The organism is Tistlia consotensis USBA 355, from assembly GCF_900177295.1.
Taxonomy (GTDB): Bacteria; Pseudomonadota; Alphaproteobacteria; order Kiloniellales; family DSM-21159; genus Tistlia; species Tistlia consotensis.
Genome location: NZ_FWZX01000033.1, coordinates 1 through 56,048 on the forward strand (window position 1 = coordinate 1; position 56,048 = coordinate 56,048).

The 56,048-nt window shown below is 71.2% G+C and carries 56 protein-coding genes (1 of these 56 running past the window's edge); 46 read left to right on the forward strand and 10 right to left on the reverse strand.

Going from position 1 to position 56,048, the window contains the following annotated elements:
- Positions 1-295, forward strand: a 295-nt coding sequence (locus B9O00_RS33940; RefSeq protein WP_235017193.1) for a transposase, incomplete at its 5' end; no start/stop codon positions are given.
- A gap of 221 nt (positions 296-516) precedes the next feature.
- A complete protein-coding gene (locus tag B9O00_RS26720) occupies positions 517-1,140 on the forward strand; it encodes a ferritin-like domain-containing protein (protein ID WP_085125782.1) in 624 nt (207 codons plus the stop codon).
- 65 nt (positions 1,141-1,205) lie between these two features.
- Here the strand turns inward: B9O00_RS26720 and B9O00_RS26725 are convergent, their stop codons facing one another.
- A complete protein-coding gene (locus B9O00_RS26725) occupies positions 1,206-1,718 on the reverse strand; it encodes a hypothetical protein (protein ID WP_085125783.1) in 513 nt (170 codons plus the stop codon).
- A gap of 186 nt (positions 1,719-1,904) precedes the next feature.
- Here B9O00_RS26725 and mutS point away from each other — a divergent pair, with 186 nt between their 5' ends.
- Positions 1,905-4,535 (forward strand): DNA mismatch repair protein MutS, encoded by a 2,631-nt coding sequence (gene mutS / locus B9O00_RS26730; RefSeq protein ID WP_085125784.1) that lies wholly within the window; start codon positions 1,905-1,907, stop codon positions 4,533-4,535.
- Here mutS and B9O00_RS26735 read toward each other — a convergent pair.
- Positions 4,532-5,128 (reverse strand): hypothetical protein, encoded by a 597-nt coding sequence (locus tag B9O00_RS26735; protein WP_085125785.1) that lies wholly within the window; start codon positions 5,126-5,128, stop codon positions 4,532-4,534. The genes mutS and B9O00_RS26735 overlap by 4 nt on opposite strands.
- A 126-nt stretch (positions 5,129-5,254) precedes the next feature.
- On the opposite strand from B9O00_RS26735, the gene B9O00_RS26740 reads away from it, so the two are divergent.
- From B9O00_RS26740 to ugpQ, 33 genes are all read left to right on the forward strand, one after another.
- A complete protein-coding gene (locus B9O00_RS26740; RefSeq protein ID WP_085125786.1) occupies positions 5,255-8,176 on the forward strand; it encodes a [protein-PII] uridylyltransferase in 2,922 nt (973 codons plus the stop codon).
- A gap of 60 nt (positions 8,177-8,236) precedes the next feature.
- A complete protein-coding gene (locus tag B9O00_RS32725) occupies positions 8,237-8,905 on the forward strand; it encodes a DUF8453 domain-containing protein (protein WP_143596356.1) in 669 nt (222 codons plus the stop codon).
- Between the two features lie 57 nt (positions 8,906-8,962).
- Positions 8,963-10,510, forward strand: coding sequence for a murein biosynthesis integral membrane protein MurJ (murJ, locus tag B9O00_RS26745; RefSeq protein ID WP_085125787.1), 1,548 nt, complete (start codon positions 8,963-8,965; stop codon positions 10,508-10,510).
- 153 nt (positions 10,511-10,663) lie between these two features.
- Positions 10,664-11,692 carry a tryptophan--tRNA ligase gene (gene trpS / locus B9O00_RS26750; protein ID WP_085125788.1) on the forward strand — a complete coding sequence of 343 codons (1,029 nt, stop codon included), beginning with the start codon at positions 10,664-10,666 and terminating at the stop codon, positions 11,690-11,692.
- Between the two features lie 159 nt (positions 11,693-11,851).
- Positions 11,852-12,760: a sulfite exporter TauE/SafE family protein gene (locus tag B9O00_RS26755; protein WP_085125789.1), complete on the forward strand. Its 909-nt coding sequence runs from the start codon at positions 11,852-11,854 to the stop codon at positions 12,758-12,760.
- Positions 12,761-12,777: 17 nt separating this feature from the next.
- Complete coding sequence (locus B9O00_RS26760; protein WP_085125790.1) at positions 12,778-13,581, forward strand: TIGR02186 family protein; 804 nt, start codon at positions 12,778-12,780, stop codon at positions 13,579-13,581.
- 24 nt (positions 13,582-13,605) lie between these two features.
- Positions 13,606-14,160 carry a universal stress protein gene (locus B9O00_RS26765; protein ID WP_085125791.1) on the forward strand — a complete coding sequence of 185 codons (555 nt, stop codon included), beginning with the start codon at positions 13,606-13,608 and terminating at the stop codon, positions 14,158-14,160.
- A 136-nt stretch (positions 14,161-14,296) separates the two neighbouring features.
- Positions 14,297-14,845 (forward strand): NifU family protein, encoded by a 549-nt coding sequence (locus B9O00_RS26770; protein WP_085125792.1) that lies wholly within the window; start codon positions 14,297-14,299, stop codon positions 14,843-14,845.
- A gap of 106 nt (positions 14,846-14,951) precedes the next feature.
- Positions 14,952-15,938 (forward strand): glucosaminidase domain-containing protein, encoded by a 987-nt coding sequence (locus B9O00_RS26775; RefSeq protein ID WP_085125793.1) that lies wholly within the window; start codon positions 14,952-14,954, stop codon positions 15,936-15,938.
- 162 nt (positions 15,939-16,100) lie between these two features.
- Positions 16,101-16,697 (forward strand): malonic semialdehyde reductase, encoded by a 597-nt coding sequence (locus tag B9O00_RS26780; protein ID WP_085125794.1) that lies wholly within the window; start codon positions 16,101-16,103, stop codon positions 16,695-16,697.
- A gap of 38 nt (positions 16,698-16,735) precedes the next feature.
- Entirely contained in the window at positions 16,736-17,461 is a 726-nt protein-coding gene (gene tsaB, locus B9O00_RS26785) for a tRNA (adenosine(37)-N6)-threonylcarbamoyltransferase complex dimerization subunit type 1 TsaB (RefSeq protein ID WP_085125795.1), read from the forward strand.
- Positions 17,458-17,931, forward strand: coding sequence for a ribosomal protein S18-alanine N-acetyltransferase (gene rimI, locus B9O00_RS26790; RefSeq protein WP_200808676.1), 474 nt, complete (start codon positions 17,458-17,460; stop codon positions 17,929-17,931). Before tsaB ends, rimI begins: the two co-directional genes overlap by 4 nt.
- 224 nt (positions 17,932-18,155) lie before the next feature.
- A complete protein-coding gene (locus tag B9O00_RS26795) occupies positions 18,156-18,563 on the forward strand; it encodes a Ros/MucR family transcriptional regulator (RefSeq protein WP_085125796.1) in 408 nt (135 codons plus the stop codon).
- 112 nt (positions 18,564-18,675) lie between these two features.
- Positions 18,676-19,119, forward strand: a complete 444-nt coding sequence (locus tag B9O00_RS26800; protein WP_085125797.1) for a Fur family transcriptional regulator — start codon at positions 18,676-18,678, stop codon at positions 19,117-19,119.
- A 76-nt stretch (positions 19,120-19,195) separates the two neighbouring features.
- Positions 19,196-20,026 (forward strand): GNAT family N-acetyltransferase, encoded by an 831-nt coding sequence (locus tag B9O00_RS26805; protein WP_085125798.1) that lies wholly within the window; start codon positions 19,196-19,198, stop codon positions 20,024-20,026.
- Positions 20,023-20,883: a lysophospholipid acyltransferase family protein gene (locus tag B9O00_RS26810; RefSeq protein WP_218822960.1), complete on the forward strand. Its 861-nt coding sequence runs from the start codon at positions 20,023-20,025 to the stop codon at positions 20,881-20,883. Before B9O00_RS26805 ends, B9O00_RS26810 begins: the two co-directional genes overlap by 4 nt.
- A 75-nt stretch (positions 20,884-20,958) precedes the next feature.
- Positions 20,959-22,380 carry a tRNA (N6-isopentenyl adenosine(37)-C2)-methylthiotransferase MiaB gene (gene miaB, locus B9O00_RS26815; protein ID WP_268810792.1) on the forward strand — a complete coding sequence of 474 codons (1,422 nt, stop codon included), beginning with the start codon at positions 20,959-20,961 and terminating at the stop codon, positions 22,378-22,380.
- 12 nt (positions 22,381-22,392) lie between these two features.
- Positions 22,393-23,388 (forward strand): PhoH family protein, encoded by a 996-nt coding sequence (locus B9O00_RS26820; RefSeq protein WP_179243990.1) that lies wholly within the window; start codon positions 22,393-22,395, stop codon positions 23,386-23,388.
- A 17-nt stretch (positions 23,389-23,405) separates the two neighbouring features.
- The gene (ybeY, locus tag B9O00_RS26825; RefSeq protein ID WP_085125800.1) at positions 23,406-23,936 is read left to right on the forward strand and encodes an rRNA maturation RNase YbeY; all 531 of its coding nucleotides are present in this window, start codon (positions 23,406-23,408) and stop codon (positions 23,934-23,936) included.
- On the forward strand, positions 23,933-24,850 hold the full coding sequence (locus tag B9O00_RS26830; RefSeq protein WP_085125801.1) for a hemolysin family protein: 918 nt from the start codon (positions 23,933-23,935) through the stop codon (positions 24,848-24,850). The genes ybeY and B9O00_RS26830 overlap by 4 nt, the downstream gene beginning before the upstream one ends.
- Entirely contained in the window at positions 24,847-26,484 is a 1,638-nt protein-coding gene (gene lnt / locus B9O00_RS26835) for an apolipoprotein N-acyltransferase (RefSeq protein ID WP_085125802.1), read from the forward strand. Before B9O00_RS26830 ends, lnt begins: the two co-directional genes overlap by 4 nt.
- Positions 26,485-26,664: 180 nt before the next feature.
- Positions 26,665-27,114 carry a helix-turn-helix domain-containing protein gene (locus B9O00_RS26840; RefSeq protein ID WP_085125803.1) on the forward strand — a complete coding sequence of 150 codons (450 nt, stop codon included), beginning with the start codon at positions 26,665-26,667 and terminating at the stop codon, positions 27,112-27,114.
- Positions 27,115-27,319: 205 nt separating this feature from the next.
- Positions 27,320-28,501, forward strand: a complete 1,182-nt coding sequence (gene metK, locus B9O00_RS26845) for a methionine adenosyltransferase (RefSeq protein WP_085125804.1) — start codon at positions 27,320-27,322, stop codon at positions 28,499-28,501.
- A 32-nt stretch (positions 28,502-28,533) separates the two neighbouring features.
- On the forward strand, positions 28,534-29,262 hold the full coding sequence (gene trmB / locus B9O00_RS26850) for a tRNA (guanosine(46)-N7)-methyltransferase TrmB (RefSeq protein ID WP_085125844.1): 729 nt from the start codon (positions 28,534-28,536) through the stop codon (positions 29,260-29,262).
- A 181-nt stretch (positions 29,263-29,443) separates the two neighbouring features.
- Positions 29,444-29,983, forward strand: coding sequence for a ribosome maturation factor RimP (rimP, locus tag B9O00_RS26855; protein WP_218822961.1), 540 nt, complete (start codon positions 29,444-29,446; stop codon positions 29,981-29,983).
- 17 nt (positions 29,984-30,000) lie between these two features.
- Positions 30,001-31,563, forward strand: coding sequence for a transcription termination factor NusA (gene nusA, locus B9O00_RS26860; RefSeq protein WP_085125806.1), 1,563 nt, complete (start codon positions 30,001-30,003; stop codon positions 31,561-31,563).
- Positions 31,563-32,249, forward strand: coding sequence for an RNA-binding protein (locus B9O00_RS26865; protein WP_085125807.1), 687 nt, complete (start codon positions 31,563-31,565; stop codon positions 32,247-32,249). Before nusA ends, B9O00_RS26865 begins: the two co-directional genes overlap by 1 nt.
- A gap of 14 nt (positions 32,250-32,263) precedes the next feature.
- Positions 32,264-34,873: a translation initiation factor IF-2 gene (gene infB, locus B9O00_RS26870; protein ID WP_143596357.1), complete on the forward strand. Its 2,610-nt coding sequence runs from the start codon at positions 32,264-32,266 to the stop codon at positions 34,871-34,873.
- A 62-nt stretch (positions 34,874-34,935) separates the two neighbouring features.
- On the forward strand, positions 34,936-35,367 hold the full coding sequence (gene rbfA / locus B9O00_RS26875; RefSeq protein ID WP_085125808.1) for a 30S ribosome-binding factor RbfA: 432 nt from the start codon (positions 34,936-34,938) through the stop codon (positions 35,365-35,367).
- Positions 35,354-36,283 (forward strand): tRNA pseudouridine(55) synthase TruB, encoded by a 930-nt coding sequence (gene truB, locus B9O00_RS26880; protein WP_085125809.1) that lies wholly within the window; start codon positions 35,354-35,356, stop codon positions 36,281-36,283. The genes rbfA and truB overlap by 14 nt, the downstream gene beginning before the upstream one ends.
- Positions 36,284-36,296: 13 nt before the next feature.
- Positions 36,297-36,566 carry a 30S ribosomal protein S15 gene (gene rpsO, locus B9O00_RS26885; RefSeq protein ID WP_085125810.1) on the forward strand — a complete coding sequence of 90 codons (270 nt, stop codon included), beginning with the start codon at positions 36,297-36,299 and terminating at the stop codon, positions 36,564-36,566.
- Between the two features lie 307 nt (positions 36,567-36,873).
- Positions 36,874-38,994 carry a polyribonucleotide nucleotidyltransferase gene (gene pnp, locus B9O00_RS26890; RefSeq protein ID WP_085125845.1) on the forward strand — a complete coding sequence of 707 codons (2,121 nt, stop codon included), beginning with the start codon at positions 36,874-36,876 and terminating at the stop codon, positions 38,992-38,994.
- A 72-nt stretch (positions 38,995-39,066) separates the two neighbouring features.
- Complete coding sequence (gene ugpQ, locus B9O00_RS26895) at positions 39,067-39,819, forward strand: glycerophosphodiester phosphodiesterase (protein ID WP_085125811.1); 753 nt, start codon at positions 39,067-39,069, stop codon at positions 39,817-39,819.
- 217 nt (positions 39,820-40,036) lie between these two features.
- Here the strand turns inward: ugpQ and B9O00_RS26900 are convergent, their stop codons facing one another.
- The 3 genes from B9O00_RS26900 to fabA form a co-directional block, all read right to left on the reverse strand.
- Positions 40,037-40,846 carry an enoyl-ACP reductase FabI gene (locus B9O00_RS26900; protein ID WP_322111223.1) on the reverse strand — a complete coding sequence of 270 codons (810 nt, stop codon included), beginning with the start codon at positions 40,844-40,846 and terminating at the stop codon, positions 40,037-40,039.
- Between the two features lie 59 nt (positions 40,847-40,905).
- Positions 40,906-42,123 (reverse strand): beta-ketoacyl-ACP synthase I, encoded by a 1,218-nt coding sequence (gene fabB / locus B9O00_RS26905; RefSeq protein WP_085125813.1) that lies wholly within the window; start codon positions 42,121-42,123, stop codon positions 40,906-40,908.
- A 103-nt stretch (positions 42,124-42,226) separates the two neighbouring features.
- Complete coding sequence (fabA, locus tag B9O00_RS26910; protein ID WP_085125814.1) at positions 42,227-42,748, reverse strand: 3-hydroxyacyl-[acyl-carrier-protein] dehydratase FabA; 522 nt, start codon at positions 42,746-42,748, stop codon at positions 42,227-42,229.
- A 289-nt stretch (positions 42,749-43,037) separates the two neighbouring features.
- On the opposite strand from fabA, the gene irrA reads away from it, so the two are divergent.
- The 4 genes from irrA to B9O00_RS26930 all read left to right on the forward strand — a co-directional run bounded on the left by irrA (position 43,038) and on the right by B9O00_RS26930 (position 46,360).
- Complete coding sequence (gene irrA, locus B9O00_RS26915) at positions 43,038-43,493, forward strand: iron response transcriptional regulator IrrA (protein WP_085125815.1); 456 nt, start codon at positions 43,038-43,040, stop codon at positions 43,491-43,493.
- A gap of 198 nt (positions 43,494-43,691) precedes the next feature.
- Complete coding sequence (locus B9O00_RS26920; RefSeq protein ID WP_085125816.1) at positions 43,692-44,108, forward strand: rubrerythrin family protein; 417 nt, start codon at positions 43,692-43,694, stop codon at positions 44,106-44,108.
- 177 nt (positions 44,109-44,285) lie between these two features.
- Complete coding sequence (locus tag B9O00_RS26925) at positions 44,286-45,665, forward strand: heterodisulfide reductase-related iron-sulfur binding cluster (protein ID WP_085125817.1); 1,380 nt, start codon at positions 44,286-44,288, stop codon at positions 45,663-45,665.
- 95 nt (positions 45,666-45,760) lie between these two features.
- Positions 45,761-46,360: a DUF3501 family protein gene (locus B9O00_RS26930; protein ID WP_235017209.1), complete on the forward strand. Its 600-nt coding sequence runs from the start codon at positions 45,761-45,763 to the stop codon at positions 46,358-46,360.
- Between the two features lie 113 nt (positions 46,361-46,473).
- Here the strand turns inward: B9O00_RS26930 and B9O00_RS26935 are convergent, their stop codons facing one another.
- Positions 46,474-47,028 (reverse strand): NUDIX hydrolase, encoded by a 555-nt coding sequence (locus B9O00_RS26935; protein WP_085125819.1) that lies wholly within the window; start codon positions 47,026-47,028, stop codon positions 46,474-46,476.
- Positions 47,029-47,153: 125 nt separating this feature from the next.
- Between B9O00_RS26935 and B9O00_RS26940 the strand changes: the two genes are divergently transcribed.
- Both B9O00_RS26940 and B9O00_RS26945 read left to right on the forward strand, forming a co-directional pair.
- Entirely contained in the window at positions 47,154-48,002 is an 849-nt protein-coding gene (locus B9O00_RS26940; protein ID WP_085125820.1) for a hypothetical protein, read from the forward strand.
- A 19-nt stretch (positions 48,003-48,021) separates the two neighbouring features.
- Positions 48,022-48,414: an MAPEG family protein gene (locus B9O00_RS26945; RefSeq protein WP_085125821.1), complete on the forward strand. Its 393-nt coding sequence runs from the start codon at positions 48,022-48,024 to the stop codon at positions 48,412-48,414.
- A gap of 12 nt (positions 48,415-48,426) precedes the next feature.
- Here the strand turns inward: B9O00_RS26945 and B9O00_RS26950 are convergent, their stop codons facing one another.
- The gene (locus B9O00_RS26950; protein WP_085125822.1) at positions 48,427-48,669 is read right to left on the reverse strand and encodes a hypothetical protein; all 243 of its coding nucleotides are present in this window, start codon (positions 48,667-48,669) and stop codon (positions 48,427-48,429) included.
- A gap of 96 nt (positions 48,670-48,765) precedes the next feature.
- Here B9O00_RS26950 and B9O00_RS26955 point away from each other — a divergent pair, with 96 nt between their 5' ends.
- From B9O00_RS26955 to B9O00_RS26970, 4 genes are all read left to right on the forward strand, one after another.
- Entirely contained in the window at positions 48,766-50,070 is a 1,305-nt protein-coding gene (locus B9O00_RS26955; RefSeq protein ID WP_085125823.1) for an RsmB/NOP family class I SAM-dependent RNA methyltransferase, read from the forward strand.
- Positions 50,071-50,126: 56 nt separating this feature from the next.
- The gene (gene rpe, locus B9O00_RS26960; RefSeq protein WP_085125824.1) at positions 50,127-50,792 is read left to right on the forward strand and encodes a ribulose-phosphate 3-epimerase; all 666 of its coding nucleotides are present in this window, start codon (positions 50,127-50,129) and stop codon (positions 50,790-50,792) included.
- Positions 50,792-52,552 (forward strand): heparinase II/III family protein, encoded by a 1,761-nt coding sequence (locus B9O00_RS26965; protein ID WP_089229820.1) that lies wholly within the window; start codon positions 50,792-50,794, stop codon positions 52,550-52,552. The genes rpe and B9O00_RS26965 overlap by 1 nt, the downstream gene beginning before the upstream one ends.
- 156 nt (positions 52,553-52,708) lie before the next feature.
- Positions 52,709-53,329 carry a tetratricopeptide repeat protein gene (locus B9O00_RS26970; RefSeq protein WP_085125825.1) on the forward strand — a complete coding sequence of 207 codons (621 nt, stop codon included), beginning with the start codon at positions 52,709-52,711 and terminating at the stop codon, positions 53,327-53,329.
- 58 nt (positions 53,330-53,387) lie between these two features.
- On the opposite strand, the gene ftsY is transcribed toward B9O00_RS26970, so the two are convergent.
- The 3 genes from ftsY to B9O00_RS26985 all read right to left on the reverse strand — a co-directional run.
- Positions 53,388-54,341: a signal recognition particle-docking protein FtsY gene (gene ftsY, locus B9O00_RS26975; protein ID WP_085125826.1), complete on the reverse strand. Its 954-nt coding sequence runs from the start codon at positions 54,339-54,341 to the stop codon at positions 53,388-53,390.
- Positions 54,338-55,669, reverse strand: a complete 1,332-nt coding sequence (mtaB, locus tag B9O00_RS26980; RefSeq protein ID WP_089229821.1) for a tRNA (N(6)-L-threonylcarbamoyladenosine(37)-C(2))-methylthiotransferase MtaB — start codon at positions 55,667-55,669, stop codon at positions 54,338-54,340. Before mtaB ends, ftsY begins: the two co-directional genes overlap by 4 nt.
- 90 nt (positions 55,670-55,759) lie before the next feature.
- Positions 55,760-56,048: the 3' portion of an aromatic ring-hydroxylating oxygenase subunit alpha gene (locus B9O00_RS26985; RefSeq protein ID WP_085125827.1), read on the reverse strand. Its footprint extends 875 nt past the window's final position; the window shows 289 of its 1,164 coding nt (coding positions 876-1,164); its start codon lies off the right edge, out of view — the gene reads right to left on this strand; its stop codon occupies positions 55,760-55,762.

Here is a 56,048-nt window from a genome sequence, read left to right on the forward strand (position 1 = left end):
CCAGGGCTACCTGATGCCCGGCCGCGCCCGCCACGGCCGCGCCGGCGACACCGGCGCCAGACGCATCGCCCCGGGCAGCCGCATGGCCGCCATGGACGCCAAGCTCAGACGCGCCGGCCCGCGCAGCCGCTACCGCCTCAGGAAGCAGGTCGTCGAGCCGGTGTTCGGGCAGATCAAGGCGGCCAGGGGCTTCCGCCAGTTCCTGTTGCGCGGATACGCCAAGGTCCGTCACGAGTGGGCCCTCGTCTGCACCGTCCACAACCTCGCAAAGCTCCTCATCGCACGCACCGCCTGACCACCAGACATGCACCGCTCGACAAGCCACCACCCCCAGCCACCCAGCCGCCCAAACCGCCGCGCCTTTAGCCGGACAGGCTCCTAGGTGCCGCCGGCCGCCCTCCGAGAAAATCGGCCGGCGCCTGCATCCGTTCGCCGGTGCCCCCGCGTAGCTCCTGCCGACGCCGGTTCCCGAGAGGGCCGGCGCCCGCTTCAAGGAACCACGCGAAGGAGACCTTCATGTCCATGATCAAGCCCGCGACCCGTCCGCTGCTCGACGCCGGCCGCCGCAGCTTCATGAGCGGCAGCGGCAAGGCCGTGCTGTCGGCAACCGCGGTGGCGCTGCTGGTCGGCTGCGAATCGATGGCCGCCGACAAGAGCAAGATGGCCCAGGCAGGCATGGCGAGCGACCCCGAGGCCGACGCCGCGATCCTCAACGTCGCGCTCGGCCTGGAGCACCAGGCGATCGCCGCCTACCAGGTCGGCGCCGAGAGCGGCCTGCTCAAGGGCAAGGTGCTGGACACCGCCGTGCTGTTCCAGAGCCAGCACAAGGAGCACCGCGACGCGCTGGCCTCGACGGTCGCCAAGCTCGGCGCCCAGCCGGTCCAGCCGCTGCCCATGAGCGACTATGCCCAGTCGCTCGACGCCGGCGCGATCAGGACCCGGGCCGACGTGCTGGCGCTGGCGATGCGGCTCGAGAAGGAGGCGGCCAACGCCTACCTCGGCGTCATCCCGAGCTTCACCGACGACCAGCTCGCCCAGGTCGCCGGCCGCATCGCCGCCGACGAGACGATGCACTGGACGACGCTGACCGTGGTGACCGGCGAGATGCTGCCGCAGCACGCGCTCAGCTTCGGCGGCTGACCGGCGGTCAGTTCCGCGACGCGGCGGCGGGCGGCCCGGCCGTCCGCCGCCGTCCGCCGCTGGGCTCAGGCCCCGGCGGTGCCGCCGGACTTGTGCCGGCGCCGGACGACCTCGATGTCCTTGCCGCCGTGGGCCGCCATGGCGGCGCGGGCCTCGGCCTGGCGCTCGGCCGTCGGGGCATAGGCCCAGAGCAGCACGGCGCCGTGCTCGAGGGCGCGGTCGAAGGCGTCGACGTGCGGCCCCGCCTCGGACTGGTCGAACAGCTCGCGCAGGGCCAGGCCGGACATGCCCGCGGCGATCACGCTGGCGACCAGCGCGCCGACCGGTCCGGCGGCCAGGGCGATCAGGCCGGCGTCGGTCACCGGGCCGACGTAGCGCACCTCGCCGACCAGCCCGGCGATGCGGTCCCGCCAGGCCTCGGAATGGCCGCCAGCGGCATCGATCGTCTCGTGCGTGTCGAGCACCGAGAGGTCGGCATGGCCGAAGCCTGCGGCGCTGAGCGCCTTGACCGCGGCCTCGAAGCCCTCGCGCGTCTCGAAGCGCCCGAGCACCTCGACGATCTCTTCGCTTTCCGCCATCTTCGCCTTCCTCGTCGTTGGGGGGCTCGTGTTAGCCTCGCCCGGCCGTCCCTTCAAGCCCGCGTGAAGCAGCACCTCTTGGCCGAAAGCAGTCAGACCCGGAGCGCCGCCGCAACGGCGGCCGACTCCCCGCCGTCCCCCGCCCCATCCGGCGCCCCGGCCGGCGCCCCGGCCGGCGCCTCGCCGATGATGGCCCAGTACTGGGCGATCAAGCAGGCCAATCCCGACTGCCTGCTGTTCTACCGCATGGGCGACTTCTACGAGATGTTCTTCGAGGACGCCGGCGTCGCGGCGGCCGCGCTGGACATCACGCTGACCAAGCGCGGCCAGCACCAGGGCGAGGAGGTGCCGATGTGCGGCGTGCCGGTGCACGCCGCCGAGGCCTACCTGTCGCGGCTGATCCGCCAGGGCTTCAAGGTCGCGATCTGCGAGCAGCTCGAGGACCCGGCCGAGGCCAAGAAGCGCGGCAGCAAGTCGGTGGTCAGGCGCGACGTCGTGCGGCTGGTGACGCCCGGCACGATCACCGAGGACGAGCTGCTCGACGCCCGCCGGCACAACTACCTGGCGGCCCTCGGCGAGGCCGCCGGCAGCCTCGGCCTCGCCTGGGTCGACATCTCGACCGGCGACTTCTTCGCCGAGGAGACGACGGCGGCCGGCCTGCCCGCGGCGCTCGCCCGCCTCGACCCCGGCGAGCTGCTGCTGCCGGACCGCCTGCTGCAGCCCGGCCGCCTGGACCAGGCGCTCGCCGAGTGGCGCGAGCGCCTCTCGCCGCTGCCCGGCGCCCGCTTCGACAGCGAGAACGCGCGGCGCCGCCTGGAGAGCCTGTTCGAGGTCGGTGCGCTCGACGCCTTCGGCCAGTTCGGCCGCGCCGAGCTGGCCGCGGCCGGCGCCCTGGTCGACTACGTCGAGCTGACCCAGAAGGGCAAGCTGCCGCGCCTCGCGCCGCCGCGCCGCCTGGCGCGCGGCGAGACCCTGGAGATCGACGGCGCGACCCGGCGCAACCTGGAGCTGACCCGCAGCCTCTCGGGCGAGCGCAAGGGCAGCCTGCTGGCGACCATCGACCGCACGGTGACCGGCGCCGGCGCACGCCTGCTGGCCCAGCGCCTCTCGGCGCCGCTGACCGATCCGGCGGCGATCGAGGGCCGGCTCGAGGCGGTCGGCTTCCTGCGCGAGGAGGCGGCGCTGCGCGGCGACCTGCGCGACGCCCTCAGGCGCTGCCCGGACATCGAGCGCGCGCTCTCGCGCCTCTCGCTCGGCCGCGGCGGCCCGCGCGACCTGGCGGCGGTGCGCGACGGCCTGGCCGGCGCCGCGACGCTGCAGCGGAGCCTGGCGGCGCTGCCCTCCGGGGCCGTGCCGCAGCGTCTCGCCGCGTCGGCGGCACGGCTCGGCGGCCACGACGCGCTGGTCGAGCGGCTCGGCCGGGCGCTCGCCGCCGAGCTGCCGCTGCAGGCACGCGACGGCGGCTTCGTCGCCAGGGGCTTCTCCGCCGAGCTCGACGAGCTGAAGGCCCTGCGCGACGAGAGCCGGCGCCTGATCGCCGGGCTGCAGGCGGACTACGCCGCCGACACCGGCATCCAGAGCCTGAAGATCAAGCACAACAACGTGCTCGGCTACTTCATCGAGGTCAGCGCCGCCAACGCCGGCAGGATGCCGACCGGCGCCGACTCGCCCTACCGGCAGCGCCAGTCCCTGGCCGGCGCGGTGCGCTTCTCGACCGTCGAGCTGGCCGAGCTGGAGCAGCGCATCGTCTCGGCCGGCGACAAGGCCCTGGCGCTCGAGCTCAGGCTGTTCGAGGAGCTGGCGGCGGCGGTGCTGGAGCGGGCCGCGGCGGTCGCCGACACGGCGGCGGCCCTGGCCGAGATCGACGTCGCGGCGGCGCTCGCCGAGATCGCCGCCGAGCAGGACTGGTGCCGGCCGGCGGTCGAGGACTCGGCGCGCTTCGAGGTCACGGGCGGCCGCCACCCGGTCGTCGAGGCAGCGCTGAAGCGCGGCGGCGACGGTCCCTTCGTCGCCAACGACTGCCGGCTCCTGCCCGACGACCGGATCTGGCTGCTGACCGGCCCGAACATGGCCGGCAAGTCGACCTTCCTGCGCCAGAACGCGCTGATCGCCCTGCTCGCCCAGGCCGGCAGCTTCGTGCCGGCCGAGCGCGCCGTGATCGGCACGGTCGACCGGCTGTTCAGCCGGGTCGGCGCCGCCGACGACCTGGCGCGCGGCCGCTCGACCTTCATGGTCGAGATGGTCGAGGCGGCGGCGATCCTGAACCAGGCCGGCCCGCGCAGCCTGGTCATCCTCGACGAGATCGGCCGCGGCACGGCGACCTTCGACGGCCTGTCGATCGCCTGGGCCTGCGTCGAGCACCTGCACGAGAAGAACCGCTGCCGGGCGCTCTTCGCCACGCACTACCATGAGCTGACCAGCCTCGCCGCCAAGCTGCCGGCCCTGTCCTGCCACTCGATGCGGGTCAAGGAGTGGCAGGACCAGGTGATCTTCCTGCACGAGGTCGCAGCCGGCGCCGCCGACCGCTCCTACGGCATCCACGTCGCCAAGCTGGCCGGCCTGCCGGCCGCCGCCGTGGCGCGCGCCGAGGAGGTGCTGGCGGTGCTGGAGCAGGGCGAGCAGGCGAGCGCCCTGACCCGCCTCGCCGACGACCTGCCGCTCTTCGCCGCGACCGCCGCCAGGGCCGAGAAGCCGGGGCCGAAAGGCCCGAGCACGCTGGACCGGCGCCTCGCCGAGATCAACCCCGACGAGCTGACCCCGCGCCAGGCCCTGGAGCTGCTCTACGAGCTGCGGCGCCTCGCTCCGGACGCAGGCTAGTCGCCGATCTCCAGGCTGCGGCCGGTCTCGTCCTGCAGGGTGGCCTGGACCGTCCAGCGGCCCGGCGCGGCGGCATAGGCGGCCGGGTCGGGCAGCGGCAGGAAGGCCCAGGCGAGCGCCGACTCGCGCTCCGGCTCGCCCTTCGGCCGGGTCGAGAAGACGTCCATCGAGAGGGTCACGCCCATCCGCTCGTTGTTGCCGCCCTCGAGCTGCACACGCGGCCGGGTCGTGCCGGTGCCGCTGGTCCGGCTGCCGGTGCGGATCTGGTCGGGACCGGCGACGACGCGACTGCCGTCGGGGCCTTCCAGGGCAATCAGCGCGACGCGCTCGCCGGGGCGCAGGTCGTCGACCGTGACGCGCAGGCTGCGGCCCCCTTCGGCCAGCTCGCGCGAGATCGTCGCGCGGGTCTGCAGCTGGGGTGGCGCCTCGGCTTCCGAGGGCGCGCCCTCGGGCCCGACCCGGGCGCCGGAAGCCGCGCTCGCCGGCCGGGGCGGCGCGGACGGCCCGCCGCAGGCGGCCAGCGCCAGAGCGAGCAGGAGGACCGCCGGCAGGGCGGCGAGCGGGAAGCGGACGGCGGGGGAGTGCGACAGCATCACGGCATGTTAACCTCTATGGGAGCACTCGTCCCAGGGCGCGTGCTCGCCCGCGCGGGCTTGTTCCGGCGCGGGACCGGCCAACATCCTGCAGCAACGACCTGTCGTGAGGAATTGAAGCGGATCATGGACGCGGCAGTCTTGCCGGAGGGTGGCGGCGCCGAGAGGCGCCGGGCGACCAAGGCCCAGGGCGGCGCGGGCGCGCCGGTGTCCCGGCGCCGGCGGGCGATCGTCGACCGCTCGAAGCTGCAGGAGCGGATCACCGCGATCTGCCTGCGCGCCTCCGGCCCGGAGCGCGCGCGCGCCGAGATCCTGGAGCTGCTGAAGGACGCCCTGCAGCGCGGCCGCGGCCTGCTGCGCCAGCGCCTGGAGGCCGGCGAGGCCGGCGGCATCGAGACGGCGCGCGGCCTCTGCTTCCTGACCGACCAGGTCGTGCGCCTGGTCTACGACCACGTCGCCAAGGACCTCTATCCGCTGCACAACCCCTCGACCGCCGAGCGCCTGGCCCTGGTTGCGGTCGGCGGCTTCGGTCGCGGCGAGCTGGCGCCGGGCTCCGACGTCGACCTGCTGTTCCTGCTGCCCTACAAGATCACGCCGCGCAGCGAGCAGGTCGTCGAGGCCGTGCTCTACTTCCTCTGGGACCTCGGCTTCAAGGTCGGCCACGCGACGCGCTCGGTCGACGACTGCCTGCGCCAGGCGCGCGGCGACCAGACCATCTCGACCAACCTGCTGGAGATGCGCTTCCTCTGGGGCGACCAGAAGCTCTACCTGGAGCTCAAGAAGCGCTATGACGGCGAGGTGCGCAGTGGCTTCGAGGCGGCCTTCATCGAGGCCAAGCTGACCGAGCGCGACCGCCGCCACAAGCGCTTCGGCGAGGGCTCGCGCTACGTCCTGGAGCCGAACATCAAGGAGGGCAAGGGCGGCCTGCGCGACCTGCAAACCCTCTTCTGGCTGGCCAAGTTCGTCTACGGCGTCGATTCGGTGCAGCGGCTCATCGACAGGGGCGTCTTCACCCGCGCCGAGGCGCGCCGCTTCGACAAGGCGCTCGACTTCTTCTGGGCGCTGCGCTGCCTGCTGCACTGGACGACCGGCCGCGCCGAGGAGCGCCTGACCTTCGACCTGCAGGCGCAGCTGGCGCCGGCCATGGGCTACACGGCCCATGCCGGCACCCGGGCCGTCGAGCGCTTCATGAAGCACTACTTCCTGATGGCCAAGGACGTCGGGGCGCTGACCCGGATCTTCTGCGCCCAGCTCGAGGCCCAGTACAACCGCCGCTCCCGCTTCCGCCTGCCGTCCTTCACCCGGCGCCGGCGCATCGAGGGCTTCAAGGTCGAGGGCGACCGGCTCTGCGTCGAGGGTCCCGAGCGCTTCCGCGACAAGCCGCTCGACATCCTGCGCATCTTCCGGGTCGCCCAGAAGCACGAGCTCGACATCCACCCCGACGCGCTGCGCTGGATCACCCAGAACCTGAAGCGCATCGACCTCAAGCTGCGCGAGGACCCGGAGGCCAACCGGATCTTCCTGGAGATCCTGACCAGCGAGCAGGATCCCGAGGTGGCGCTGCGCCGGATGAACGAGGCCGGCGTGTTCGGCCGCTTCGTGCCCGACTTCGGCCGGGTGGTCAGCCAGATGCAGTTCAACATGTACCACCACTACACGGTGGACGAGCACACGATCTTCGCGATCGGCATCCTGCACGCGATCGAGCGGGGCCGGCTCGCCAAGGAGGCGCCGATTGCCAGCGAGATCGTCAGCAAGGTGATCTCGCGCCGGGTGCTCTACGTCGCGGTGCTGCTGCACGACATCGCCAAGGGCCGGCCCGGCGACCACAGCGAGGTCGGCGCCAAGATCGCCCTGCGGCTCTGTCCACGGCTCGGCTTCACCGAGGAGGAGACCGAGACCGTCGCCTGGCTGGTGCTCTACCACCTCAGGATGAGCGACACGGCCTTCAAGCGCGACATCGACGAGCCGCAGACGATCCGCGACTTCGCCGAACTGGTGCAGTCGACCGAGCGGCTACGCCTGCTGCTGGTGCTGACCGTCGCCGACATCCGCGCCGTCGGCCCCAACGTCTGGACCGCCTGGAAGGCGGCGCTGCTGCGCGAGCTCTACTGGCGCACCGAGGAGCTGCTGTCGGGCGGCATGATCACCGAGGGTCGGGAGCGCCGGGTCGAGGCGGCCAAGAAGGCGCTGGCCGCGGCGCTCGCCGACTGGCCGGCCGCGGCGGTCAAGAGGCACCTCGACAAGGGCTACCCCTCCTACTGGCTGTCGCTCGACACCGAGACCCACGCCCGCCACGCCCGGATGATCCGCGACGCCGACGCCGGCGGGCGGCCGCTGACCGTCGAGACGCGCATCGACCGCTACCGCGAGGTCACCGAGGTCACGATCTACACCGCTGACCATCCCGGCCTGATGAACCGCATCGCCGGCGCGCTGGCGATCTGCGGCGCCTCGGTCGAGGGCGCGCGCATCTTCACCCTGGCCGACGGCATGGCGCTCGACATCTTCTACATCGTCGACGCCAACGGCGGCGCCTTCGACAAGCCGAACAAGCTGGCGCAGCTCGCCGCGACCGTCGAGCAGACCCTCGCCGGGCGCCTGCGGCCGCTGCAGGAGCTGAAGAAGCTGGCCTCGCCCCTGCCCTCGCGGCTCGAGGTCTTCACGGTGACGCCGCGCGTGCTGATCGACAACAAGGCGAGCCGGCGGCACACGGTGGTCGAGGTCAACGGCCGCGACCGGCCCGGCCTGCTCTACCGCCTGACCTGGGCGCTGACCCGCCAGAACCTGATCATCGACAGCGCCAAGATCGCGACCTTCGGCGAGCGCGCGATCGACGTCTTCTACGTCCACGACGCACTGGGCGGGAAGATCGAGGCCGAGGCCAAGCTGAAGCGGATCCGGGCGGCCCTGCTCGAGGCGCTCGACGCCGGCCTGTGCCAGGCCGAGGGCGCGCCGCCCCGGCCCGCCGCCACGAAGCCCGCGGCGGCGAAGCCGGCGAAGGCCGCGGCCAAGGGCGGCAAGGCGGCGAAGGCGGCCCAGCAGTAGCTACACAGCTAAATTTCTAAGTTGCACTGCCGACTCCGCAGACTTGCGGTAAAGTGCCTCATGTTTGATTTTTCAATAAACGTCGCTGACGTGCTAACAGCGGTACTTGTTGTACTAACCGCTGTATTAGCGTGGCATACGAAAGAATTAGCCGAAGAAGCTCGCAAAACACGGGAAGCAAATTCCGAACCGAATGTCTGGATTGAGATTTGTGCGTGGAAAAGGTCAAATACTCTAAAATTCAAAATAGTAAACTTGGGGCCAGGAGTGGCAAAGAATATTAAAGTATCATTTGACGGAAAGATAATAGCGCGCGAACCCCGTCTTCGGGAATTCGACGATTCTATGTCATTCTTCTCGCAGAATCTCCTCATGCCCGGGGAGGAAAGAACCATGCTTCTTGGACGCTTTGGTCACATCGAGCCAGAACCACTAGTCTTCTCCGTTAAGAGTGAGGACAATCTTGCGAGAACCCATCAGAATCATGTATGTATCGATCTCGAACAAATGAAGACCACGCAGATAAGCCCTGACGACACATGGACCTATATTGCTGAGTTAATGAAGGAACAAAATCAGATATTAAAAGATCTCTTGCGCGGCAACTCTCGAGTACGTGTGGAAATGTATGATCGACACGATAGGGCGGTAGCCGAAATTGAGATGGAAGAGGTATGGCGAGAACAGATGAGTAGGAGGCACCAAGACGGCAACGACGAGAACGCCTAACGGCAAGTCAACCGTGTGCTTCCCGGAATCGCCGCAAACGGCTAGACACTGCGGCCCATGAACCTGATCCGCGGCTTCGCGACGGTCGGCGGCTACACGGCCGCCAGTCGCCTGTTGGGGTTCCTGCGCGACATCCTGATCGCCCAGGCACTCGGCACCGGGCCGGTCGCCGACGCCTTCTTCGTCGCCTTCCGCTTCCCCAACCTGTTCCGGCGCCTCTTCGGCGAGGGCGCCTTCAACGCCGCCTTCGTGCCGCTGTTCGCCGGCCGGCTGGAGCGCGAGGGCCAGGCCGCGGCTCGGGCCTTCGCCGAGGAGGCGATGGCGGCGATGACCGCCGGCCTGCTGCTGCTGACCGTCCTGGCGATGGCCGCGATGCCCTGGCTGATGGTCGTGATCGCGCCGGGCTTCGCCGACGACCCCGCGCAGTTCGACCTGGCCGTGCAGCTGACCCGCATCGCCTTTCCCTACCTGCTGTTCATGGTGCTGGTGGCGCTGCTCGGCGGCGTCCTGAACTCTCTCTACAAGTTCGCCGCCGCGGCCGCGGCACCGATCCTGCTCAACGTCTTCTTCATCGTCAGCCTGCTCCTGGTCCTGCCCTTCTGGACCTCCAACACCGGCGCGCTGCTGGCCTGGACGGTGACCGCCGCCGGCATCGGCCAGTTCCTCTTCATGGCCTGGGCCGCCGCGGCCAACGGCATGGCCCTGCGCTTCCCGCGACCGCGCCTGACCCCGGGGGTGCGCCGCCTGTTCCGGCTGATGGTGCCGGGCCTGCTGTCGGCCGGCGCGATGCAGCTCAACCTGCTGGTCGGCACGATGATCGCGACGCTGCAGGCCGGCGCGGTCTCCTGGCTCTACTACGCCGACCGCCTGTACCAGCTGCCGCTCGGCCTGATCGGCATCGGCATCGGCGTGGTGCTGCTGCCCGACCTGTCGCGCAAGCTGCGCGGCGGCCAGGAGGTCGCGGCGATGTACGCGCTCAACCGGGCGCTCGAGCTCGGGCTGTTCCTGACCCTGCCGGCGACGGTCGCGCTGATCGTGGCGCCGGAGCCGATCGTCTCGGTGCTGTTCGAGCGCGGCGCCTTCACCGCCGCCGACAGCCAGGCGACCGCCCTGGCGCTCGCCGCCTACGCCTTCGGCCTGCCGTCCTTCGTGCTGGTCAAGATCCTGCAGCCGCCCTTCTACGCCCGCGAGGACACGGTGACGCCGCTGCGCTTCGCGCTGATCAGCGTCGCCGCCAACGTCGTGCTGGCACTCGGCCTGTTCTGGGCCATCGGCTTCCTCGGTCTCGCGATCGCCGCCTCGGCCGCCTCCTGGCTCAACACCCTGCTGCTGGCCTGGCGGCTGCACCGCCTCGGCTTCCTGACGCTCGACGCGCGCAGCCGCCTGCGCCTGCCGCGCAGCCTGCTGACCAGCGCCCTGCTGGGCGCCGCGCTGTGGGCCGGCGCCCGGGCCCTGGCCGGCTGGCTCGACGGCGCGGCGGGCGAGCGCTTCGCGGCGCTGGCGCTGCTCGTCGCCGGAGGCCTCGTCGTCTACTTCGGCCTCGCCTTCCCCCTCAAGGCGATCGATCGCGCGGAGCTGACGAGCGCCCTGAAGCGCAAGGGCTGACCCCGAGGGTCGGCGGATCCCGGCGCGAGGGCCGATTCCGGATAGTCGTGGGACCCCCGGCCGGGCCAGCTTGACCGCTCCCGGCCCAGCGGCGATAACCGCCGCCGATCCGACCCGTCTCGGACCACCCCCTCACTCTCGAAAGCCGTTCCCGTGAAGCGCATCTTTTCGGGCGTCCAGCCCACCGGCAACCTGCACCTCGGCAACTACCTCGGCGCGATCCGCAACTTCGTGCGGCTGCAGCACCAGTACGACTGCATCTTCTGCGTTGTCGACCTGCACGCGCTGACCCTGTGGCAGGAGCCCGAGGAGCTGCGCAGCCACACCCGCGAGGTCACGGCCGCCTACCTCGCCGCCGGCATCGACCCGCAGAAGAACGTCGTGTTCAACCAGAGCCAGGTGCGCGCCCACGCGGAGCTGGCCTGGATCTTCAACTGCGTGGCGCGGATCGGCTGGCTGAACCGCATGACGCAGTTCAAGGAGAAGGCCGGCAAGCACCGCGAGAACGCCAGCGCCGGGCTCTACGTCTATCCGAACCTGATGGCCGCCGACATCCTGGCCTACAAGGCGACCCACGTGCCGGTCGGCGACGACCAGCGCCAGCACCTGGAGCTGTGCCGGGACATCGCCCAGAAGTTCAACCACGACTACAAGACCGAGTTCTTCCCGATCATCGAGCCCCTGATCCTGGGCGCCGCGACCCGGGTCATGTCGCTGCGCGACGGCAGCAAGAAGATGAGCAAGTCCGACCCCTCGGACATGAGCCGCATCAACATGACCGACGGCCCGGACGAGATCGCCAAGAAGCTCAGGAAGGCGACGACCGACCCCGACCTGCTGCCGGGCCCCGGCCTGCTGGCGGCCGACGGCTCGCTGCCCGACGAGACCCGCAAGACCCGGCCGGAGGCCTTCAACCTGCTCGGCATCTACGCCGCGCTGGCCGACGAGGACTGGGCGGCCGTGCTGACCGAGTTCGAGGGCAAGGGCTTCGGCGACTTCAAGAAGGCGCTGGTCGACCTCGCGGTCGCCAAGGTCGGGCCGATCGGCGACGAGATGAAGCGCCTGACCGCCGACCCCGGCGCGGTCGACGCGGTGCTGCGCGACGGCGCCGAGCGCGCCCGCGCCCTGTCCGAGCCGATCCTGCGGGAGTGCCAGGACATCGTCGGCCTGCTGCGGCCCTAGGCTCCAGATTCTACGGGGCCGGGCGAGAATTACCGCCCCGGCCCCCTACCGCTCGTCGCTGCAGCGCACTAAGCTGCTGACCGGAAAGAGGGGGCGCCGCGATTCGCGGAGGCTCTCCTGCCGTCGTTCGCCGGTTCCGGGAGGCGCGTCGAGTCGGACATGCAGGTCTATCTGCCGATCGCCGAGCTGTCCGTCGACGTCTTCCTGCTGCTCGGCCTGGGCGGCCTGATCGGCTTCCTCTCCGGCCTGTTCGGCGTCGGCGGCGGCTTCCTGATGACGCCGCTGCTGATCTTCATCGGCGTGCCGCCGGCGATCGCCGTGGCGACCCAGTCGACCCACGTCGTCGCCTCCTCGGTCTCGGGCGTGCTGGCGCACTGGAAGCGCGGCAACGTCGACGTCAAGATGGGCGCGATCCTGCTCGGCGGCGGCTTCGTCGGCTCGACGCTCGGTGTCGGCCTGTTCACGGTGCTGCGCTCGATCGGCCAGATCGACCTGGTCATCTCGCTCAGCTACGTCGTGCTGCTCGGCACGCTCGGCGTCATGCTGATGCTGGAGGGCGCGCGCGCCATGATGCGGCGGCGCAGCCAGTCCAGGCCGGGCAAGCTGCACAGCCACAACTGGGCGCACGGCCTGCCGCTCAAGACCCGCTTCCGCAAGTCGCGGCTCTACATCTCGGCCCTGGTGCCGCTGGCGATCGGCTTCGGCGTCGGCATGATCTCCTCGCTGATGGGCGTCGGCGGCGGCTTCATCCTGGTGCCGCTGATGATCTACGTGCTCGGCATGCCGACCTCGGTGGTGATCGGCACCTCGCTGTTCCAGATCATCTTCGTCTCGGCCAACGTCTCCTTCCTGCAGGCCAGCCAGAACCAGGCGGTCGACCTGGTGCTGGCGCTGCTGCTGGTCGCGGGCGGGGTGATCGGCGCCCAGTTCGGCGGCCGGCTCGGCGCCAAGCTGCCCGGCGAGATGCTGCGCCTGCTGCTCGGCCTGCTGATCCTCTGCGTCGGTGCCAAGCTGCTGATCGACCTGCTGGTGCCGCCCGAGGACATCTACTCGCTCGGGCTGTCGTGAGGCGCGGGCGAGGGACCATGAGCCAGCCTTCCGCCAGCCTCCGACCCACGGCGCCGCGCCCCCGCCCGACGCGGCCGCGCCGGCTCGCCCGGGTGCTGCTCGGCGCCGCGGTGGTGGCCCTGATCGCCCTGCCGGCGCGCTCCGTCAGCCTGGTCGCCGACCTCTCGAGCTACCTGGTCGCGATCACCACCGGCTTCTCGGGCGAGGACGTGCTGTTCTTCGGCGCGGTCGACGGGCCGGGCGACATCGTCGTCGTGCTGCGCGGCCCCGACGGCGAGCAGCAGGTGCTGCGCAAGAGCCGGGTCGCCGGGATCTGGATGAACACGGCGCGCATGACCTTCGAGCAGGTGCCCAGCTTCTACGCCGTCGCCGCGACCCGGCCGATCGCGGAGATCGCCGACCAGACGGTGCTGCGCAGCCTGGAGATCGGCCTGCCCAACCTGAAGCTCGCGCTACCGGCGGCGCTCGCCTCCTCGAACATCGCCGAGCAGTGGCGCGCCGCGCTGATCCGCAACAAGCAGGACGAGGGGCTGTTCGCCCACGAGCTCGCCAAGGTCACGCTGCGCGACGACCGCCTGTTCCGGACCTCCTTCTACCTGCCGCCGAACGTGCCGGTCGGCTACTACCAGGCCCAGGTCTACCTGTTCCGCGGCGGCCAGGCGGTCAGCGCCCAGACCATCCCGCTGTCGGTCAGCAAGGTCGGCCTGGAAGCCGACGTCTACCTTTTCGCCCACACCCGGCCGTCGATCTACGGTTTGGTTGCCGTTGCCTTCGCGCTTTTGGCAGGATGGGTCGCCCATGCCGCCTTCCGGCGGAACTGACGCGCAACGGAGCGCCGCGAGCGCATGAACGATCCAGACCAGCCCGCCAGCGAGCTGCCGCCCAGCGACCGGCAGGCGGACGCCGTCGGCGCGGAAGCGGCGGCTGCGAGCGCGCCGAGCCAGCGGATCTTCCTGGTGATCGTCGACGAGAGCCCCGAGATGGGCGTCGCGCTGCGCTTCGCCTGCCGGCGTGCGCGCCACTCCGGCGGCCGCGTCGCGCTGCTCTACGTCATCGAGCCCTCGGAGTTCCAGAACTGGCTCGGCGTCGGCAAGCTGATCAGCGACGAGGCGCGCCAGGCGGCCGAGCAGGTGCTGCAGCGCCAGGCGGCCAGGGCCTCGGAGCTGACCGGCAGCGTGCCGATCCTCTACCTGCGCGAGGGCGGCAAGCGCGACGAGCTGCTCGGGCTGATCGAGGAGGAGCCGTCGATCTCGGTGCTGGTGCTCGGCGCCAACGTCGGCCAGGGCGGGCCTGGACCGCTGGTCTCGGCGCTGACCGGCAAGTTCGTCGGGCGCCTGCGGGTGCCGGTGACGATCGTGCCGGGCAGCCTGTCCGACGAGGACGTCGACGCCCTGAGCTGAGCGCCGGCGCGGCCGGAGCCGCTGCGGTCAAAGGTCCCGTGACGGCCGGCCCGACGGCTTCGCGCTTGAAGCTTGCCGGCCGTTGGGCCAAATAGCGGGCAGCCGTTGCCCCCTTGGGCGGGGCGGAGGAGGAAGCATGTTCATTCAGACCGAAGAGACCCCGAACCCGGCGACCCTGAAGTTCCTGCCGGGCCGCAGCGTCATGGCGAGCGGCACCGCCAGCTTCGCCGACGCCGAGGAGGCGCGGCGCTCGCCGCTCGCCGAGCGGCTCTTCGAGATCGACGGCGTGACCGGGGTCTTCCTGGGCAGCGACTTCATCTCGGTCAGCAAGGACGCCGGCCGCGAGTGGTTCCTGCTGAAGCCCGCCGTGCTCGGCGCGATCATGGAGCATTTCGTCGCCGGCCAGCCGGTGATTCTGGAGGGCGACGAGGCCGTCGCCGAAGCCGGAGAGGACAGCGAGATCGTGCAGCAGATCAAGGAGCTGCTCGATACCCGGGTGCGCCCGGCGGTCGCCCAGGACGGCGGCGACATCCTGTTCCACGGCTTCGACAAGGGCGTCGTCTACCTGCACATGCAGGGGGCCTGCTCGGGCTGCCCCTCCTCGACCGCGACCCTCAAGATGGGCATCGAGAACATGCTCCGGCATTACGTGCCGGAGGTCGTCGAGGTGCGCGCCGTCAACTGACGACGGCCGCCTCGCGACACATTCCCGCCGCAATCCGGTCTCGGGGAAGACCGGAACAGGGACCATTCGCGGCGTTCCAGAAGGGCTGACGAGGGATTGAAGAGGTATGGGGAAGACGCGCCTGGCGTCGGGCCTTGGGCTCGGCGCGCTCGTCGCGATCGTTTGGTTGTTCGCCGGCCAGGCCAGCGCCAGTGACCATCGGGAAGCGGACCGGCATCGGGGACTCGAGGAGGCCGGCGAACAGCTCGGCATCCAGTGGTTCAGCCCCTACGCGCACGGCACCGAGGATCGGCCGGTCAGGATCGACCCGTCGGATGCCGCCGGACTGAACGCGCTGTTCCGGCGCCAGGGCTTCCTGATGTCCGGCGTGCGCGACGGCGCGCTCGCCGTGCCGCGGCTCTACGTGACGCGCCTGCCCGGCGACCTGCGCAAGCTGCGCCAGGTCGAGCAGCGCAAGCAGCTGTTCCTGCGCGCCGTGCTGCCGCTGATCCTGATGAACAACGAGCGGCTGCGCGCCGAGCGCGGGCGGCTGCTGTCGATCAAGGAGCGCCGCCAGTCCGGCCGCGCGATCAGCGCCGGCGACCAGAACTGGCTGGCCGGGATGGCCGACGACTACGACACGGCGCCGGACGACCTCGACGCCCTGCTGCTCAAGGTCGACCTGGTGCCGGTCAGCCTGGCCCTGGCCCAGGCGATCCTGGAGAGCGGCTGGGGCACCTCGCGCTTCGCGGTCAAGGGCAACGCCCTGTTCGGCGAGACCGCGCCGGTCGGCAACGGTCCGCACATGGTCAAGCGCGACGGCACCAACGTCCGCTTTCGCGCCTTCCCCGACCTCATGGAGTCGGTGCGCTCCTACATGCACAACCTCAACACCCATCCGGCCTATCGCGCGTTCCGCAAGCGCCGCGCCGCCGAGCGTGCCGAGGGCCTGGTGCCCAGCGCCAAGCGGCTGCTGCCGACCCTCGACAGCTATGCCGAGCTGCCGGGCTACCTGAGGCGGATCCGCGGGCTGATCCACAGCAACCGGCTCGATCAGCTGGAGGGCGCGCACCTCGACCGCAACTGGTTCGCCAGCCGCCCGCTGAACTTCTGACCGGGGCCCCGGCCGGAGGGAGGGCGACGCGGGGCAAGCCGGCGCGGCGCGAGCTGCGGCGGGACGAACCTTGCCCGCCCGCCGCGTCTCGGCCACCTTGGCGGAAAGCTCCCGCGGCCGCGGCCGCGGGCCGTCCCGCATCGAGATGGAGGCGCAAGCCCCTTGGACACGACCCTCGACGACGCCGGCCTGGACCTGCTGTTCCACAAGGCCCGGACCCACAATGCCTGGCAGGACCGCCCGGTCGAACCGGCGCTGCTGCACCGGCTGCACGCCCTCTGGAAGATGCCGCCGACCTCGGCCAACTGCTCGCCCCAGCGCGTGCTCTTCCTGATCAGCCGCGACGCCAAGGAACGGCTGCGGCCGCATCTGATCCCGGGCAACGTCGACAAGACCATGAGAGCCCCGGTGACCGCGCTCCTGGCCTACGACCTGGAGTACCACGAGCAGCTGCCCAAGCTGTTCCCGCACACCGACGCCAAGGCCTGGTTCGACGGCGACGACAAGCAGGAGCTGCGCCGCGCCACGGCCTTCCGCAACGGCAGCCTGCAGGGCGCCTACCTGATCCTGGCGGCCCGCGCCCTGGGCCTCGACTGCGGGCCGATGTCAGGCTTCGACAACGCCGGGGTCGACGCGGCGTTCCTGGCCGGCACGAGCTGGCGCTCGAACTTCCTGTGCAATCTCGGCTACGGCGACCCGGACGGGCTGTTCCCGCGTTCGCCGCGCTTCGACTTCGACGAGGTCTGTCGCATCCTGTGAGGCGCATCCTGTGAGGCGCATCCCGTGAGGCGAATCCCGTGAGCGACCCCGGCTCCGCGCCCCGAGACAGCGCCGCGGCGATCCTGCTCGCCTTCGACTGCTCCGGGCCGTCCTGTTCGGCGGCGGTCGCCCGCGGCGGCCGCGTCCTGGCCGCCGCCTTCGAGACGCGGCCGCGCGGCCAGGGCGAACGCCTGCTGCCGATGGTCGGCGAGGTGCTGGCGGAGGCCGGCTGCGGCTACGCGGACCTGGCCGGGATCGCGGTGACGCTGGGGCCGGGCAGCTTCACCGGCCTGCGCATCGGGCTCGCGACCGCCCGGGCCCTGGCCCTGGCCACGGGCCTGCCGCTCGTCGGCCGGACCAGCTTCGCGGTGCTCGCGGCCGCCGCGGCGCCGGCGCGGGTGCCCGGCGAGCGCCTGCTGGTCGCGATCGATTCCCAGCGCGGCGACCTCTTCCTGCAGGGCTTCGACGCGCAGGCGAGCGCGACGGAGGCGCCCTGGGCCTGCGCCGCGCGGGAGGCCGCGGCCCGGCTCGAGGGACCGCTGCTGCTCGCCGGCAGCGGCGCCGGCCGGCTGGCCGAGGCCCTCGCCGCGCAGGGCCGGAGCTGCCGGATCGCCGAGGCGGCGCAGCTGCCCGACGCCGCCGTGCTGGCGCGCCTCGCCAGCCTGGCACCGTTGCCGCCGGCCGGCGGCCCTCCGCCGGCCGCGCTCTATCTGAGACCGCCGGACACCACGCAGCCGGCCCCGCCGGGGCGCGGCGCGCGGTGAGTGCGCCGGGAAACGTCCCGGCGGTCCGCCGCCTCGCGGCGACCGACCTGGAGGCGCTGGCGGCGCTGCATCGCCGCAGCTTTCCGCATGATCCCTGGAACCGGCGCGCGCTCGCCGAGATCCTGGCCATGCCGGGCGCCGGCGGCTGGCTGGCGCTCGACGTGGCCGGCCGGCCGCTCGGCTTCCTCCTGGTGCGCCGCGCCGCCGACGAGGCCGAGGTGCTGAGCCTCGGCGTCGATCCCGAGCGGCGCCGCGAAGGCATCGGCGGCCGGCTGCTCGACGCCGGGCTGGAGTCGCTGGCCGCCGAGGGGACGGCCAGGCTGTTCCTCGAGGTCGCCGTCGACAACCCCGAGGCGCAGGCACTCTACCGGGCGCGCGGCTTCGTCGAAGTCGGGCGCCGGCCGGCCTACCTGAGCGGCCCCGACGGCCCGCGCGACGCCCTCGTCATGGTGCGCCGACTCGGCGATTGACGGGGGCCGTCGGCGGTCTGCACCGACGGAGTGTTCGACTCCCGAGCAGGGATGGCGACCTCTGCAACATAAAGCAGAACCGGTCTGTTTCTTAGATCATTACCCTTAAAACGAAAATCTGGCGGTCCCTGGCCTGGCTTTGCTGGCCTTGTTTGAATAGAGTTGCAAGGATCGTCCCGTATGAATATATAGCGACGAATTCCCTGTCCGAGCCGAGAGAAACAATGACCGAAGAAGCGAAAACGAACGAATTGTTGAGCCTCACGACGAATATCGTTGCTGCCCATGTGTCGAACAATTCGATCGCGGCAGCCGATCTTCCCGGTCTGATCCGCGATGTCTATACGAGCTTGGCAACTGTCGGCGGGGCGCCGGCCAAGGACGCCGAGCGGCCGACGCCGGCCGTCCCGGTCAAGAAATCGGTCATGCCAGACTACATCGTCTGTCTGGAGGACGGGAAGAAGCTGAAGATGCTGAAGCGGCATCTGAAGACTGCCTACGACATGACGCCCGAGGAATACCGCGAGAAGTGGGGCCTGCCGGCCGACTATCCGATGGTCGCGCCGAACTACGCCAAGCAGCGCAGCAAGCTGGCCAAGCAGATCGGCCTCGGCACGCGCCCGCGCGGATAGACCGCTGCCCTAACCGCTTGACGACTCGCCGGGGGCGCGCGATGGCTTGGGCTTTCGCGCGCCCTTTCGCTATACTCGGGCGACGCGTCGCGGAGCAGGGTAGGGAGCGAGGATGCCGGACCGGCTTGAGCGCCGCTGCATCGAGAAGGGGCTGAAGATGACCGACCAGCGCCGGGTGATCGCCCGCGTGCTGTCGGAAGCCAGCGATCACCCGGACGTCGAGCAGGTCTACATGCGGGCGACGGCGCTCGACCCGCGCATTTCGATCGCCACGGTCTATCGCACGCTCAAGCTCTTCGAAGAGGCGAGCATCCTCGAGCGGCACGACTTCGGCGACGGCCGGGCGCGCTACGAGGAAGCCAGCGAGGCGCACCACGACCACCTGATCGACATGAACTCGGGCGAAGTCATCGAGTTCTACAATGCCGAGATCGAGCGCCTGCAGCGGCTGATCGCCCAGGAGCTCGGCTACAAGCTGATCGACCACCGGCTCGAGCTCTACGGCGTCAAGGCGAAGGATCGCGGCGCCGCGCGCGACGAGTCCGGCAAGGCGTGAGCGGCCGGCGCCCGGCAGCGATCCCGGCGACGGTCCCAGCGACGACGGTCCCAGCGACGGCGACCCCAGCGAGAGCATGAACGACAGCGGCAGCGACAGAGCGAGACTTGCCAAGGCCCGGCCGGGACGCCCGGTCGACGAGCGGCTGCGTGGCCTGCACCTGCGCCTGGCCGAGAGCGAGGCCGAGATCGAGGCCTCGCAGCGCCTGCGCTATCAGGTCTTCGTCGAGGAGATGGGCGCCGAGGCGACCCCGGAGCGCGTCTCGACCGGCCGCGAGCACGACCGCTTCGACGCCTTCTGCGACCACCTGCTGCTGTTCGACACCGAGCGCGACGCCGTGGTCGGCACCTACCGCTTCATGCGCCGGCTGCAGGCCGACGCGGCCGGCGGCTTCTATACGGCGACCGAGTACGACATCGCCTGCCTGCTGGCCTATCCCGGCGAGATCATGGAGCTCGGGCGCTCCTGCGTGCACCCGGCCTACCGGACCGGCATCGCCATGCAGCTGGTCTGGCGCGGCATCGCCGCCTACGTCGCCTACCACGAGATCACCCTGCTGTTCGGCTGCGCCAGCCTGCACGGCACCGACCCCGACGAGCTGTCGGTGCACCTCTCCTATCTCTACCACCACCACCTCGGGCCGCCGGCGCTGCGGCCGCGCGCCCTGCCCGAGCGCTATACCGAGATGAACCGCCAGCCGGCGGACAGCTTCGACCCGCGCAAGGCGATGCAGAACCTGCCGCCGCTGATCAAGGGCTACCTGCGGCTCGGCGGCTACATCGGCGAGGGCGCGGTGGTCGACAAGGACTTCGGCACGACCGACGTCTGCGTCATCGTCAAGCCGGACCTGGTGACCGAGAAGTACCGCCGCCACCTGACCCGCGTCCGGCCCGGAGACGCGCCGTGAGGCCGGCCGAGGGCTACTTCGGCTCGCCGTTTCTGGCCCTGCGGCGCATCCTGCTGTTCGTCGGCCTGACCTTGGCGCTGATGCCGGTCCAGGCGGTCCTGCTGCTGGTCCATGCCCGCCTCGCCAAGCGCCTGCCCTTCTGGTACCACCGCCAGGCCGCGCGCTGCCTGGGCATCCGGGTCGAGCGGCGCGGCCGGCCGCGGCGCCAGCATCCGACGCTCTATGCCTGCAACCATGTCTCCTACTTCGACATCACGGTGCTCGGCAGCCAGCTTCAGGCCTCGTTCATCGCCAAGAAGGAGGTCGCCGACTGGCCGTTCTTCGGCTGGCTGGCCAAGCTGCAGCGCTCGGTCTTCGTCGACCGCCGGCGCAGCCAGAGCGGCGTGCAGCGCGACGAGATCCAGCGGCGGCTCGAGGCCGGCGACGACCTGATCCTGTTCCCCGAGGGCACCAGCAGCGACGGCAACTTCGTGCTGCCCTTCAAGAGCGCGCTGTTCAGCGTCGCCGAACGCCGGGTCCGCGACACGCCGCTGGTCGTCCAGCCGGTCTCGATCGCCTACACCCGGCTCGACGACGTGCCGATGGGCCGCTACCTGCGGCCCTACTTCGCCTGGTACGGCGACATGGAGCTGGGCGGCCATCTCTGGGAGAGCCTCGGCCTCGGCCGGCTGACCGTGGTCGTCGAGTTCCACGAGCCGGTGACCATCGAGGCCCTGGGCAGCCGCAAGGCCCTGGCCGACCACTGCCACGCCATTGTCGAGGCCGGAGTCGCACGCGCCATCTCGGGCCGCCTGCCGCCGCGCGAGAAACGCCGCCGGCGCTTCGGCCGCAAGCGGGCGAACGTTGCCGCCGGCTGACGGAAGATGCTATGGAACGGGCGGAAGCCCGCGCGCGAGGAGCGTGACCGCGTCGTCAAGGGGTCGCGCCGAACGGTGACGACGAAAAAGCTCTACATCAAGACCTACGGCTGCCAGATGAACGTCTACGACTCTGCCCGTATGGCGGACGTCCTGGCGCCGCTCGGCTATGCCGCGACCGAGGTCCCGGAGCAGGCCGACCTGATCCTGCTGAACACCTGCCACATCCGCGAGAAGGCCAGCGAGAAGGTCTTCTCCGAGGTCGGCCGGCTGCGCCCGCTGAAGCAGGCCGCCGAGGCCGCCGGCCGCCGGCTGGTGATCGCGGTCGCCGGCTGCGTCGCCCAGGCCGAGGGCGAGGAGATCCAGCGCCGCGCCCCGGCGGTCGACATCGTGCTCGGCCCGCAGACCTATCACCGCCTGCCGGAGCTGGTGCGCCGCGCCGAGGGCGGCGAGCGCGGCCGCGGCCTGGTCGACACCGACTTCCCGGTCGAATCGAAGTTCGACTTCCTGCCGGAGGAGACCGGCGGCCAGGGCCCGGCCGCCTTCCTCTCGGTGCAGGAGGGCTGCGACAAGTTCTGCAGCTTCTGCGTCGTGCCCTACACGCGCGGCGCCGAGAGCTCGCGCCCGGCCGCCCAGGTGCTGGACGAGGCGCGCCGCCTGGTCGCCGCGGGCGCCGTCGAGATCACCCTGCTCGGCCAGAACGTCAACGCCTACCACGGCGAGGCGCCGGCGACGGCCGCCGGTGCGCCCTCGAGCTGGGGCCTGGCCCGCCTGATCGCCGCGCTCGCCGAGATCGAGGGCCTGGAGCGGATCCGCTACACGACCTCGCATCCGCGCGACATGGACGACGAGCTGATCGCCGCGCACCGCGACGTGCCGGCGCTGATGCCCTACCTGCACCTGCCGGTCCAGGCCGGCTCCGACCGCGTGCTGGCGGCGATGAACCGCAAGCACAGCGCCGACGACTACCGGCGCCTCGTCGAGCGGCTGCGCGCCGCGCGCCCCGACCTCGCTCTGTCGGGCGACTTCATCGTCGGCTTCCCGGGCGAGCGCGACCAGGACTTCGCCCAGACGCTGCGCCTGGTGTCGGACGTCGGCTACGCCCAGGCTTATTCGTTCAAGTACTCGACCCGTCCGGGAACCCCGGCCGCCGCGGTCGAGGAGCAGGTCCCCGACCCGGTCAAGGCCGAGCGCCTGGCCATGCTGCAGCAGCTGCTCGGCGCCCAGCAGCTCGCCTTCAACCAGGCGAGCGTCGGCCGCCGCCTGCCGGTGCTGCTGGAGCGTGCCGGCAAGCACGCCGGACAGCTGGCCGGCCGCAGCCCCTACATGCAGTCGGTGACGCTCGAGGCGCCGCCGCGCCTGCTCGGCCGCATCGCCGAGGTCGAGATCCTCGAGGCCCACCCGAACAGCGTCAGGGGCCGGGTCGCCGCCATCGAGCCGGAGCCCGTCCGGGTCGATTCCGCCGCGCGCGGCTGCGCCGCGGCTTCCGCCGCCTGAGGGACCGGCCGCTTGACCCGACAGCCCCATGAGCTGCAGTTCGACGACAAGGCGCTGGTGCCCCTGCTGTTCGGCCAGCACAACCGCAACCTGGCGAGGCTAGAGCAGCACCTCGGCGTGTCGATCGATTCCTTCGGCAACACCGTCACGGTGCGCGGCTCCGAGGAGGACCAGGGCCGCGCCGAGCGGGTGCTCGGCGCGCTCTACAAGCGGCTGAAGAAGGGCATGCCGGTCGACGAGCAGGAGATCGACGCCGCGGTGCGCATGCTCAGCGACCGCGAGGAAAAGGAGACGCTCGACGCGCTGCACGGCGACAGCCTCAGGCTGGTCACCAAGAAGCGCCACGTCACGCCGCGCTCGCCCGGCCAGATGGCCTACGTGCAGGCGCTGCTCGACAACGAGCTGGTCTTCGGCATCGGCCCGGCCGGCACCGGCAAGACCTACCTCTCGGTGGTCGTCGCGGTCTCGATGCTGCTGCAGGGCCGGATCGACCGCATCATCCTGTCGCGCCCGGCGGTCGAGGCCGGCGAGCGCCTGGGCTTCCTGCCCGGCGACCTCAAGGAGAAGATCGACCCCTATCTGCGCCCGCTCTACGACGCGCTCCACGACCTGCTGCCCGGCGACCAGGTCAACAAGCGCCTGGAGACCGGCGAGATCGAGATCGCGCCGCTCGCCTTCATGCGCGGCCGCACCCTGGCCAACGCCTTCATCATCCTGGACGAGGCCCAGAACACGACGCCGACCCAGATGAAGATGTTCCTGACCCGGCTCGGCGAGAACAGCCGCATGGCGGTGACCGGCGACCTCTCGCAGATCGACCTGCCGGGCCACCAGCACTCCGGCCTGCGCGACGCGGTGCACCTGCTGGCCAAGCTCGACCGCGTCGCCTTCGTCCAGTTCACCGACGCCGACGTGGTCCGTCATTCGCTGGTCACCAAGATCGTCCAGGCTTACGACGCGCGCGACAAGGCGGGCGGCCTCGAGGCCGACCTGTTCGACGGCCGCTAGACGGAGGCGGCAGGCAGATGGGCGAACCCCCGAGTAGCCTTTCTCCGGATGGCCGGAACGAGATCGCTGTCCTGGTCGAGGACGCGGCCTGGACGGCCGCTTTGCCCGCGGCCGAGGCGATCGCCGAGCGCGCGGCGCTGGCCGCCCTCGCCGCCGAGGCCGAGCCCGCCGAGGCGCTCGAGCTCTCGGTGCTGCTGGCCGACGACGCCACGGTGCGCGACCTCAACGCCCGCTACCGCGGCCAGGACAAGCCGACCAACGTGCTGTCCTTCCCGGCCGGGCTGGACGAGGCCCTGCCCGGCGAGGCGCGGCTGCTCGGCGACCTGGCGCTCGCCTTCGGGACCTGCCGGCGCGAGGCCGAGCAGCAGGGCAAGAGCCTGGCCGACCATCTGAGCCACCTGGTGGTGCACGGCACCCTGCATCTGCTCGGCCACGACCACGAGGAGGAGGCCGAGGCCGAGCGGATGGAAGGCCGCGAGCGCGCGGTGCTGGCCGGCCTCGGCATCGCCGACCCCTACGCCGAGGGCGCCGGGGACCCGGGACGATGAGCGAGGCCTCGGTCCAACGCGGCGGCCTGCGCCGGCTCAGCCACAAGCTGCGCAACCTGCTCGGCGGCCGCAACGGCGATCACGAGCAGCAGCTGCGCGACACCATCGAGGAGATCATCGGCGAGATCGAGGAGGCCGACGAGGAGACGGCCCAGCCGATCGGCGACCACGAGCGCCAGATGTTCGCCAACATCCTCAAGCTGCGCCACCTGACCGCCTACGACGTGATGATCCCGCGCGCGGACATCGTGGCCGTCGAGGTCGGCGCCTCGCTGGAGGACCTGATCGCCCTGATGGGTCAGGCCGGGCACAGCCGTGTGCCGGTCTACCGGGAGACGCTCGACGACCCGATCGGCATGGTCCACATCAAGGACGTGCTCGGCTATTCGGCGAACAAGCGGCACTTCAAGCTGGCCAACATCATCCGGCCGATCCGCATCGTCGCGCCCTCGATGCGGGTCGTCGACCTGCTGCTCGAGATGCGCCTGAAGCGCAGCCACATGGCGCTGGTCGTCGACGAGTTCGGCGGCATCGACGGCCTGGTCACGATCGAGGACCTAGTCGAGGAGATCGTCGGCGAGATCGAGGACGAGCACGACGTCGCGGAGGGCCCGAAGCTGGTCTGGCGGCCCGACGGCAGCCTGGTCGCCGACGCCCGCACGACGATCGAGGAGTTCGAGGAGGCGGCCGGCCCGGTGCTTTCGGAAGAAGAGCGGGACGCCGACATCGACACCCTCGGCGGCCTGGTCTTCTACCTCGCCGACCGCGTGCCGAGTCGCGGCGAGCTGATCGAGCATCCGACCACCTCGATCGTCTTCGAGGTGCTGCAGGCCGATCCGCGGCGCATCAAGCGGCTGCGCCTGCGCAACCTGCCGACCCGGCCGGACCGGAGCGAAGAGGGCAGCGCCAAGTGACGGCCGTCCTAGCGGGACAGCGCGCGGCCGGCGACCGCTTGGCCCGCTGGGCCGACCGCCTGCGAAGCCTGGGCGGCTGGCGCCAGCTCGGCCTCGCCCTGCTGCTCGGCGCCCTCGCCGCGACCGCCCTGCCGCCGCTCTACCTGGTGCCGCTGCTGGTGCCGGCCTTCACCGGCCTGGTCTGGCTGCTCGAGGGCTGCCGCGGCTGGAAGCGCGCCTTCCTGGTCGGCTGGGCCTTCGCGGTCGGCCACCACCTGGTCGGACTCTACTGGGTCGGCATCGCGATGACCGTCGACCTCGCCCGCTTCTGGTGGTTCCTGCCGATCTCGGTGCTCGGCCTCGCCTTCGGCCTCGGCCTGTTCGTCGCCCTCGGCACCGCCCTGTTGCGCGGCCTCGGCCTCCGGGGACCGGCCCTGGTGCTCGGCCTCGCCGCCGCCTGGCTGGCCGGCGAGTTCGCCCGCGGCCACGTCCTGACAGGCTTTCCCTGGAACCTGATCGGCACGGTCTGGACCTTCGATGCGGTGCCGATGCAGGCCGCCTCGCTGTTCGGCGTCTGGGGACTGAGCGCCGTCACGCTGCTCGCCGCGCTGGCCCCGGCCGTGCTCGCCGGCCCCTGGCGCCGGCGTCGGCGCTTCGTCGCGCTCTCGGCCCTGCCGCTCGCCGCCTGCCTGCTGTTCGGCGTCGTCCGCGTCGGCCTGGCGCCGCCGCCCGGTGCCGCGGTCAATCCGGACGTGCGCCTGCGCCTGGTCCAGCCGAGCATCTCCCAGCAGGAGAAGTGGCAGCCGACCCGGCGCAGCCAGAACGTCGCCGACCAGATGCTGCAGAGCCTGAGGCCCGGCTTCGAGCAGAAGACCCTGGTGATCTGGTCGGAGACCGCGATCCCCTTCCTGCTGAACCGCGACCCCGACCTGCAGAAGGTGGTCAGCCGCGTCGCGCCGCCGGGCGGCTACCTGCTGGCCGGCGCGCCGACCCTGGAGCCGGCGCCGGCCGGCGCCCCGGCCGGCGCCGCCGGCACGCTCTACAACTCGCTCTACGCCATCGCGCCCGACGGCCGGGTCGAGGCCCGCTTCGACAAGGTGCATCTGGTACCGTTCGGCGAGTACATCCCGCTGCGCGGCCTGCTCAAGGCGCTCGGCTTCGGCAGCCTGACCGGCGGCAACTTCTCCAGCGGGCCCGGCCCTCGGGTGCTGCACCTGCCCGGTATCCCGCCCTTCTCGCCGCTGATCTGCTACGAGGTGATCTTCCCGAGCCGCGTCTATCCGCCGCGCGGCCCGCGCCCGGACTGGCTGCTGAACATCACCAACGACGCCTGGTTCGGCGACTCCTCGGGGCCGCACCAGCACTTCGCCAGCGCCAAGCTGCGCACCGTCGAGGAGGGCCTGCCCCTGGTGCGCGACGCCAACAACGGCATCTCGGCCGTCGTCGATCCCTACGGCCGGGTACTGGCCGAGCTGCCGCTCGACGCCGTCGGCAACCTCGATTCCGTGCTGCCGCGGCCACTGCCGCCGACGCTCTACGCCAGGATCGGCCGCTGGGTGATGCTGCCGCTGCTCCTGCTGCTGCTGCTGCCGGCGGTGCTGCTGCGCGGGGTTCCGGCCGCCGCCCCGGTGTCCCCCACCAATGAAAACGTGTAAAACTCAGTAGTTTTTTCTCTTATTGAGTATAGTGCCGGCAATTTCCCAGAATACCCGGTTGTGCCGCAAAATATTCGACTTGTCGTTTTAAGAGAACGATTTAAGGAATGGTTGACGAGATCACGATTCATGAAATAAGACGAAATTCCTTAGACATCGATTGAAATCAGGAGCAGCCGTATGCCCAGAGGCAGGCGTCCCGGGAGCGGTCGGGGCGGGGGACCCAATCCCGTCGACGTGCATGTCGGCCAGAGGGTCCGTCAGCGCCGGACCCTCATGGGTCTCAGTCAGGAGAAGCTGGGCGAGGCCCTCGGGCTGACCTTCCAGCAGGTCCAGAAGTACGAGCGCGGCGCCAACCGCATCGGTGCGAGCCGGCTGTTCGACCTGGCCAACATCCTCGACACCGACGTCAACTACTTCTTCGAGGACATGCGCGCGGACGTCGCCGCCGCGGCGCCGAGCAAGCTGCACGGCCAGTCCGAGCCGGCCGAGACGGCCGGGCCCGAGCCGGACCCGATGGCGCGCCGCGAGACGCTGGAGCTGGTCCGGGCCTACTACCGGATCGGCAATCCCCAGGTCCGCAAGCGGCTGTTCGAGATGACCAAGGCGCTGGCGCAGATCTCCGACTGACATAGGCCGGACGGCCTCTCGGCACGCGCCGGCACCTGCCTGCGCGCCGGGCGCGTGCGGGACCGGAGCGGGCCGCGACCTCCGGTCCCACTGCCCCCTTGCAGGCGGTGGTGCGAATCGGCATGTTGGCGGCCTTCCAGCGCGGCAATTTTGTCACGAGGTCGCGCCCTCGCCTTGCGCAGAAATTTCTCGAAAGGGTCATGCCTTGAAGAAAGGAAACTATCTTTTTACCAGCGAATCGGTGTCCGAGGGCCATCCTGACAAGGTCTGCGACCGTGTCTCCGACGCCATCGTCGACGCCTTCCTGGGGCACGACCCGTACGCACGCGTCGCCGTCGAGACGCTCTCGACGACCAACCGCATCGTGCTGGCGGGCGAGGTCCGCTCGACGCCCGAGACCGTCAAGAGCGTCAGCGACCAGATGGAGGACATCGCCCGCCGAGCCATCCGCGAGATCGGCTACGAGCAGGCCGGCTTCCACTGGAAGACCCTCGACTTCCACAACTATGTCCACGAGCAGTCGGCCGACATCGCCATGGGCGTCGACGCCGCCGGCAACAAGGACGAGGGCGCCGGCGACCAGGGCATCATGTTCGGCTTCGCCTGCGACGAGACGCCGGAGCTGATGCCGGCGCCGATCCAGTACTCGCACAACATCCTGAAGTCGCTGGCCGAGGCCCGCCATTCCGGCGCCGAGCCGCGGCTGCTGCCCGACGCCAAGAGCCAGGTGACCCTGCGCTACCAGAACGGCAAGCCGGTCGCCGCCACCTCGGTCGTGGTCTCGACCCAGCACAGCGGCGAGATCGACCAGGACGAGGTCCGCGAGATCGTCCGGCCGCACGTCCTGAACGTCCTGCCCGACGGCTGGATGTGCCCGGAGGAGGACTTCTACGTCAATCCGACCGGCCGCTTCGTGATCGGCGGTCCCGACGGCGACGCCGGCCTGACCGGCCGCAAGATCATCGTCGACACCTACGGCGGTGCCGCGCCGCACGGCGGCGGCGCCTTCTCGGGCAAGGACCCGACCAAGGTCGACCGCTCGGCCGCCTACGCGGCGCGCTACCTGGCGAAGAACGTCGTCGCCGCCGGCCTGGCCCAGCGCTGCACGATCCAGCTTTCCTACGCCATCGGCATCTCCAAGCCGCTCAGCGTCTACGTGATGTGCGACGGCACCAACGAGGTCGACCAGGACAAGCTGAGCGGCGTGCTGCAGGAGCTGATGAACCTGTCGCCGCGCGGCATCCGCGAGCACCTCGGCCTCAGCAAGGCGATCTACGCGCGGACCTCGGCCTACGGCCACTTCGGCCGCGCGCCGGAGGCCGACGGCGGCTTCTCCTGGGAGCGCACCGACCTGGTGCCGGAGCTGAAGCGCGCCTTCGGCGCGTGACGCCGACCGCCCTGCGACCGGAGCGCGGCGCCGTGCCGCAACGGGACGACGGGGAGCGACCGCGCAAGACGTTGCATGGCCGCCGCCAGGGCAGACCCCTGCGCGGCGGCCTTCGCGATCTGGTCGAGCAGCGCCTGCCGGCGTTCGAGCTCCGGCTGCCCGACGCGGGCCGGCTCGACCCGGCGGCGGCCTTCGAATCGCCGGGGCCGCGCCCGCGCGCGCTCTGGCTCGAGATCGGCTTCGGCGGCGGCGAGCACCTGGCCTGGCAGGCGGCGCGGCATCCCGAGGTCGGGATCATCGGCTGCGAGGTCTTCGTCAACGGCATCGCGACGCTGCTGCGCGCGCTCGAGGAGACCGGCAGCGGCAACGTCCGGATCTTCCGCGACGACGCGCGGCGGCTGATCGAGGCACTGCCCGACGCCTGCCTGGAGCGGGTCTTCCTGCTGTTTCCCGACCCCTGGCCGAAGCGACGCCACGCCAAGCGCCGCTTCGTGGCGCCGGCGACGCTCGACGCCCTGGCCCGGGTGCTGCGCCCGGGCGGCGAGCTCAGGGTCGCCAGCGACGATCCGACCTACCAAGCCTGGGCGCTCGCCCACCTGCTGGCGCACCCGGCCTTCGCCTGGACCGCGAAAAGCGCCGCCGACTGGCGCCGGCGGCCGGCCGACTGGCCGCCGACCCGCTACGAAGCCAAGGCGCTGGAGAGCGGCCGGCACCCCGTCTATTTGGCCTTCCAACGCGTCGCACGCGCAGAATGCCCTTGAAATCTGGCCTGCTTCGCGCTTAATTCCCCAGCAAGCCATAGGGCTTGACGGAATGACGATCCGTTAAGTCAGAGAAAACATGGTGGGCCAACGGCCCGCCATTTTTGTTGGTCCAACCCCAACTGTCGGAATGGCGAAGGGCTTGAACGCGCAACCCGCGGGCGAAACGGATTATGGACAGGTGCTGCCGGCCGAGGCCGCAGCCTTCTCCCTGACCAGCGAAGGCAAGGCCGCCGAGGTCGAGCGCCTGATCGCACCCACGGTGGCCGACCTCGGCTTCGAGATCGTGCGCGTCCAGCTCGGCGGCGGCCAGCGCCGGCCGACCCTGCAGGTCATGATCGAGCGGCCGGACGGCAGCCTGGCCATCGAGGACTGCGTCGCGGTCAGCCATGCCGTCTCGGCGCTGCTCGAGGTCGAGGACCCGATCGACGGCGCCTACGAGCTCGAGGTCTCGTCGCCGGGCATCGACCGGCCGCTGACCCGGGCCAAGGACTTCCTGCGCTGGGCCGGCTACGAGGCGAAGGTCGAGCTCAAGCTGCCGATCGAGGGCCGCCGGCGCATCAAGGGCCGCCTGATCGGCCTGGAGGGAACGGACGTGATCCTGGCGGAAGCCGCCGGCCAGCCGCAGGTGCGCCTGCCCCTGTCCGCGATCGGCAAGGCCAAGCTGGTGTTGACCGACGATCTGCTCGCCGCCGGACAGGCCGGCGAGCCGGACGCCTGAGTTTGGGAAGAGGAACGATGGAACCGCAGACCCTGCACCGTACCGAGCTGCTGCAAGTGGCGGAGGCCGTAGCCCGTGAGAAGGGCATCGAGCCCGGCGAGGTGATCGTCGCCATGGAGCAGGCGATCCAGAAGGCCGGCCGCGCGAAGTACGGTCAGGAGCACGACATCCGGGCCGAGATGGACCGCCGCACCGGCGAGATCCGGCTGCGCCGCTACCTGACGGTCGCCGATCCAATCGAGAACGAGTTCACCGAGGTCGACCTCAAGACCGCGCAGCTGCGCAAGCCTGACGCCAAGCTCGGCGACGTGCTGATCGACGAGCTGCCGCCGATCGACCTCGGCCGCATCGCCGCCCAGACCGCCAAGCAGGTCATCGTCCAGAAGGTCCGCGAGGCCGAGCGCACCCGCCAGTACGAGGAGTACAAGGACCGGGTCGGCGAGATCGTCAACGGCATCGTCAAGCGCGTCGAGTTCGGCAACGTCACGGTCGACCTGGGCAAGGCCGAGGCAATGATGCGCCGCGACGAGACGCTGCCGCGCGAGAGCCATCGCACCGGCGACCGCGTGCGCGCCTACATCTACGACGTCCGCCAGGAGATGCGCGGGCCGCAGATCTTCCTGTCGCGCGCCCATCCGCAGTTCATGGCCAAGCTGTTCGCCCAGGAAGTGCCGGAGATCTACGACGGCATCATCGAGATCAAGTCGGTCGCCCGTGATCCGGGCAGCCGCGCCAAGATCGCGGTGATCAGCCACGACTCCTCGATCGACCCGGTCGGCGCCTGCGTCGGCATGCGCGGCAGCCGCGTCCAGGCGGTGGTCGGCGAGCTGCAGGGCGAGAAGATCGACATCATCCCCTGGTCGCCGGACCCGGCGACCTTCGTGGTCAACGCCCTGGCGCCGGCCGAGGTCACCAAGGTCGTGCTCGACGAGGAGCAGGGCCGCATCGAGGTCGTGGTCCCCGACGAGCAGCTGTCGCTGGCGATCGGCCGGCGCGGCCAGAACGTCCGCCTCGCCTCGCAGCTGACCGGCTGGGACATCGACATCCTGACCGAGGAGGAGGAGAGCGCGCGGCGTCAGGAGGAGTTCCGCAGCCGCTCGCAGATGTTCATCGACGCGCTCGACGTCGACGACGTGATCGCCCACCTGCTGGTCGCCGAGGGCTTCACCTCGGTCGAGCAGGTCGCCTACGTGCCGCTCGACGACCTGAGCGACATCGAGGGCTTCGACGAGGAGGTCGCCGAGGAGCTGCGCCAGCGCGCCCAGAACTTCCTCGACGAGCAGGAACGCCAGAACCAGGAGCAGCGGCGCACGCTCGGCGTGACCGACGAGGTCGCGGCGATCGAGGGCCTGAGCGCGGCCATGCTGGTGCGGCTCGGCGAGAAGGGCATCAAGACGCTCGACGATCTGGGCGACCTGGCCGGTGACGAGCTGGTCGAGCTGCTCGGCGAGCTGGCGCCCGGCGAGGAAGAGGCCAACAACATCATCATGGCGGCCCGCGCCCACTGGTTCGAGAACGAGCCGGCCGGGGCCGCCGCCGGGGACGAGCCCCAGGAGACGGAGGCCGGCGAAGAGGCGTGATGCTGGCGGAGATGCAACAGCCCCTGGCGGAGACGGCCGAGGATCTCGGGCTCGACGAGCCCGATTCCGGCCCGGTCCGCCGTTGCCTGGTGAGCGGCGAGCGCCTGCCGAAGGAGGAGCTGTTGCGTCTGGTCGTCGGTCCCGACGGCGCGCTGGTGCCCGACCTGGCCGAGCGCCTGCCGGGACGCGGCCTGTGGATCCGGCCGCGCCGGGAGCTGGTCGAGACCGCGGTCAAGCGCCGTCTCTTCGCACGCGCCGCCAAGGCGCCGGTCACGGTGCCGGCCGACCTCGCGGAGCAGCTCGGCAGGCTGCTGCGGCGGCGGACCCTGGAGCGGATCGGCCTGGCCAAGCGCGCCGGCGCCCTGGCGGTCGGCCACGACCAGGTCCGTGCGGTGCTGGACTCCGGCCGCGCGCTGTCGTTGATTCAGGCGAGCGACGGCTCGATCAGCGAGCGGGATCGCATCGCCGCGCTCGGCCGCGGCCGCAATCCCGGCCTCGTGGTCTGGCGCCTGCTCGGCTCGGCCGAGCTCGGCGAGGCCCTCGGACGCGCGACGGCCGTGCACTTGGCCGTGACCGACGCTAGGATGGCGGCCCGCCTGGACCGGGACCTCCGGCGGCTCGCAGACTACGAGACGACGGCCTCGAACGACACGCCCGACACGGCACCCGGCGCACCGGTGGAATGAGAGTTCTGGAAGACATGAGCACGAACAACGAAAGCCAAGAGGCCAAGAAGCCGCTGACGCTGAACCGGCCGAAGAAGCTCGAGCTGAAGAAGACGGTCGAGACCGGCCAGGTCCGCCAGTCCTTCAGCCACGGCCGCACCAAGACCGTCCAGGTCGAGGTCAAGCGCAAGCGCACCTACCGGCCCGGCGACGGCGGCAAGATGACCGCGGTGGCCGAGGAGGCCCAGGCCGAGGAGGCGGAGGCGGAGGCGCGGCAGCGTCCGATCCCCGAGGCGCTGCGCAACCTGCGGCCGGAGGAGCGCGAGGCGCGGATGCGCGCGCTCGAGCAGGCCAAGGAGGACACGGCGCGCCGCGAGGCCGAGGAAGCCGAGCGCCGGCAGCGCGAGGCCGAGGAGGCCGAGCGTCGCCGCCTGGAGGCCGAGGAGCGCGCCCGGCGCGAGGCCGACGAGGCCGCGCGCCGTGCTGCGGCGGGCCTGCCCGAAGCACCGGCCGCCGCCGAGGTTGCCGAGCCCGAGGCGCCGGCCGAGGCCGGCCCGGCCGAGCCGGAGCCCGAGGCTGCCGAGCCGGCGGGCGAGCCGGCCGCCGCGCCGGTCGCGCGCGAGGTCGAGCGGGTCGCCCGTCCGACGCCGAAGACCCGCGAGGCCGAGCAGGAAGAGGCCCGGCTGGTCAAGAAGAAGGTCGCCGCCAAGGCGCCGGCGCCGTCGCGCGCCAAGGGCGAGCCGAAGCGCCGCCAGGGCAAGCTGACGATCAGCCAGGCGCTCGACGACGAAGGCAACGAGGACAGGATCCGCTCGCTGGCCGCGGTGCGCCGCCAGCGCGAGCGCGAGAAGCAGCGTGCCCGCGAGCAGCTGCAGTCAGGACAGAAAATCGTGCGTGAGGTCACCATTCCCGAGGCGATCACCGTCCAGGAGCTGGCCAACCGCATGGCCGAGCGCGGCGGCGAAGTAGTCAAGACGCTGATGAAGATGGGCGTCATGGCGACGATCACCCAGTCGATCGACGCCGACACGGCGGAGCTGGTGGTCGAGGAGTTCGGCCATCGCTCGAAGCGCGTCTCGGCCCAGGACGTCGAGATCGGCCTGCGCGGCAGCGCCGACGACGACGCCCTGCTCCGGCCGCGCGCGCCGGTCGTCACGGTCATGGGCCATGTCGACCACGGCAAGACCTCGCTGCTCGACGCCCTGCGCAAGACCGACGTTGCGGCCCACGAGGCCGGCGGCATCACCCAGCACATCGGCGCCTACCAGATCGAGGTGCCGAGCGGCGACAAGATCACCTTCCTGGACACGCCGGGCCACGCCGCCTTCTCGGAGATGCGCTCGCGCGGCGCCAACGTCACCGACATCGTCATCCTGGTGGTCGCCGCCGACGACGGCATCATGGCCCAGACGATCGAGGCGATTAACCACGCCAAGGCCGCCGGCGTGCCGATCATCGTCGCGATCAACAAGATCGACGTGCCGGGCGCCAACCCGAACAAGGTGAAGCAGGCGCTGCTGCAGCACGAGCTGGTGCCCGAGGACATGGGCGGCGACGTGATCTGCGTCGAGGTCTCGGCCAAGACCCGCCAGGGCCTGGACAACCTGCTCGACATCCTGCTGCTGCAGGCCGAGCTGCTCGAGCTCAAGGCCAACCCGGAGCGCAATGCCGAAGGCACGGTCGTCGAATCGAAGCTGGAGCAGGGCCGCGGCGCCGTCGCCACGGTGCTGGTGCAGCGCGGCACCCTGAAGGTCGGCGACATCTTCGTCGCCGGCGCCGAGTCGGGCCGCGTCCGCGCGCTGCTCAACGACCGCGGCGAGCGCGTCGAGAGCGCCGGCCCGTCGGTGCCGGTCGAGGTGCTCGGCCTGTCGGGCACGCCCGAGGCCGGCGACGACCTGGTCGTCGTCGAGGACGAGGCCCGGGCCCGCGAGATCGCCAGCTTCCGCGCCGACAAGAAGAAGACGGCAACGATGGCGACCCAGGGCCGCGGCACTCTGGAGCAGATGCTCAGCGCGATCCGCGAGGGCGAAGCCAAGACCATGCCGCTGATCGTCAAGGCCGACGTGCACGGCTCGCTGGAGGCGATCCTGGGCGCGCTGGAGAAGATGGCGACCGAGGAGGTCCGGCCGGAGATCCTGCACTCGGCGGTCGGCGGCATCAACGAGTCGGACGTCACCCTGGCCCGCGCCTCGGGCGCCATGATCCTGGCGTTCAACGTGCGCGCCAACGCCCAGGCCAGGGACCTCGCCAAGCGCGACGGCGTCGACATCCGCTACTACTCGATCATCTACGAGCTGATCGACGAGATGCGGAAGGCGCTGGGCGGCCTGCTGGCCCCCGAGCAGCGCGAGGTCTTCCTGGGCTACGCCGAGATCCGCGAGGTCTTCAACATCACCAAGGTCGGCAAGGTCGCCGGCTGCATGGTCACCGAGGGCACCGTCAAGCGCGGCGCCAAGGTGCGCCTGCTGCGCGACGACGTGGTCGTCCATGCCGGCACCTTGAAGACCCTGAAGCGCTTCAAGGACGAGGTCCGCGAGGTCCAGCAGGGCTACGAGTGCGGCATGGCCTTCGAGCACTACGAGGACATCGCCGTCGGCGACAGGATCGAGTGCTACGAGGTCGAGGAGGTGGCGCGCACGCTCTAGGACGCGGCCGCCCCGCCGCGTCCTGAGCGGTCGCCCGCCGGCCGTTTTCGGGAACTTCGATCATGACACGCAGTCGCGGCGCCAAGGCGCCGTCCCAGCGGCAGCTGCGCGTCGGCGAGGAGCTGCGCCACGTGATGGCGCGCCTGCTCAACGCCGGCGAGGCGCACGACCCCGACCTCGCCGGCGCCAGCATCACCGTCTCGGAGGTCCGGGTCAGCCCGGACCTGAAGAACGCGACGGTCTTCGTGCTGCCCCTGGCGGGACGGCAGGAGGCCTCGGTGCTGGCCGCCCTGAAGCGCGCCGCGCCGTTCTTCCGGCACCGCCTGGCCGAGGAGATGACGCTGCGCTTCACGCCGCGCCTGTCGTTCCAGCTCGACCACTCCTTCGAGGAAGCCGACCGCATCGAGCGCCTGCTGCACAGCGAGCGGGTGCGCCAGGATCTCGCCGCGGAGGGCGAGGCGGAGCAAGCCGAGGACGACGATGGCGAAGACTAGGACCAGGGGCCGGCCGCTGAACGGCTGGCTGGTCGTCGACAAGCCGTCCGGCATGACCTCGACCGACGTCGTCAACCGCGTGCGGCGCCGGCTCGACGCCCGCAAGGTCGGCCACGGCGGCACGCTCGATCCGCTGGCGACCGGCCTGCTGCCGCTCGCCTTCGGCGAGGCGACCAAGACCGTCGCCTACGTCATGGACGGCGACAAGACCTACCGCTTCACCGTGCGCTGGGGCCAGGCGACCGACAGCGACGACGCCGAGGGCGCGGTGATCGCCGAGCGACCCGAGCGGCCGACGCGGGCCGCGATCGAGGCGACGCTGCCGCGCTTCGTCGGCGAGATCGAGCAGGTGCCGCCGGCCTATTCGGCGATCAAGGTCGAGGGCCAGCGCGCCTACGACCTGGCGCGCGAAGGCGAGGCGCCGCAGCTCAAGGCCCGCATCGTGCGCGTCGACCGCTTCGAGCTGATCGACCTGCCCGATCCCGACCACGGCGTCTTCGAGGTCGACTGCGGCAAGGGCACCTACATGCGCTCGCTGGCGCGCGACCTGGGCGAGGCGCTCGGCTGCCTCGGCCACATCGCCCAGTTGCGCCGCCTCGCCGTGGGACCCTTCACGGAAGAGGACGCGATTTCTCTGGACACCTTGGAGGCGAATGCCGATAGTGCGCGCCCCGAGGAGCTGCTGCTCCCAGTCGAGACCGCGCTGGACGACATCCCGGCACTGGCCTTGACGGAAGCGGAGGCGAGCCGGCTCAAGAGCGGACAGGCATTATCGATGCTGGCCCGCTCGAGCGCCGAACGGATCCGACACCTCGAACCGGGCGACATCGTCTGCGCCATGTCCGGCGGCAAGCCGGTGGCCATCTCCCGTTTCGAGGCCGGTGAGCTTCGCCCGATCCGCGTCATCAACCTCTGACGAGGAGACACCGATGTCGATCACTGCCGAGCGCAAGCAGGCGCTCATCGACGAGTATGCCACCAAGAGCGGCGATACCGGTTCGCCCGAGGTCCAGGTCGCGATCCTGACCGAGCGGATCAAGAACCTCACCGAGCACATGCAGACCCACAAGAAGGACTTCCACAGCCGCCGTGGTCTGCTGGTCATGGTCGGTCAGCGCCGACGCCTGCTCGACTACGTCAAGAAGAAGGATCAGGGCCGCTACGAGGGGCTGATCCAGCGCCTGGGCCTGCGCCGCTGAGCGGCGCCGGGACCCGGGACGACGACCCGATGCCCTGGCTTCCGCCCGCGCGAGACTCCGCCGGGCGGCCTGACCCAAAGCCGGGGCAGGGTCTTTCTCGCGTCACGATCGGCCGGACCGCGGGGCAGTCGCCCCGGCGGGCCCGGCCGTTTGAGCTGTTTCGTACGGGGCAGCGGGCGGACGGCCGGCCCGCCCCCTGCCCCTTCGCCGGGCCAACGCAAGCGGCGCCGTCACGTCCCCGTTCGGGGGCGCCGCTTCCGCGGGTCCGGTGACACCGTCAGACCGGCCTCAAGACCGAAGGACCAAGATCCCGATGTTCGACACCAAGAAAGTTGAGATCGAGTGGGGCGGCCGTACGCTCACGCTCGAGACCGGGCGCATCGCGCGCCAGGCCGACGGCGCCGTGCTGGCGACCTACGGCGAGACCGTCGTGCTCTGCACCGCGACCGCCGCGCGCAAGAAGCCGACCGTCGACTTCTTCCCGCTGACCGTGCACTACCAGGAGAAGACCTTCGCCGCGGGCAAGATCCCCGGCGGCTTCTTCAAGCGCGAGGGCCGGCCGACCGAGAAGGAGACGCTGACCAGCCGGCTGATCGACCGCCCGATCCGGCCGCTGTTCCACAAGAACTTCCGCAATGACACGCAGATCGTCTGCACCGTGCTGAGCCACGACCTGGAGAACGACCCCGACGTCGTCGCCATGATCGGCGCTTCGGCCGCCCTGACCATCTCGGGCATTCCCTTCCTCGGCCCGATCGGCGCCGCGCGCGTCGGCTACTTCGAGGGCGAGTACAAGCTGAACCCGATGATGGACGAGATGTCGTCCTCCGAGCTCGACCTGATCCTCGCCGGCACCCAGGAAGGCGTGCTGATGGTCGAGTCGGAAGCATCCGAGCTGTCCGAGGAGGTCATGCTCGGCGCCGTGACCTTCGGCCACAACGAGATGCAGAAGGTCATCGACGCGATCATCGACCTCGCGGAGCAGGCCGCCAAGGACCCCTGGGAGCTGGAGGCGACGCCGCCGGCCAAGGCGACCCTGACCGAGCGCCTGCAGGGCGAGATCGGCGGCAAGCTGCTCGAGGCCTACGCGATCCGCGACAAGATGGAGCGGCGCTCGGCGATCGACGCGATCAAGCAGGCCGCCAAGGAGTCTCTGGGCGAGGACGAGGAGGCCCTGGCGGTCTTCGGCGACGTCTTCAAGGCGCTCGAGAGCGACGTCGTGCGGGGCGCGATCCTGGAGACCGGCAAGCGCATCGACGGCCGCGACACCAAGACCGTGCGCCCGATCGTCTGCGAGGTCGGCGTGCTGCCGCGCACCCACGGCTCGGCGCTGTTCACCCGCGGCGAGACCCAGGCGCTGGTCACCGCGACCCTGGGCACCGGCCAGGACGAGCAGATCATCGACGCGCTCGAGGGCGAGTACCGGCAGCACTTCCTGCTGCACTACAACTTCCCGCCCTACTCGGTCGGCGAGACCGGACGCCTCGGCTCGCCGGGCCGCCGCGAGATCGGCCACGGCAAGCTGGCCTGGCGGGCGATCAACCCGCTGCTGCCGGCCAAGGACGACTTCCCCTACACCCTGCGCCTGGTCTCCGAGATCACCGAGTCGAACGGCTCGTCCTCGATGGCCACGGTCTGCGGCTCGTCGCTGGCCCTGATGGACGCCGGCGTGCCGCTGCCGCGCCCCTGCGCCGGCATCGCCATGGGCCTGATCAAGGAAGGCGAGCGCTTCGCGGTGCTGTCGGACATCCTGGGCGACGAGGACCACCTCGGCGACATGGACTTCAAGGTCGCCGGCACGGCGACGGGCGTCACCTCGCTGCAGATGGACATCAAGATCACCTCGATCACGAAGGAGATCATGAAGGTCGCGCTCGACCAGGCCAAGGACGGCCGGATGCACATCCTCGGCGAGATGGCCAAGGCGATCGGCAACGCCCGCGAGGGCGTCTCGGCCCACGCCCCGCGCATCACCACGATCTCGATTCCGAAGGACAAGATCCGCGACGTGATCGGCACCGGCGGCAAGGTGATCCGCGAGATCTGCGAGGTCACCGGCGCCAAGATCGACATCGAGGACGACGGCACCATCAAGGTCGCCGCGACCGAGGAGAAGGCCATGCAGGCCGCCCTCGACTGGATCGAGTCGATCGTCGCCGAGCCCGAGATCAACAAGATCTACAAGGGCAAGGTCGTCAAGGTCATGGACTTCGGCGCCTTCGTGAACTTCCTCGGCCCGCGTGACGGCCTCGTCCACATCAGCCAGCTGGCGCCGGAGCGGGTCAAGCAGACCAGCGACGTGGTCAACGAAGGCGACGAGGTCTGGGTCAAGGTCATCGGCTTCGACGAGCGCGGCAAGGTCAAGCTGTCGATGAAGGTGGTCGACCAGGAGACCGGCAAGGAGATCGCGCCGGACGCCGCGGAGTAAGGCCTCCGGCAGATCGGAAACGACGGCAAGGGCGGTCCCGCGGGGCCGCCCTTCGCCTATCGAGGAGGCGAGATGTCCCTGGTCCTGCCGAGCGTGATCGGCCACCGCGGCGCGGCGCGCCATGCCCCCGAGAACACCCTGGCCGGCCTGCGCAAGGCGGCCGAGCAGCGGGTCCCCTGGGTCGAGTTCGACGTCATGCTGACCGCCGACGGCACGGCGGTGCTGCACCACGACGAGACCCTGAAGCGGATCACCGGTCTCGACCGGCCGATGGCCGAGCTGACCTACGCCGAGCTCGCCGGGCTCGACGCCGGCAGCTGGTTCGGCGCCGCCTTCGCCGACGAGCCGGTGCCGACCTTCGAGGAGGCCCTGGCCTGCCTCGGCGCGCTCGGGCTCGGCGCCAACGTCGAGATCAAGCCGACCGAAGGCCGCGAGGTCGAGACCGCCCGGGTGGCGGCGCGGATCCTCCGCCGCTGCTGGCCGGCGAGCCTGCCGCAGCCGCTGATCTCCTCCTTCAGGCGGGCCAGCCTGGCGGCCATGCAGGCGGCCGCCCCCGAGCTGCCGCGCGGCCTGCTGGCGGAGGGCCTGCCCGACGACTGGCGCGCCGCCGTCGCCGAGCTCGGCTGCGCGAGCGTGCACCTCTGGCGCAAGAAGCTGACCCGTGCCGCCGTCGAGGCGGTCAAGACGGCCGGCTTCGGCCTGGCGGTCTACACGGTCAACGATCCCGAGGAGGCCGTGGCCTTCCGCGGCTGGGGCGTCGACGCGATCATCACCGACGATCCGCCGGCGATCCTTGCCGGCCTCGCCGCTGCCGGATTGGCTTGAGCGGCGACCCGCCTGCGTCTATAAGCGCCCCTTCCCAAGCAGGAGCACCCCAGATGCGCAACATCAAGCGCAAGACCAACCGCCTGAAGGTCAAGCGTCTCGCCAAGCTGAAGAAGCGGCTGACGCGCAAGGTCGGCACGCCGCGCTGCTGACCGTCGGGGCCGGACCCGGTCCGGCCCCCGTCCGCCCGCCCGAGAGGCGGGCGATTTTTTTTCGGCTATTCCGTCTTGGCCTTGTCAACCTCGCCCGCGGTCATCCGACGGGGATTGGGGATGCCGACGACGTTGTAGCCGCAGTCGACGAAGTGGACCTCCCCGGTGACGCCGCCCGAGAGGTCGGACAGCAGGTAGAGGCCGGCGTTGCCGACGTCCTCGAGCCTGACCGCCCGGCGCAGCGGCGCGTGATCCCGGCTCCAGCCGTAGGTGAAGCGCGCGTCGGCGATCGCCGAGCCGGCCAGGGTGCGCATCGGCCCGGCCGAGAGCGCGTTGACGCGCACGCCGTCGGGCCCGAGGTCGGTCGCCAGATAGCGCACCGAGGCCTCGAGCGCCGCCTTGGCGACGCCCATGACGTTGTAGTTCGGCGTCACCCGCTCGGCCCCGAGGTAGCTCAGGGTCAAGAGCGCGCCGCCCTCGTTCAGCATCGGCTGCGCGGCCTGCGCGACCTCGGTGAAGGAGTGGCAGGAGACCAGCAGGGTCTTGCCGAAGTTGGCGCGCGAGGTGTCGAGGTAGCGGCCCTTCAGCTCCTCCTTGTCGGAATAGGCGATGGCGTGGACCACGAAGTCGAGCTTGTCCCAGGTCCGGGCCAGCTCGGCGAAGGTCGCGTCGATCGCACCCTCGCTGTCGACGTCGCAGGGCAGCACCGTGGCGGCGCCGAGCTGCTCGGCCAGCGGCCGCACGCGCTTCTCGAAGGGGCCGGCCTGGAAGGTCAGCGCCAGCTCGGCGCCGGCGTCCCGACAGGCCTTGGCGATCCCCCAGGCAATCGAGTGATCGTTCGCGACCCCCATGACGAGGCCACGCTTGCCCGACATGATACCCATACGCTTCGCCCCCTGAACCGCCGCTCCGTCACTCGATCCGTCGCGACCCATCAATCTTCGACCCGGCGGAACGCCAGGCTGCAGTTGGTACCGCCGAAGCCGAAGGAGTTCGACAGCACGCAGTCCAGCTTGGCCTCCTCGGCAACCCGCGGAATCGGGATGCCGGCCGCCAGGTCGTCGGGCTCGTCGATGTTGATCGAGGGCGCGATGAAGCCGCGCTCCATCATCAGCAGGCTGTAGATCGCCTCGGTCGCGCCGGCCGCGCCCTGGGCGTGGCCGGTCATCGACTTGGTCGAGCTGATCCTCGGCACGTCCTGGCCGAAGACCTCCTTGATCGCCTGCAGCTCGATGCCGTCGCCGACCGGCGTCGAGGTGCCGTGCGTGTTGATGTAGTCGACCCGGGCATTGCCGAGCTGCGAGAGCGCCATGCGCATCACCCGGATCTGGCCGTCCGCCGAGGGTGCCACCATGTCGGCACCGTCGGAGGTCGCGCCATAGCCGACCACCTCGCCGTAGATCCTCGCGCCGCGCGCCTTGGCGCGCTCCATCTCCTCCAGCACCACGACGCCGCCGCCGCCGGCGATGACGAAGCCGTCGCGGGCCTTGTCGTAGGCCCGCGAGGCCTTGGTCGGCTGGTCGTTGAAGTGCGAGGAGAGCGCGCCCATGGCGTCGAACAGCATGGAAAGCGTCCAGTGCAGCTCCTCGCCGCCGCCGGCGAAGACGATGTCCTGCTTGCCGTACTGGATCAGCTCGGAGCCGTTGCCGATGCAGTGCGCCGAGGTCGAGCAGGCCGAGGAGATCGAATAGCTGTGGCCTTTGATCTTGAAGGCCGTCGCCAGGTTGGCCGAGTTGGTCGAGGACATGCAGCGCGGCACCATGTAGGGGCCGATGCGCTTGACGCCCTTTTCGCGGGCGATGTCGGCCGCCTCGACCTGGTTCGAGGTCGAAGGGCCGCCGGAGCCCACGATCAGGCCGGTCCGCTCGTGGCTGACCTCCTTCTCGTCCAGCCCGGCATCGGCGATCGCCTCGACCATCGCGACGTAGTTGTAGGCCGCGCCGTCGCCCATGAAACGGCGCAGGCGCCGGTCGATGTGGGCGTCGAGGTCGATCTGCGGCTGGCCCTTCACGTGGCTGCGGAAGCCGCGCTCGGCATAGTCCTCGGCGAAGACGATGCCGGAGCGGCCGGCGCGCAGGGAGGCCGCGACCTCTTCCTTGTTGCTGCCGATGCTGGAGACGATGCCCAGTCCGGTTACGGCGACACGTCGCATGCGCTAGTCCTCTTTCTGCGGTCCAGCGGTGGCCCGGCGGTGACAAGAAGGCCCGCCGACGCGCATCGGCGGGGCTGCCCAACAAGAAGCCGACAAGACGGGTCTATGCGGCCTCGGGACTGACCTGGAACAAGCCCACCTTCAGGTCGCTGGCCTCGTAGACCGTCTCGCCGTCGGCCTTCAGGATGCCGTCGGCGATGCCCATGACCAGCTTGCGGACGATAACCCGCTTGAGGTTCAGGTGGTAGGTCACCTTGCCGATGGAAGGGGTGATCTGGCCCTTCAGGCGCACTTCGCCGACGCCGAGCGCCCGGCCGCGGCCGGGCAGGCCCAGGCGACCGAGAAAGAAGCCGACCAGCTGCCACAGCGCGTCGAGGCCCAGGCAGCCCGGCATCACCGGGTCGCCCTTGAAGTGGCAGGCGAAGAACCAGAGCTCCGGCTTGATGTCGAGCTCGGCGACGATCTCGCCCTTGTCGAAGCTGCCGCCCTCCTCGCTGATGTGGGTGATGCGGTCGAACATCAACATCGGCGGCAACGGCAGCTGCGCGTTCCCGGGCCCGAAGAGCTTGCCCTCGGCGCAGGCAATCAGGTCGTCGAAGCTGTAGCTGTTCTTCTTCTCGCTCACACCATCACCTTAGCAGCCTGGACGGCGCCGCCGGGTCGGGCAGGCCTGGCTGAGGGCACACAGACAGACCTCGGGACAAGGGGCGCCGCCGATTCAGCGAAACTATAACACTGACAGCGGCTTGCACAGCAAGACGTGCGATTGGGCCGGTTGTCGCGCCGGGCCGCGAGGGCGGTGCACAGGAGCAGGCGAACGCCCCGCCGCGTAGCTTCAACTCATTCGAAGGATCATGCTAAGTGATTGACGCGAGCCCTTTCCCCTGCCACTAAGAACACCTATATCGGTGACCATGACAACAGAACGTCGCTATACCGCTCTGATCGAGCGCCTGAAGCAGGCAGGCCTCCGGCCGACGCGCCAGCGTCTGGCCCTGGCGAAGCTGCTGTTCGACCCGGCCGATGCCCGCGTCGCGCCGAGCGGCTCCTGCGATCGCCACATCACCGCCGAGCAGCTGCACGACGAGGCGGTCAGCGCCGGTCAGCCGGTCTCCCTGGCGACGGTCTACAACACGCTGCACCAGTTCACCGGCGCCGGCCTGCTGCGCGAGGTCGTGGTCGAGCCCGGCCGCTCCTACTTCGACACCAACGTGTCGGACCACCACCATTTCTTCTTCGAAGGCAACGGCCGTCTGGTCGACATTCCGGGCGACCAGGTCCGCCTGGCCGACCTGCCGCCGCCGCCGCCGGGCAGCGCGATCCGTCGCGTCGATGTCATCGTCCGCCTGTCGAACGCCGAGAACGACTGAGCCGACTGCGTCGTTTTCGTCCCGATTTCGGGACCTGATATCCTCATGTTTTCAGAAAATTGGCTTTTTTGTTTAGAACCGTTCTAAGCGATTGACTCGGTCCGGCCGAGCCGTATATTTCGAGCATGCAGGCCGCTGGCGGAGAGTGCAGCCGGCGGGCCGCATGGAATAATGACGCAAAGTCGAAGGGAGACCGTTATGTCGCTCAAGGGCAGCAAGACTGAAGAGAACCTCAAGGAAGCTTTCGCCGGCGAGAGCCAGGCCAACCGGCGCTACCTCTATTTCGCCCAGAAGGCGGACGTCGAGGGCTACAACGACGTCGCCGCGGTGTTCCGCTCCACGGCGGAGGGCGAGACCGGCCACGCCCACGGCCACCTGGCCTACCTCGAGGAGGTCGGCGACCCGGCGACCGGCGAGCCGATCGGCGACACCGGCCTGAACCTCAAGGCGGCAATCGCCGGCGAGACCCACGAGTACACCGACATGTACCCGGGCATGGCCCGCACCGCCCGCGAGGAAGGCTTCGACGAGATCGCCGACTGGTTCGAGACCCTCGCCAAGGCCGAGAAGAGCCACGCCGGCCGCTTCCAGAAGGCGCTCGACACGATGGACTGAGCCTGGCGGCCTTCCCGCGATGAGGGAAGGCCCCGGCCATCGGCCATCGGCCCGAGGCTCGACGGGACGGACGCCGCGGCGTTCGTCCCGCCGGCCACCGTCAGGGCCCGAGCACGTTTCCGCTGAATCCGTTACCGTAGCGGCCATCCAGCTTTCCGGCCGGAGGGAGCAAAAGACATGCGTGAAGGCAGCCTCGACGCCCCGGTCCGTCACCCGATCAACTGGAACGATCCCGACTTCTACGACATGGACAAGATCCTGGCCGAAATGGACCGGGTCTTCGACATCTGTCACGGCTGCCGCCGCTGCTTCAACCTCTGCGACTCCTTCCCGGTGCTGTTCGACCTGATCGACGAGTCCGAGAGCGGCGAGCTCGATGGCGTCGACAAGGCCGACTACAAGAAGGTCGCCGACGCCTGCACGCTCTGCGACATGTGCTTCATGGTCTCCTGCCCCTACGTGCCGCCGCACGAGTTCGACCTGGACTTCCCGCACCTGATGCTGCGCTACCGCGCCGCCGAGCGGAAGGCCGGGCACAACGACGTCGCCACCGACCAGCTGACCCGCACCGACCGCAACGGCCGGCTCGCGTCGATGGCTCCGGGCCTGGCGAACTGGGCGAGCGACCTGGACAACGGCCTGACCCGCGGCCTGCTCGAAAGCGTCGCCAGGGTCGACCGCCAGGCCGCCCTGCCGAAGTACTACGGCAAGACCTTCGAGCGGCGCGCCAAGGCCAACCCGGCGGCGCGCGACGCCAAGGCGCCGGCCGCCGGCCGCAAGGTCGTGCTCTACGCGACCTGCTTCGCCAACTACAACAATCCGAACATCGGCGAGGCGACCCTGGCGGTGCTCGCCAGGAACGGCGTCGAGGTCGAGGTCGCCTATCCGCAGTGCTGCGGCATGCCGCAGTTCGAGCAGGGCAAGCTCGACGAGGTCGCCGAGGCCGCGCGCAACATCGCGAAGGCGCTGCTGCCCTATGTCGACAGGGGCTACGACGTCGTCGCCCTGGTGCCCTCCTGCGCCCTGATGATGAAGTTCGAGTGGCCGCTGCTGCTGCCCGACGACGCCGAGGTCAAGCGCCTCGCCCAGGCGACCTTCGACGTCACCGAGTACGTCGTCGACATCGCCCAGAAGGAGGGTCTCGCCGAGGGCCTGCGGCCGCTCGAGGGCGGCGTCGCCGTCCACATCGCCTGCCATGCCCGCGCCCAGAACATGGGCAACAAGGCGCGCGAGATGCTGAAGCTGATCCCCGACACGCCGGTCAAGCAGCTGCCGCGCTGCTCCGGCCACGGCGGCTCCTGGGGCGTGCTGAAGGGCAACTTCGAGACGGCGCTGAAGATCGGCAAGCCGGTCGCCCGCGACGTCTACAAGGCGGAGCACAAGTACGTCAGCTCGGAATGCCCGCTCGCCGGGATGCACATCCTGCAGGGCATGGAGCGTATCGCCGCGGACCAGCCCGAGGGCGAGCGCAAGCCGGTTCCGAGCCAGTCGTACCACCCGATCGAGCTCCTCGCGATGGCCTATGGCCTGGGCCCGGCGGGTGGCGCCAGCCGCTAGACCGGATCGAGCGGTCTGGACATTCACAGGGAGCGGAGTGACGCGATCCGAGCGATCGCGATCCGCTCCGAAGCGATGGAGCGAGGCTTCAGAGGATGAGCACACAGGCCATGAAGCGCGAGATCACCCCGGCCGACATCTGGCCGCTCGAGCGCTACAGCGTCGAGCGCAAGGCGCTGAAGAAGGCGCTGGTCGAGAAGAAGAAGCACCGGCGCGTGGAGGTCGGGCCGGTCGCGACCTTCTACTTCGAGAACTACGAGACGATGTGGTCGCAGATTCAGGAGATGCTCTGGATCGAGAAGGGCGGCGACGAGCAGCTCGCCGACGAGCTGTCCGCCTACAACCCGCTGATCCCCCAGGGCAGCGAGCTGGTCGCCACGGTGATGTTCGAGATCGACGAGAAGGTCCGGCGCGAAGCCTTCCTGCGCAGGCTCGGCGGCATCGAGGAGACGGCCTTTTTCGAGTTCGAGGGCGAGCGGGTCGCGGCGGTGCCGGAGGCCGACATCGACCGCACCACCGCCGACGGCAAGGCGAGCTCCGTGCAGTTCCTGCACTTCCCCTTCACCGCCGAGCAGAAGGCCAGGTTCGCCAGGCCCGGGGTCCGCGTCATCCTCGGCTTCGACCACCCCGCCTACAGCCACATGGCGGTGCTGACCGAGCCGGTCCGCGCCGCCCTCGCCGAGGACTTCGACTGAGGGCCTTCGGGCCCGAGCGGCGCTCCGTTGAATTCGCTTCGTCTTGAGCCTGTCGAAGGGCGGAGCGGAGCCGGCTCCGCCGGTGCGCAACGGCGATCACGGGAGCAGCCGCTCTACAGTCCCTGCGGCCGCTCCATCCGGCCGGTCTCGCCCGGTGGATTGGCGAAGGGCGCGAAGCCGTCGTCGCCGAGCGTACTGCGCCAGTGGCCGAGCGCCCAGTGCACCGAGGGGAAGGCGATCTCCTGCCAGGGGATCTCGTCCCAGGCGTAGAGGCCGCATTCCAGGGTCTCCGGCCCGGGCGAGACCTCGGGCCGGACCAGCCGCGCCCGGTAGATCAGCTGGACCTGGCTCAGCCGCAGGATCGTGTAGACCGCGAGTAGCCGCTCGATCTCCAGCTCGGCGCGCGCCTCCTCCCAGGCCTCGCGCAGCGCCCCGTCCGCGGTCGCCTCGTTGAGCTCCAGGTAGCCGGCCGGCAGGGTCCAGAAGCCGCGCCGCGGCTCGATCGCGCGGCGGCACAGCAGGACCCGCCCGTCCCAGCTCGCCACCGAGCCGACCACGACCTTCGGGTTCTGGTAGTCGATGAAGCCGCAGGTGTCGCAGACCGGGCGCTCGCGATCGTCGCCCTCGGGCACGCGGCTGGTGAAGCTCGGCTGGTCGGCGGAGGCCATGGCGCGATGGTGCCGCCGCCGCCGCCGCGGAGCAAGCGGAGCGGCCCCGGCCGGCGCCGAATCTGGCGGGCCGGCCGCGCGCGGTGTATGACGGCGGCAGGATCACCGAGAGGGGGATACCGCCGGTGCCCGAGGGAGCATCCAGGCCGCCCGGCCGCGGCGCCAGCCGGTCGGTCCGGCCGGCATGGCTGTCGCTGACCCGGCCGCGGCCGGCCAGCCGATTCTGCGAGATCGGCTGGCTGGTCGATACCGAGAAGGCCGGGCTGATCTATGGCGCGCCGCGCGCCCTCGGCCGGCGACCCGACGCGCTCGCCGCCGAGCAGCGCGGCCCCAACCCCAAGGGGGTGACTCGCTGCCCGGCGCTCAACGACCTGGAAGCCAAGACCTTCGAGGTCCCCTGCCCGGTCGATCTCAGCCTCCGGCTGGTGCAGGACGACAAGGGCAAGCTCCGGATCACCGGGACCGCCACGGGCCAGGGCTCGGTCAACCGCCAGCACCTCGCCCGGATGGTCTTCCTGCTGCAGCGCGAGCGCTGGCGCGACCCGCGCTATCCCGTGGTGCAGGTCGTCGCCCCCTACCGCTTCGTCGCGGACGAGGAGGTCTGGCTGAACCAGCTGCCGCCTTACGACCACTGGCGCGAGACGCCCTGGCCGGGCCTGCTGATCGGCGGCCGCTTCCCGATCGACGTCTGGCCGCGCAGCCTGATGTGGGCGCTGGAGTGGCGCGACATCTCCAAGCCGCTGGAGATCCGCCGCGGCGAGCCCTGGTTCTACCTGCGCTTCGAGACCGCCGTCCCGGCCCGCCCGGTTCGCCTGGTCGAGGCCGAGATGACCGAGGCGCTGCGGCGCCACTGTCAGGCCCTCGACGGCGTCACGAATTATGTCGGGCAGACCTTCCAGCTGTTCGCCGAGGCCCGCGCCCGCCGGCCGAAGCAGCTGCTGACCCGGGCGGAGCGACCGAACCGCAGGGGCTGACGACGGACAGGGAGCGGCGATGACGGCCCCGACGATCGTGCCTGTCTATGCAGCCCTGCTCGGGCTGCTGCTGCTCGCCCTTTCGATCAACGTCATCCGCCTGCGCCGCCGCCTGCGCGTGTCGCTGGGCGACGGCGGCGACGCACGGCTGGCGCGGCCTGTCCGCGCCCAGGGCAACTTCGTCGACTACGTGCCGATGGTCCTGCTGTTGCTGCTGCTCGCCGAGCTCGGCGGCGGTCCGGCCTGGCTGCTGCACCTGCTGGCCGGCAGCCTGCTGCTCGGCCGGCTACTTCACGCCTGGTGCTTCCTGTTCACCGAGACCGCGCCGGCGCTGCGCATCGCCGCCATGGCGCTGACCTTTGTCGCGCTGGCCGGCGGCTCGAGCGAGCTGCTGCTGCTCGCGCTGCGCTGAGGCGGCGGACGGTCAGACCTTGAGGTTGAGGAAGCAGCCGCGCGGGCGGACCTCGCCGGCTTCGCCGGCGCGCGCCGCCGCAGCCAGCCGGGAGGCCGACAGGGACGGATCGGCCGAGCCGCTGCGCGGCCTGCCGGCGCTGGCGTCGATCTGACGGAGCTGGTCCTGGGCGACCCGCTCCGGGCTCTGGCCGACAAGGCCGAGCGCCTCGGAAAGCGCGTTGCCGATCCGGCCGCCGGAAGAGGTCACGTCCATGGCAGCGGCATAGCAGGGCGCCCCTTAAGGAGCGGTAAAGCCACCGCCGCCCCGCCCGGCCGTGACCGGCGGCGAGCGCCATGCTAAAGCCCGCCGATGCCCGGAGCTCCGACCGACCCCCGCCGCCTCGCCCTCGGCCTGCTCGCCAACGTGCTGCAGCGCGGCCAGCCCTTCGACGAGGCCCTGGCCGGCAGCCGGGGCGTCGCGGGCCTGGAGGCGCGCGACCGCGGCTTCCTGCGCCTGCTGCTGGCGACCACCCTGCGCCGCCTGGGACAGATCGACGCAGCCGTCGATTCCCTGGTCCAGCGCCCGCTGCCCCGCCATCCGGCCGAGCTGCGCGACCTGCTGCGGCTCGGCGCCGCCCAGCTGCTGTTCCTCGGCACGCCGCCGCACGCCGCCGTCTCGACCAGCCTGGCGCTCGCCGAGACCCGCAAGCTGCGCGGCTTCAAGGGCCTGATCAACGCCCTGCTGCGCCGTCTGGCGCGCGAGGGCGAGGCGATCCTGGCCAGCCAGGACGCCGAGCGCCTGAACCTGCCGCCCTGGCTCTGGGACCGCCTGGTCGCGGCCTACGGCGAGGCGCCGACGCGGGCCAGCGTCGCGGTGCAGCTCGGCGAGCCGCCGCTCGACCTGAGCCTCAAGGCGGGCGGCGAAGCGGCCGCCTGGGCCGAGCGGCTGGAGGCCGAGATCCTGCCGACCGGCAGCCTGCGCCGGCCGGCCGCCGGCGGCGACGTCACAGCGCTGCCCGGCTTCGCCGAGGGCGCCTGGTGGGTCCAGGACGCCGCCGCCGCCCTGCCGGCGCGCCTGCTCGGCCCGGTCGCCGGGCAGCGGGTCGCCGACCTCTGCGCCGCGCCGGGCGGCAAGACCGCGCAGCTGGCCGCTGCCGGCGCCGAGGTGATCGCCGTCGAGGTCAGCCGCGCCCGCCTCGCCCGGATCGCCGAGAACCTGAAGCGGCTCGGCCTGGCCGCGGCGCTGGTCGAGGCCGACGCGACGGCCTGGCAGCCACCCGAGCCGCTGCCCTTCGTGCTGCTCGACGCGCCCTGCAGCGCGACCGGCACGCTGCGCCGTCACCCGGACGTCGCCCGGCTCAAGTCGCCGAAGGACCTACCGGCGCTGACCGCCCTGCAGGACCGGCTGCTCGAGCGCGCGGCCGCGGCCCTGGCGCCCGGCGGCACGCTGGTCTACGCGACCTGCTCGCTGCTGCCCGAGGAGGGGCCGGAGCGCATCGCCAGACTGCTCGGCGAGGGCGCGCCGCTGGCCCGCCGGCCGGTCGCGCCCGAGGAGGTCGGCGGCCTCGGCGAGCTGATCACGGCCGAGGGCGACCTCCGCACCCTGCCCTGCCATCTCGCCGCGCGGGGCGGCCTCGACGGCTTCTACGCCTGCCGGCTGACGAAAAGCGGTTGACAGCACCGGCTTCCGGCCGCTTGAGGCGGCACGGGGGGGCGGGTTACAAGGCGAGCATGCAACAAGCGCTCCGCATTGCGCCCTCGATCCTGTCCGCCGACTTCGCCCGCCTGGGCGAGGAGGTCCGGGCGATCGACACCGCCGGCGCCGACTACATCCACGTCGACGTCATGGACGGCCACTTCGTGCCCAACCTGACCATCGGGCCGATGGTCGTGAAGGCGCTCCGGCCCTGGTCGGCCAAGCCCTTCGACGTGCACCTGATGATCGCGCCGGTCGATCCCTACGTCGCCGCCTTCGCCGAGGCCGGCGCCGACATCCTGACCGTCCATCCCGAGGCCGGGCCGCACCTGCACCGCACGATCCAGCTGATCAAGGCCCAGGGCAAGAAGGCCGGCGTCTCGCTCAATCCGGCGACGCCGGTCGAGGTCGTCGACCCGATCCTCGACGAGCTCGACCTGGTGCTGGTGATGAGCGTCAATCCCGGCTTCGGCGGCCAGTCCTTCCTGAGCTCGGCCCTGCGCAAGATCGAGGCGCTGCGCGCCCGCATCGACGCGACCGGGCGGACCATCGACCTGGAGGTCGACGGCGGCATCACCGTCGAGACCGCCCGGGCCTGCCGCGACGCCGGCGCCGACCTGCTGGTCGCCGGCACCTCCAGCTTCGCCGGCGGACCCGAGGCCTACGCCGGCAATCTCCGGCGCCTGCGCGGCGAGGACTGATGACCGGCCCGGCGGCCACCGCAGCCCCGTCCCGGGGCGCGTCGAAGGCCGTGCGGCGCGGCGGCCCGCTGGCGCGACGCCGGGCCTGGCGGCACCTGCCGGCCGAACAGCGCTGGGCCCGCCTGGTCTACCTCGCCAAGCGCGGCTGGTTCGCGCTGCCCTTCTATCCCGCCCTGCTGCCCGGCTGCGGCGAGGCCTCGCCGCTCGCGACGCCGCCCGATCCCTGGCCCGGCCGGGCCGAGCAGGGCCTGGCCCTGCTCGGCGGCCTCTACCGCTTCGCCGGCCAGAGCCTGCAAGCGCCGGCGCCGCTCTGGCAGCCGGCCGAGGCGAGCCAGGCCTGGCTGGCCGAGCTGCACGCCTTCGCCTGGCTGCGCGACCTGCGCGCCGCCGGCAGCGACGCTGCCCGGCGCCGTGCCCGCGAGCTGACCCAGGACTGGCTCGATCGCCACGCGCGCTGGTCGGAGCCGGCCTGGGCGCCGCTGACCCTGGCGCGCCGCCTGACCCACTGGCTCGGCCAGTGGGACTTCCTGGCGGCCAGCGCCGAGCACGACTTCCGCCAGGCCGTGCTGGCCTCGGCGACCGCCCAGGGCGCGCACCTGGCGCACAGCCTGCCGGCCGGGCTCGCCGGTGCCGACCTGATCTGCGCGGTCAAGGGCCTGGCGATCGTCGGCGCCTGCCTGCCCGGCGGCGAGCGCTGGCTCGGCCATGCCCTCGGCCTGCTGACCCGCGAGCTGCCGCGCCAGATCCTGCCCGACGGCGGCCACATCGAGCGCAGCCCCTCGCGCCACCTCGCCGCGCTGCGCGACCTGATCGACGTCAAGGCCATGCTGCACGCCGCCGGGCGCGAGCCGCCGGTCGAGCTGGAGGCGGCGATCGACGCCATGGCGCCGATGCTGCGGCTGTTCCTGCACGGCGACGGCGGCCTCGCCCTGTTCAACGGCTCGACCGCCGAGGAAGCGCTGAAGATCGACCTGGTGCTGCAGCGCGCCGGCTCGCGCGGCCGGCCGCGGCTTTCGGCACCCGAGAGCGGCTTCCAGCGGCTGCAGGCCGGCCGCACCCTGGCCATCGTCGACGCCGGTGCGCCGCCGCCGCCGGGCCAGGACGGCCAGGCGCACGCCGGCACCCTGTCGTTCGAGCTGTCGGTCGGCCGCGAGCGGATGATCGTCAACTGCGGCACGCCGGGCGCCGACGGCGGTCCGGCCGCCTGGATCGCCGCGCTGCGCGGCACCGCGGCGCACTCGACCCTGGAGCTCGACGGCCGCTCCTCCTCCGAGCCGCTGCCGGTCGGGCTGTGGAGCGGCCCGGGCCTGGCGACCCGTCCGCAGTCGGTCAGCTGCCGGCGCGAGGAGGCCGAAGGCGCGACCCTGCTGGAGCTGACCCACGACGGCTACAAGGCGGGCCTGCGGGCGCTGCACCGGCGCCGCCTCTACCTCGCCGCCGCCGGCGACGACCTGCGCGGCGAGGACCGCATCGAGCGCAGCGAGGGCGCCCGGCCGGCCGGCTTCGCGATCCGTTTCCACCTGCACCCCGAGGTCCAGGCGAGCCTGCTGCAGACCGGCGACGCGGCACTGCTGCGCCTGCCGCGCGGCGGCGGCTGGCGCCTGCGCGCGAGCGGCGGCACCCTCGCCATCGAAGACTCGATCTACTGGGGCGAGGAGCGCTCGCGGCGCTGCCAGCAGCTGGTGATCACCGGCACGGCCGGCCCGGGCACGACCGTGGTCAAGTGGGCCCTGCGCCGCGAGGCCGGCAAGCGCGACTGACTGTGTGCCGGCGATTTACAGTATACGATCCGTTAACGACAATCGTTATCGAATTCTGAATAGACCTGATTTCGGCTAAATTTACGCTTCTCTTACGGATCTCTGCGAATCTGGGCTCGTCCTTTGGACCTCGACCCAGGAACGGGAGACTCCGCCATGAAGGCCACGAGATCTGTCCTGCTGGCGACGGCCGTCTGCGTCATGGCCCTGCCCGCACTTGCCCATACCCGTCCCGAGCTCGCCACCGCCGACCTCGTCGCCGCGCCGGCCGGCTCCGGCCCCTGCCACGAAGCGAGCGCCGAGGGCGTCGCCGTCGCCGGCCTGCCGACCGCGATCAAGGTCGCCGGCGCTTTCGAGCAGCAGGGCCTGACCTGCGCCCTGGCCGGCAACCTGCGGCCGGCGATCGGTCATTTCAGCCAGGCGATCCAGCGCTTCCCCTGGCGCCCGCAGTCCTATGCCAACCGCGGCCAGGCCTACGCCGGCCTCGGCGAGTACGAATTCGCGGTGCTCGACTACGACGACGCGATCCGGCTCGATCCGAAGCAGCAGACCTATCGCTACCTGCGCGCCGTCTCGCTGTCCGAGATCGGCCGCGCCGAGGAGGCGGTCTACGACCTGGAGAAGGTGCTGAAGCTGAACGACCGCAAGGTCGTGTCCGAGCTGCAGCGCTACCTCGCGGTCAAGGGCTTCGATCCGGGCCCGATCGACGGCGTCTACGGGCCCTCGACCCGGCGCGCACTGATCGGCTGCGTCAGCGACAGGTGCTTCAGCTTCTGAGGTGGCCGGAGAGGGGCGTGGGAGCCGGTGCGGCGCAGCCTCCGGGAAGGCCGGTCGACTAGCCCACCCCCAGCAGGCCCTTGGCGAAGGCCTCGGCCGAGAAGGGCCTGAGGTCGTCGGCACCCTCGCCGACGCCGACGGCGTGGACCGGCAGGCCCTGGGCCTCGGCGAGCGCGACCAGCACGCCGCCCTTGGCCGAGCCGTCGAGCTTGGTGACGACGAGACCGGTGACGTTGACCAGCTCGCGGAAGGTCGCGACCTGCTGCAGGGCGTTCTGGCCGGTCGTCGCGTCGAGCACCAGCACGACGTCGTGCGGCGCCTCCGGATCGAGCTTCTTGAGCACCCGGATGACCTTCTGCAGCTCGGCCATCAGGCCGGCCTTGTTGTGCAGCCGGCCGGCGGTGTCGATCAGCAGGACGTCGGCGCCCTGCCGGCGCGCCTGCTCCAGGGCGTCGAAGGCGAGGCCCGCGGCGTCGGCGCCCTGGTCGCGCGCGACGACCGGGCAGCCGATGCGCTCGCCCCAGATCTGCAGCTGCTCGATGGCGGCGGCGCGGAAGGTGTCGCCGGCCGCCAGCACGACCTTGTGGCCCTCCTCGACCAGGCGCTTGGCCAGCTTGCCGATCGTCGTGGTCTTGCCGGAGCCGTTGACGCCGACGACCAGCACGACGTGCGGGCGCTTCGCGCGGTCCGGCACGAAGGGCTTGGCGACCGGCTCGAGCAGCGTCGCGATCTGGCCGGCCAGGGCGCCGCGCACCTCCTCGTCGGTGACCTCCTTGCCGAAGCGGGTGCGAGAGAACTCGGCGGTCAGCGTGGTTGCCGCCTTGACCCCGAGGTCGGCCGAGATCAGCAGCTCCTCGAGCTCCTCCAGGGCCGCGTCGTCGAGCTTGCGTTTGGTGAAGATCGCGCTGATGCCGCCGCCCAGCCGCGAGGAGGAGCGCGACAGCCCCTCGCGCAGCCGGCGGAACCAGGAGCGCCTGGCCTCGCCCTGGTCGTTGGGATCCTGCTCGCTCATGCCGCGGTCCGCGCCCCGGCGTCCGCCTGCAGCGCCCCCTCGGCGATGCGGGAGGCGACGACCTCGACGATCTCGCCGACCCGGCCGCCCTCCGACCCCGGGATCGAGACCGGCGCGAACTGGGCGCTGTGGCCCCGGCCGGGCTCCTCGACCAGCACCGACAGCGGGCGGCCGAGCTGGCCGGCCAGGAAGCGCCCGGCCGCGGCCTCGCCGGCGGCGCGCAGCCGCGCCGCCCGCTCCTTGCGCAGCGGCTTGGCGACCGCCGGCATGCGCGCCGCCGGGGTGCCCTCGCGCTCGGAGTAGGGGAAGACGTGGAGCCAGGTCAGATCGGCCTCCTCGACCAGGGCGAGCGTGTTCTCGAAGGCGGCCTCGCTCTCGGTCGGGAAGCCGGCGATGAGGTCCGCGCCGAACACCACGTCGGGCCGCGCCGCGCGCGCGCGCTCGACCGTGCGCAGGACGTCGGCGCGCAGGTGGCGGCGCTTCATGCGCTTCAGCACCAGGTCGTCGCCGGCCTGGATCGAGAGGTGCAGGTGCGGCATCAGCCGCGGCTCCTCGGCGAGCAGCCGGAAGAGGTCCTCGTCGAGCTCGACCGGATCGACCGAGGAGAGCCGCAGGCGCGGCAGCTCCGGCACCAGGGCGAGCAGGCGGCGGGCCGCCTGGCCGAGGCCCGGCCGGCCGGGCAGGTCCTTGCCGTAGTCGGTGAGGTCGACGCCGGTCAGCACGACCTCGCGCACGCCGCCCTCGACCAGCAGGCGGACCTGGCGGACGATCTCGCCGAGCGGCAGCGAGCGGCTCGGACCGCGGCCGAAGGGGATGATGCAGAAGGTGCAGCGGTGGTCGCAGCCCTGCTGGACCTGGACGAAAGCCCGGGTCCTCTCGGCGAAGCCGGCGATCAGGTGGCCGGCGGTCTCCTCGGCCAGGTCGCGCGCGGCCATGATGTCGCCGACCGCGCGGCGCGGCGCCGTGCCGGCGAAGGAGGCGGCCTCCAGCTTCTCCAGGTTGCCGAGCACGCGGTCGACCTCGGCCATCGCGGCGTAGCGCTCGGGCGCGAGCTGCACGGCGCAGCCGGTGACGACGATCTCGGCGTCCGGGTGCTCGCGGCGCGCCCGGCGCACGGCCTGGCGGAACTGCCGCTCGGCCTCGGCGGTGACGGCGCAGGAGTTGAGGATGACGGCGTTGGTCAGGCCCTGGGCGCGGGCGTGCTCGCGCATCACCTCCGACTCGTAGGCGTTCAGCCTGCAGCCGAAAGTGACGATCTTGGCCTCGGCCAGCGCCGCGCCGGTCCCGGCGGCAGCCCCGGCGGCCTCGCTGAGCGGCGCCGTCGTCATGGAACGGGCGTTATATGGCCCGGGCGCGGGCACTGTCCAGCCGGGCGCCCGCCGCATCCCGGCCGGCGTCGGTCCGCTCCGGCCACCCGCTCAGGCCATGCGCTCGGCGATCGCCTGCATGAAGCGGTGGCTGGCCGGGTCGTGGTAGCGGGTCAGCACGCCGCCGTCGAAGGCCGGCGAGGCGCGGCCGGCCTGCATCGCCTGGACCGGGCCGATGTCCTCCTCGAAGACCAGGCGCCAGCGCGCCATGGTCTGCTCGACGGTCGGCGCCAGGGCCAGGTCGCCGGCGACCGGGGCCGCGGCATAGAGGTGCAGCGCCTCGCGGCTCGTCGTCGGGCCCTCGGGATAGACCACGATGCCGTAGAAGTGGTCGCCCTGG

Excerpts from the sequence above, each read along its gene's own strand:
- B9O00_RS26830 (WP_085125801.1), top strand. The coding sequence starts at position 23,933 with ATGAGCGAGGCCTCGGTCCAACGCGGCGGCCTGCGCCGGCTCAGCCAC.
- rpe (WP_085125824.1), top strand. The coding sequence starts at position 50,127 with ATGCAACAAGCGCTCCGCATTGCGCCCTCGATCCTGTCCGCCGACTTC.
- B9O00_RS26725 (WP_085125783.1), bottom strand. The coding sequence starts at position 1,718 with ATGGCGGAAAGCGAAGAGATCGTCGAGGTGCTCGGGCGCTTCGAGACG.
- B9O00_RS26970 (WP_085125825.1), top strand. The coding sequence starts at position 52,709 with ATGAAGGCCACGAGATCTGTCCTGCTGGCGACGGCCGTCTGCGTCATG.
- B9O00_RS26720 (WP_085125782.1), top strand. The coding sequence starts at position 517 with ATGTCCATGATCAAGCCCGCGACCCGTCCGCTGCTCGACGCCGGCCGC.
- B9O00_RS26755 (WP_085125789.1), top strand. The coding sequence starts at position 11,852 with ATGCAGGTCTATCTGCCGATCGCCGAGCTGTCCGTCGACGTCTTCCTG.
- B9O00_RS26865 (WP_085125807.1), top strand. The coding sequence starts at position 31,563 with ATGCTGGCGGAGATGCAACAGCCCCTGGCGGAGACGGCCGAGGATCTC.
- B9O00_RS26805 (WP_085125798.1), top strand. The coding sequence starts at position 19,196 with ATGAACGACAGCGGCAGCGACAGAGCGAGACTTGCCAAGGCCCGGCCG.
- irrA (WP_085125815.1), top strand. The coding sequence starts at position 43,038 with ATGACAACAGAACGTCGCTATACCGCTCTGATCGAGCGCCTGAAGCAG.
- infB (WP_143596357.1), top strand. The coding sequence starts at position 32,264 with ATGAGCACGAACAACGAAAGCCAAGAGGCCAAGAAGCCGCTGACGCTG.
- rbfA (WP_085125808.1), top strand. The coding sequence starts at position 34,936 with ATGACACGCAGTCGCGGCGCCAAGGCGCCGTCCCAGCGGCAGCTGCGC.
- B9O00_RS26740 (WP_085125786.1), top strand. The coding sequence starts at position 5,255 with ATGGACGCGGCAGTCTTGCCGGAGGGTGGCGGCGCCGAGAGGCGCCGG.
- fabB (WP_085125813.1), bottom strand. The coding sequence starts at position 42,123 with ATGCGACGTGTCGCCGTAACCGGACTGGGCATCGTCTCCAGCATCGGC.
- B9O00_RS26950 (WP_085125822.1), bottom strand. The coding sequence starts at position 48,669 with ATGGACGTGACCTCTTCCGGCGGCCGGATCGGCAACGCGCTTTCCGAG.
- nusA (WP_085125806.1), top strand. The coding sequence starts at position 30,001 with ATGGAACCGCAGACCCTGCACCGTACCGAGCTGCTGCAAGTGGCGGAG.
- B9O00_RS26840 (WP_085125803.1), top strand. The coding sequence starts at position 26,665 with ATGCCCAGAGGCAGGCGTCCCGGGAGCGGTCGGGGCGGGGGACCCAAT.
- ugpQ (WP_085125811.1), top strand. The coding sequence starts at position 39,067 with ATGTCCCTGGTCCTGCCGAGCGTGATCGGCCACCGCGGCGCGGCGCGC.
- ybeY (WP_085125800.1), top strand. The coding sequence starts at position 23,406 with ATGGGCGAACCCCCGAGTAGCCTTTCTCCGGATGGCCGGAACGAGATC.
- B9O00_RS26770 (WP_085125792.1), top strand. The coding sequence starts at position 14,297 with ATGTTCATTCAGACCGAAGAGACCCCGAACCCGGCGACCCTGAAGTTC.
- B9O00_RS26735 (WP_085125785.1), bottom strand. The coding sequence starts at position 5,128 with ATGCTGTCGCACTCCCCCGCCGTCCGCTTCCCGCTCGCCGCCCTGCCG.
- B9O00_RS26920 (WP_085125816.1), top strand. The coding sequence starts at position 43,692 with ATGTCGCTCAAGGGCAGCAAGACTGAAGAGAACCTCAAGGAAGCTTTC.
- B9O00_RS26765 (WP_085125791.1), top strand. The coding sequence starts at position 13,606 with ATGAACGATCCAGACCAGCCCGCCAGCGAGCTGCCGCCCAGCGACCGG.
- ftsY (WP_085125826.1), bottom strand. The coding sequence starts at position 54,341 with ATGAGCGAGCAGGATCCCAACGACCAGGGCGAGGCCAGGCGCTCCTGG.
- B9O00_RS26965 (WP_089229820.1), top strand. The coding sequence starts at position 50,792 with ATGACCGGCCCGGCGGCCACCGCAGCCCCGTCCCGGGGCGCGTCGAAG.
- murJ (WP_085125787.1), top strand. The coding sequence starts at position 8,963 with ATGAACCTGATCCGCGGCTTCGCGACGGTCGGCGGCTACACGGCCGCC.
- mutS (WP_085125784.1), top strand. The coding sequence starts at position 1,905 with ATGATGGCCCAGTACTGGGCGATCAAGCAGGCCAATCCCGACTGCCTG.
- B9O00_RS26775 (WP_085125793.1), top strand. The coding sequence starts at position 14,952 with ATGGGGAAGACGCGCCTGGCGTCGGGCCTTGGGCTCGGCGCGCTCGTC.
- truB (WP_085125809.1), top strand. The coding sequence starts at position 35,354 with ATGGCGAAGACTAGGACCAGGGGCCGGCCGCTGAACGGCTGGCTGGTC.
- B9O00_RS26955 (WP_085125823.1), top strand. The coding sequence starts at position 48,766 with ATGCCCGGAGCTCCGACCGACCCCCGCCGCCTCGCCCTCGGCCTGCTC.
- B9O00_RS26945 (WP_085125821.1), top strand. The coding sequence starts at position 48,022 with ATGACGGCCCCGACGATCGTGCCTGTCTATGCAGCCCTGCTCGGGCTG.
- B9O00_RS26935 (WP_085125819.1), bottom strand. The coding sequence starts at position 47,028 with ATGGCCTCCGCCGACCAGCCGAGCTTCACCAGCCGCGTGCCCGAGGGC.
- rpsO (WP_085125810.1), top strand. The coding sequence starts at position 36,297 with ATGTCGATCACTGCCGAGCGCAAGCAGGCGCTCATCGACGAGTATGCC.
- mtaB (WP_089229821.1), bottom strand. The coding sequence starts at position 55,669 with ATGACGACGGCGCCGCTCAGCGAGGCCGCCGGGGCTGCCGCCGGGACC.
- B9O00_RS26800 (WP_085125797.1), top strand. The coding sequence starts at position 18,676 with ATGCCGGACCGGCTTGAGCGCCGCTGCATCGAGAAGGGGCTGAAGATG.
- B9O00_RS26925 (WP_085125817.1), top strand. The coding sequence starts at position 44,286 with ATGCGTGAAGGCAGCCTCGACGCCCCGGTCCGTCACCCGATCAACTGG.
- B9O00_RS32725 (WP_143596356.1), top strand. The coding sequence starts at position 8,237 with ATGTTTGATTTTTCAATAAACGTCGCTGACGTGCTAACAGCGGTACTT.
- B9O00_RS26760 (WP_085125790.1), top strand. The coding sequence starts at position 12,778 with ATGAGCCAGCCTTCCGCCAGCCTCCGACCCACGGCGCCGCGCCCCCGC.
- B9O00_RS26930 (WP_235017209.1), top strand. The coding sequence starts at position 45,761 with ATGAGCACACAGGCCATGAAGCGCGAGATCACCCCGGCCGACATCTGG.
- B9O00_RS26900 (WP_322111223.1), bottom strand. The coding sequence starts at position 40,846 with ATGTCGGGCAAGCGTGGCCTCGTCATGGGGGTCGCGAACGATCACTCG.
- B9O00_RS26795 (WP_085125796.1), top strand. The coding sequence starts at position 18,156 with ATGACCGAAGAAGCGAAAACGAACGAATTGTTGAGCCTCACGACGAAT.